Annotated in this window: 46 protein-coding genes and 1 tRNA gene (1 of these 47 running past the window's edge); 21 read left to right on the top strand and 26 right to left on the bottom strand. The window is 43.3% G+C overall.

Features of this window, described 5'->3' with window-relative positions; all coding sequences use genetic code 11:
* The 6 genes from FQ084_RS08740 to FQ084_RS08715 all read left to right on the top strand — a co-directional run.
* Positions 1–1,071, top strand: partial view of a LysM peptidoglycan-binding domain-containing protein gene (locus FQ084_RS08740; RefSeq protein WP_149490265.1) — the 3' portion only. It extends 27 nt beyond the left edge of the window; the window shows 1,071 of its 1,098 coding nt (coding positions 28–1,098); the start codon falls outside the window, past its left edge; the stop codon is at positions 1,069–1,071.
* 56 nt (positions 1,072–1,127) lie between these two features.
* The gene (gene dprA / locus FQ084_RS08735; RefSeq protein WP_149490264.1) at positions 1,128–2,384 is read left to right on the top strand and encodes a DNA-processing protein DprA; all 1,257 of its coding nucleotides are present in this window, start codon (positions 1,128–1,130) and stop codon (positions 2,382–2,384) included.
* A gap of 104 nt (positions 2,385–2,488) precedes the next feature.
* Entirely contained in the window at positions 2,489–3,178 is a 690-nt protein-coding gene (locus FQ084_RS08730; protein WP_149490263.1) for an L-threonylcarbamoyladenylate synthase, read from the top strand.
* 226 nt (positions 3,179–3,404) lie between these two features.
* Positions 3,405–4,391 carry a TIGR01777 family oxidoreductase gene (locus FQ084_RS08725; RefSeq protein ID WP_149490262.1) on the top strand — a complete coding sequence of 329 codons (987 nt, stop codon included), beginning with the start codon at positions 3,405–3,407 and terminating at the stop codon, positions 4,389–4,391.
* 232 nt (positions 4,392–4,623) lie between these two features.
* Positions 4,624–5,697: a metallophosphoesterase gene (locus FQ084_RS08720; protein ID WP_149490261.1), complete on the top strand. Its 1,074-nt coding sequence runs from the start codon at positions 4,624–4,626 to the stop codon at positions 5,695–5,697.
* 93 nt (positions 5,698–5,790) lie between these two features.
* Positions 5,791–6,924 (top strand): metallophosphoesterase, encoded by a 1,134-nt coding sequence (locus tag FQ084_RS08715; protein ID WP_149490260.1) that lies wholly within the window; start codon positions 5,791–5,793, stop codon positions 6,922–6,924.
* A 98-nt stretch (positions 6,925–7,022) separates the two neighbouring features.
* Here the strand turns inward: FQ084_RS08715 and FQ084_RS08710 are convergent, their stop codons facing one another.
* Entirely contained in the window at positions 7,023–8,495 is a 1,473-nt protein-coding gene (locus FQ084_RS08710; RefSeq protein WP_149490259.1) for an alpha/beta hydrolase, read from the bottom strand.
* A 504-nt stretch (positions 8,496–8,999) separates the two neighbouring features.
* Between FQ084_RS08710 and grpE the strand changes: the two genes are divergently transcribed.
* The 7 genes from grpE to FQ084_RS08675 all read left to right on the top strand — a co-directional run bounded on the left by grpE (position 9,000) and on the right by FQ084_RS08675 (position 16,601).
* A complete protein-coding gene (gene grpE, locus FQ084_RS08705) occupies positions 9,000–9,599 on the top strand; it encodes a nucleotide exchange factor GrpE (protein WP_149490258.1) in 600 nt (199 codons plus the stop codon).
* A 253-nt stretch (positions 9,600–9,852) separates the two neighbouring features.
* Positions 9,853–11,796, top strand: a complete 1,944-nt coding sequence (dnaK, locus tag FQ084_RS08700; protein ID WP_149490257.1) for a molecular chaperone DnaK — start codon at positions 9,853–9,855, stop codon at positions 11,794–11,796.
* Positions 11,797–12,127: 331 nt separating this feature from the next.
* Positions 12,128–12,670: a porin family protein gene (locus FQ084_RS08695; protein ID WP_149490256.1), complete on the top strand. Its 543-nt coding sequence runs from the start codon at positions 12,128–12,130 to the stop codon at positions 12,668–12,670.
* Between the two features lie 240 nt (positions 12,671–12,910).
* Positions 12,911–13,459, top strand: coding sequence for a porin family protein (locus FQ084_RS08690; RefSeq protein WP_149490255.1), 549 nt, complete (start codon positions 12,911–12,913; stop codon positions 13,457–13,459).
* Between the two features lie 221 nt (positions 13,460–13,680).
* Complete coding sequence (locus tag FQ084_RS08685; RefSeq protein ID WP_262880713.1) at positions 13,681–14,169, top strand: NfeD family protein; 489 nt, start codon at positions 13,681–13,683, stop codon at positions 14,167–14,169.
* Between the two features lie 21 nt (positions 14,170–14,190).
* The gene (locus FQ084_RS08680) at positions 14,191–15,051 is read left to right on the top strand and encodes an SPFH domain-containing protein (protein WP_149490254.1); all 861 of its coding nucleotides are present in this window, start codon (positions 14,191–14,193) and stop codon (positions 15,049–15,051) included.
* 173 nt (positions 15,052–15,224) lie between these two features.
* Positions 15,225–16,601, top strand: coding sequence for an esterase-like activity of phytase family protein (locus FQ084_RS08675; RefSeq protein WP_149490253.1), 1,377 nt, complete (start codon positions 15,225–15,227; stop codon positions 16,599–16,601).
* 111 nt (positions 16,602–16,712) lie between these two features.
* Here the strand turns inward: FQ084_RS08675 and hemN are convergent, their stop codons facing one another.
* Entirely contained in the window at positions 16,713–18,257 is a 1,545-nt protein-coding gene (gene hemN, locus FQ084_RS08670; protein ID WP_149490252.1) for an oxygen-independent coproporphyrinogen III oxidase, read from the bottom strand.
* Positions 18,258–18,595: 338 nt separating this feature from the next.
* The gene (locus FQ084_RS08665) at positions 18,596–21,085 is read right to left on the bottom strand and encodes a penicillin acylase family protein (protein WP_149490251.1); all 2,490 of its coding nucleotides are present in this window, start codon (positions 21,083–21,085) and stop codon (positions 18,596–18,598) included.
* A gap of 368 nt (positions 21,086–21,453) precedes the next feature.
* Here FQ084_RS08665 and FQ084_RS08660 point away from each other — a divergent pair, with 368 nt between their 5' ends.
* Entirely contained in the window at positions 21,454–23,040 is a 1,587-nt protein-coding gene (locus tag FQ084_RS08660) for a YifB family Mg chelatase-like AAA ATPase (protein ID WP_149490250.1), read from the top strand.
* Between the two features lie 12 nt (positions 23,041–23,052).
* Here the strand turns inward: FQ084_RS08660 and FQ084_RS08655 are convergent, their stop codons facing one another.
* The 3 genes from FQ084_RS08655 to FQ084_RS08645 form a co-directional block, all read right to left on the bottom strand.
* Positions 23,053–24,804, bottom strand: coding sequence for a formate--tetrahydrofolate ligase (locus tag FQ084_RS08655; RefSeq protein ID WP_149490249.1), 1,752 nt, complete (start codon positions 24,802–24,804; stop codon positions 23,053–23,055).
* A gap of 119 nt (positions 24,805–24,923) precedes the next feature.
* Complete coding sequence (locus FQ084_RS08650; protein WP_149490248.1) at positions 24,924–25,601, bottom strand: phosphoglycolate phosphatase; 678 nt, start codon at positions 25,599–25,601, stop codon at positions 24,924–24,926.
* 198 nt (positions 25,602–25,799) lie between these two features.
* Entirely contained in the window at positions 25,800–26,300 is a 501-nt protein-coding gene (locus FQ084_RS08645; RefSeq protein ID WP_149490247.1) for a DUF4385 domain-containing protein, read from the bottom strand.
* Between the two features lie 251 nt (positions 26,301–26,551).
* Here FQ084_RS08645 and FQ084_RS08640 point away from each other — a divergent pair, with 251 nt between their 5' ends.
* Entirely contained in the window at positions 26,552–26,845 is a 294-nt protein-coding gene (locus FQ084_RS08640; protein ID WP_149490246.1) for a hypothetical protein, read from the top strand.
* 142 nt (positions 26,846–26,987) lie between these two features.
* On the opposite strand, the gene FQ084_RS08635 is transcribed toward FQ084_RS08640, so the two are convergent.
* Both FQ084_RS08635 and FQ084_RS08630 read right to left on the bottom strand, forming a co-directional pair.
* A tRNA-Phe gene (locus tag FQ084_RS08635) sits at positions 26,988–27,063 on the bottom strand.
* Positions 27,064–27,185: 122 nt separating this feature from the next.
* Positions 27,186–27,608 (bottom strand): acetyl-CoA sensor PanZ family protein, encoded by a 423-nt coding sequence (locus FQ084_RS08630; RefSeq protein WP_149490245.1) that lies wholly within the window; start codon positions 27,606–27,608, stop codon positions 27,186–27,188.
* Positions 27,609–28,000: 392 nt separating this feature from the next.
* Between FQ084_RS08630 and hisB the strand changes: the two genes are divergently transcribed.
* The 3 genes from hisB (at position 28,001) to FQ084_RS08615 (ending at position 29,880) form a co-directional block, all read left to right on the top strand.
* Positions 28,001–28,675 carry an imidazoleglycerol-phosphate dehydratase HisB gene (gene hisB / locus FQ084_RS08625; protein WP_149490244.1) on the top strand — a complete coding sequence of 225 codons (675 nt, stop codon included), beginning with the start codon at positions 28,001–28,003 and terminating at the stop codon, positions 28,673–28,675.
* On the top strand, positions 28,676–29,320 hold the full coding sequence (hisH, locus tag FQ084_RS08620) for an imidazole glycerol phosphate synthase subunit HisH (RefSeq protein WP_149490243.1): 645 nt from the start codon (positions 28,676–28,678) through the stop codon (positions 29,318–29,320). It abuts the gene before it with no gap.
* Positions 29,321–29,487: 167 nt separating this feature from the next.
* Positions 29,488–29,880: a hypothetical protein gene (locus FQ084_RS08615; RefSeq protein ID WP_149490242.1), complete on the top strand. Its 393-nt coding sequence runs from the start codon at positions 29,488–29,490 to the stop codon at positions 29,878–29,880.
* A 45-nt stretch (positions 29,881–29,925) separates the two neighbouring features.
* Here FQ084_RS08615 and FQ084_RS08610 read toward each other — a convergent pair whose 3' ends face one another.
* The 14 genes from FQ084_RS08610 to FQ084_RS08545 all read right to left on the bottom strand — a co-directional run bounded on the left by FQ084_RS08610 (position 29,926) and on the right by FQ084_RS08545 (position 46,327).
* A complete protein-coding gene (locus FQ084_RS08610) occupies positions 29,926–31,272 on the bottom strand; it encodes a valine--pyruvate transaminase (protein ID WP_149490241.1) in 1,347 nt (448 codons plus the stop codon).
* Positions 31,273–31,401: 129 nt separating this feature from the next.
* Positions 31,402–34,008, bottom strand: a complete 2,607-nt coding sequence (locus FQ084_RS08605) for an ABC transporter permease (RefSeq protein ID WP_410477338.1) — start codon at positions 34,006–34,008, stop codon at positions 31,402–31,404.
* Positions 33,986–34,723: an ABC transporter ATP-binding protein gene (locus FQ084_RS08600; protein ID WP_149490240.1), complete on the bottom strand. Its 738-nt coding sequence runs from the start codon at positions 34,721–34,723 to the stop codon at positions 33,986–33,988. The genes FQ084_RS08605 and FQ084_RS08600 overlap by 23 nt, the downstream gene beginning before the upstream one ends.
* The gene (locus FQ084_RS08595; protein ID WP_149490239.1) at positions 34,720–35,526 is read right to left on the bottom strand and encodes an arylesterase; all 807 of its coding nucleotides are present in this window, start codon (positions 35,524–35,526) and stop codon (positions 34,720–34,722) included. The genes FQ084_RS08600 and FQ084_RS08595 overlap by 4 nt, the downstream gene beginning before the upstream one ends.
* 112 nt (positions 35,527–35,638) lie before the next feature.
* Positions 35,639–36,964, bottom strand: coding sequence for a CynX/NimT family MFS transporter (locus FQ084_RS08590; RefSeq protein WP_149490238.1), 1,326 nt, complete (start codon positions 36,962–36,964; stop codon positions 35,639–35,641).
* Between the two features lie 404 nt (positions 36,965–37,368).
* Positions 37,369–37,614, bottom strand: coding sequence for a (Na+)-NQR maturation NqrM (gene nqrM / locus FQ084_RS08585; protein ID WP_149490237.1), 246 nt, complete (start codon positions 37,612–37,614; stop codon positions 37,369–37,371).
* Positions 37,615–37,882: 268 nt separating this feature from the next.
* Complete coding sequence (locus FQ084_RS08580) at positions 37,883–39,022, bottom strand: FAD:protein FMN transferase (RefSeq protein WP_188032938.1); 1,140 nt, start codon at positions 39,020–39,022, stop codon at positions 37,883–37,885.
* Positions 39,023–39,184: 162 nt separating this feature from the next.
* Positions 39,185–39,985, bottom strand: a complete 801-nt coding sequence (locus FQ084_RS08575) for an SDR family NAD(P)-dependent oxidoreductase (RefSeq protein WP_149490235.1) — start codon at positions 39,983–39,985, stop codon at positions 39,185–39,187.
* Positions 39,986–40,168: 183 nt separating this feature from the next.
* Positions 40,169–41,404 (bottom strand): NADH:ubiquinone reductase (Na(+)-transporting) subunit F, encoded by a 1,236-nt coding sequence (nqrF, locus tag FQ084_RS08570; RefSeq protein ID WP_149490234.1) that lies wholly within the window; start codon positions 41,402–41,404, stop codon positions 40,169–40,171.
* 123 nt (positions 41,405–41,527) lie between these two features.
* On the bottom strand, positions 41,528–42,136 hold the full coding sequence (gene nqrE, locus FQ084_RS08565) for an NADH:ubiquinone reductase (Na(+)-transporting) subunit E (protein WP_149490233.1): 609 nt from the start codon (positions 42,134–42,136) through the stop codon (positions 41,528–41,530).
* Positions 42,136–42,807, bottom strand: coding sequence for an NADH:ubiquinone reductase (Na(+)-transporting) subunit D (locus FQ084_RS08560; protein WP_149490232.1), 672 nt, complete (start codon positions 42,805–42,807; stop codon positions 42,136–42,138). The genes nqrE and FQ084_RS08560 overlap by 1 nt, the downstream gene beginning before the upstream one ends.
* Position 42,808: 1 nt before the next feature.
* Positions 42,809–43,753, bottom strand: coding sequence for a Na(+)-translocating NADH-quinone reductase subunit C (locus FQ084_RS08555; RefSeq protein ID WP_149490231.1), 945 nt, complete (start codon positions 43,751–43,753; stop codon positions 42,809–42,811).
* Positions 43,734–44,969 (bottom strand): NADH:ubiquinone reductase (Na(+)-transporting) subunit B, encoded by a 1,236-nt coding sequence (locus FQ084_RS08550; protein WP_149490230.1) that lies wholly within the window; start codon positions 44,967–44,969, stop codon positions 43,734–43,736. The genes FQ084_RS08555 and FQ084_RS08550 overlap by 20 nt, the downstream gene beginning before the upstream one ends.
* A gap of 5 nt (positions 44,970–44,974) precedes the next feature.
* Positions 44,975–46,327, bottom strand: a complete 1,353-nt coding sequence (locus tag FQ084_RS08545; protein ID WP_149490229.1) for a Na(+)-translocating NADH-quinone reductase subunit A — start codon at positions 46,325–46,327, stop codon at positions 44,975–44,977.
* A 923-nt stretch (positions 46,328–47,250) separates the two neighbouring features.
* Here FQ084_RS08545 and hisA point away from each other — a divergent pair.
* The 3 genes from hisA to FQ084_RS08530 all read left to right on the top strand — a co-directional run bounded on the left by hisA (position 47,251) and on the right by FQ084_RS08530 (position 50,188).
* Positions 47,251–47,991: a 1-(5-phosphoribosyl)-5-[(5-phosphoribosylamino)methylideneamino]imidazole-4-carboxamide isomerase gene (gene hisA / locus FQ084_RS08540; RefSeq protein ID WP_149490228.1), complete on the top strand. Its 741-nt coding sequence runs from the start codon at positions 47,251–47,253 to the stop codon at positions 47,989–47,991.
* A 79-nt stretch (positions 47,992–48,070) separates the two neighbouring features.
* On the top strand, positions 48,071–49,780 hold the full coding sequence (locus tag FQ084_RS08535; RefSeq protein WP_149490227.1) for a mechanosensitive ion channel family protein: 1,710 nt from the start codon (positions 48,071–48,073) through the stop codon (positions 49,778–49,780).
* Positions 49,781–49,864: 84 nt separating this feature from the next.
* Positions 49,865–50,188 carry a hypothetical protein gene (locus FQ084_RS08530; RefSeq protein ID WP_149490226.1) on the top strand — a complete coding sequence of 108 codons (324 nt, stop codon included), beginning with the start codon at positions 49,865–49,867 and terminating at the stop codon, positions 50,186–50,188.
* 127 nt (positions 50,189–50,315) lie between these two features.
* Here FQ084_RS08530 and rnr read toward each other — a convergent pair whose 3' ends face one another.
* From rnr to thrS, 4 genes are all read right to left on the bottom strand, one after another.
* Complete coding sequence (rnr, locus tag FQ084_RS08525) at positions 50,316–52,613, bottom strand: ribonuclease R (protein WP_149490225.1); 2,298 nt, start codon at positions 52,611–52,613, stop codon at positions 50,316–50,318.
* A 156-nt stretch (positions 52,614–52,769) separates the two neighbouring features.
* The gene (locus FQ084_RS08520) at positions 52,770–54,014 is read right to left on the bottom strand and encodes a toxic anion resistance protein (protein WP_149490224.1); all 1,245 of its coding nucleotides are present in this window, start codon (positions 54,012–54,014) and stop codon (positions 52,770–52,772) included.
* A gap of 440 nt (positions 54,015–54,454) precedes the next feature.
* Positions 54,455–54,958: a translation initiation factor IF-3 gene (gene infC, locus FQ084_RS08515; protein WP_149490223.1), complete on the bottom strand. Its 504-nt coding sequence runs from the start codon at positions 54,956–54,958 to the stop codon at positions 54,455–54,457.
* Positions 54,959–54,981: 23 nt separating this feature from the next.
* Complete coding sequence (gene thrS, locus FQ084_RS08510) at positions 54,982–56,916, bottom strand: threonine--tRNA ligase (protein ID WP_149490222.1); 1,935 nt, start codon at positions 56,914–56,916, stop codon at positions 54,982–54,984.
* Positions 56,917–57,671 lie beyond the last annotated feature (755 nt).

Genomic DNA, 57,671 nt, shown 5'->3' with positions numbered 1-57,671 from the left:
AAAGCACTATTGGTGACGACATTTAGTGGTGCAATGCTGATGACCACTGCCCACGCTAATAATCCACCGCCGACCATCAAAGCGGATGCACCCAATCGCTATATCGTCAAAAAGGGCGATACGTTGTGGGATATCTCGGGACGTTATTTAGACAGTCCATGGCGCTGGAAAGAGATTTGGGCGACCAACAAGCAAATCAAAAATCCCAACCTTATTTATCCGAACGATATTCTTATCTTATGCGTCATTCAAGGTAAGACTTTGATTGGTGTTGATACAGGTGAGGGCTGTGTAGGTGTTGAGAAACAGTTAACGGGTAATGTAGTGTCTAGCACAGTTTCAGTCACTTCGACCGCTAATAGTATTCCGCCTATTCCATGGTCTGCGATTCAGCATTGGCTCGATAAGACCATCATTGTTAATCCAGCAGATTTTAATACCACGCCCTATATTTTAGCCTCTAAAAAAGGTAATTTAATTACGGCAAGCGGCGATAAAGTCTATGCTAAAGGTGTACCACTTATCGTTGGACAGCGTTATGGTATTTACCGTGAAGGCGAGAAGTATGTCGAGCCTAAAACGCAACAAGTCATCGGTTTAGAAGTCACCCAAGTTGCCACAGGCTTGGTCACCTCTACAGAAACCAATGGCGTCACTAGCTTGCAGCTTATCGACAGTTACGGCAAAGAAGTCCGTGAAGGCGATCGCGTTTTTGTAGAATTAAACAATTCCATCCCGCCAGTATTTTATCCAACGCCTGCCACCGTTAACCGTGGTGGTATGATTGTCCGCGTCATGGATTCTATCAGCTCAGCTGCTAAAGGCAGCGTGGTTGCTGTCAATTTAGGTAGCACTCATGGCGCCAAACCTGGTGATGTATTGACCGTTTATCAAAAAGGCGCAGTGATACGCGATATCAAAGACAATGACACACCGGTACGCTTGCCAAGTGAGCCTAGTGGTATGGTCATGGTCTTTAATACCTTTGATAATATTAGCTATGCTTATGTGCTTGATTCTGAGCTACCGATTAACGTTGGTGATCAACTTTTACCACCGCCTTACTTATAATGACTTGAGTCTTTATTAAATCATCATATCCGTCAGTTACTATGAGATAAGCGCTTATGACCGTGACCGCAGTCTCCTCTCTGTTATCCGATGAGCAGCGCGCAGTAGTGGCGCTGTGGACTGAAGTCAATGCGTCATTAGCGGCTTATCATAAGCTTATTGGCTTTTTTGGTAGTGCACAGCTTGCCTGGGGTGCGAAATTAGCAGCATGGAGGCAGCTTGGTATCCATAGTACGCATATCAAGCGTCATGAACAGTTGGAGCAAACGCACGCCACTATTGATAACATCCAACAGGCACTGCTAGATGGAAAATATGGTCTATTATTTGCAGAACAGTCTGACTATCCTGCACAACTCTTACAAATCTATGACCCCCCGCCCTTATTGTTTTATCGTGGCGATAAATCACGTTTGCAACAAGCGCAAATTGCCATCGTTGGGAGCCGCAAACCCACCGCTCACGCGCAAAAAATCACCTTTGATATGGCGCAATACTTAGCCCAAGCTGGTTATATTATCACCAGCGGCCTTGCTATGGGCGTAGATAAGCGCGCACATTTAGGTGCTTTGGCACAAGTTGATTCTGAACATCATGGTCGTACGGTCGGCGTGATGGGGACAGGGATTGACGTTAATTATCCCAATCATCATGATAAATTATTTAGTCAAATTATCGATCAAGGTGGCTGTATCATCAGTGAGCTGTTGCCACACACGCAGCCCCACAAACATACGTTTCCTCGCCGTAATCGGCTAGTCGCAGGACTCAGCCTTGCGACGATTGTGACAGAAGCAACCATCCAAAGTGGCTCGCTCATTACTGCGCGTTTAACCTCTGAGCAAGGCAAGCAAGTCTTTGCGATTCCAAGTCATATCGATAATAGTAATGCCGAAGGCTGTCATCACTTGATACGTGAGGGCGCAACTTTGATTTATCATCCGCAGCAAGTCCTCGAAGATATCAATAGTCAATTGGGCTATCAAAACCATAGCTACAAGTTATTGGACAATACAGAAGCTAGTAGTACTCAAGAAAATCTTAGCCAAATTCTTAATCCTCTAAATAAAGACAGAGATTCTATCGCAACTATTGGTCAGTCGCCGCAGTCTAATATTAAATCTTCTTCCAATGCTACCTTTATTCCTGAGCATTTAGCACCAGTTTATGAGCAGCTTGAATGGTATGGGCAAGATTTGGATGCATTATTAGGCACTACTAACCTGACGCCACCGCAACTGATTGGGCAGCTTATGGAGCTTGAGTTGTTAGGGGTTATCAGTGTGCAAGGTGGGCGTTATTTGCGCGTATAACTTTTTTTAAGCTTAACGCGATTTTGAGAAATTTTTAAACATACTATTTTGCCTATTATTAAAGCTGTATTATATTCTCTCATCCTTTTCAACCGCATTCAGCTATGTCTACATTTAAACCACTCATTACCGATTCTGTCGTTCAAGCTGCGCATTGGCTTCAAGAGGGACAGCTGCTTGCTTATCCAACCGAAAGCGTGTGGGGTATCGGCTGCGATCCCTTTAATCAGCGAGCAGTACAGCAGCTTTTGACCATCAAGCAGCGACCGATAGAGAAGGGCATGATAGTGGTCACCGATAGCGCCAGTCGACTTGAGGCACTGTTAAATCCTCTAAGTGATGAGCAACGGCAGTTGGTGTTAGACAGTTGGTGTAACGATTCTAAGTCTGATGCTTGCACTAAGCAGGCGCATACCTGGTTGTTGCCCTTATCGCCCAACCTGCCTGTTGCTATTCCCGTATGGATAACAGGCACCCATAATAGTATCGCAGTGCGTGTGATTGACCATCCTTTGGTGCAGCAACTGTGTCAACAAGTGGTTTCCGTCCGCAATCCTTATGGTTTTGTTGTCTCGACCAGTTGTAACCCTGCTGGTCAGCCACCCGCTCTATCATTGGCAGAAGCGCAGGCTTATTTTTTAACTAATACCAATATCGACAATACCAATATTAATGCCACTACCTCTGCTGATTTTAATGACCACGAACAAGTGGGTTATTTAAATGGAGACACACTGGGCTATTTGTTACCTAGCCAAATCAGCGATGCGTTAACGGGACAAGTGATTCGTTAGTAGCCATTTAAATTCTGTCATAATTTTATGATAACCGCTAACTGACAGTTTGCTCTGTTATTTTTTTACCCCTTTATCACTGCCTATTTTAATCTCTGATACTGCTAAATTCTATATTTATATCCAGTCCTGCTTTAAGTTTTATACCTACAATTAACCTCTTGTTTTTGTAGGATGTTTTTTGTCACACTGATGAAAAGGCGAGATAAATATAAGGATAAAAGCGATGAATATTCTAATCAGTGGTGGCTCAGGATTCTTAGGTAGCGCATTTAGTGAAGCAATTATTAAGCGTTATCAAAGGGATAATAAAGAGGTGCAGGTTACTTGGCTGACCCGTGATAGCAGCCAAGCACACCCTGTCGATATTAAGATGATGACTTATGATGAGTTGACGAAATCTCATCAGAGTTTTGACGTGGTTTTAAATTTAGCGGGTGCTGGGATTGCTGATAAGCGTTGGAGCGATGAGCGTAAAGAGCAGTTACTTACCAGCCGTGTTCAGCCTACCGAGGCGTTACTTGCTTTTATGGCGCGCAGTAGTACTAAGCCTAAACTCCTAATTAGCGGTTCAGCGATTGGTTGGTATGGCACCCAAGGTGACAAGCCTTTGACTGAGAGCAGTGACTTTAAAGCTGATTTTTCGCATAAACTTTGTGACGATTGGGAACAGTTGGCGTTGAAAGCCACTGATTATGGCGTTCCTGTCGTTATCGTGCGAACCGGCGTCGTTATTCATCCTGAGGGCGGCATGGTTAGCAAGTTATTAACGCCCTTTAAAATGGGTGTTGGCGGTCAATTGGGTAATGGTAAGCAAATCATGAGTTGGATCAGCCGTGCAGATTGGTTAGGGGCGGTGTTATTTATCATTGAACAGCACTTGACGGGTCAGAATAGTCAGCAACGAGAGCTTCTAAAGCAAGGTCATCAAAATAGTATTGGTGATGTTTTAAGAACAGCAAATGATACGCCAGCCGTTGTTTATAACTTAACAGCGCCTAATTCTGTGACCAATCATAATTTTACCAAGACGCTTGGAGCATGGCTACATCGTCCGACGTTTTTTACTTTACCAACATTTTTGTTGAAGTTGATGTTTGGTGAGATGTCAACCTTGCTGATAGACGGACAAAAGGTATTGCCACAAGCGTTACTAGAGGCAGGTTTTGAATTTAAACAGCCAACGCTTACGCAAGCTTTAGAGCAGCAGTGATAAATAGGTTGATGGGGGAAAGGTAGTGGCTGATCAGGTGGTTTTTGGAAATAAGTCTTATGAGCTTGAATGAGCGATTGTTTCATGTGAAACATTCCTCTGCTGGCGAACATATTTCTTTGTTGGTTTTTTCTTACAACCTTTATAACGTTTCAATAAACAATCATGCTGTCTATAACAGCTAAGGATATTGACGTACTATAAGTTTGTCTTTATCTGGTGCAATTTTACTATGTGGCTTTTTATCTTCCTTACCCAGCTGCTCGCGATGATGAGTAGCATGATACTGTACTGGTTTATTAAACCAACGCAGCGTCTTGCGAAAGTGAGTCTGGTTTTAAGCATCTTTATTATTAACAATGCTTTTCTTATATACGGATTGAGTGAGTTTTGGTATGAGCGCTTTCATGTCTATCTGGTTGCCAGTATTTTACAAGGCTTTATGTTCTATGCGGGCTTAATAACCGCTGTTATTAGCTTGGTTTATGTTTATATTTTTAAGCAAAAATATCATCCGATACTCACCAGAGCCGTCGCTGCTATGGTTTATGTTGCTATCGTTAGTCTGGCGCTATTTAATGCCTACTCACCTGTCGTACATCGCCTGAATGTAACTACAGATAAACTACTTAATAAACCGCTGCAGATTGCTTTAGTATCTGACACTCATTTAGGTAGATGGTTTGGCAATCGGCAGATAGATAAGATGGTGCAGTTGATTGATGCCCAGAGCCCAGATGTTGTAGTCATCGCAGGCGACGTCATGAATGATTCAACGGCTGCTTATGACAAAACCAATATGCATGAGCATTTATCAAAATTAAGAGCGCCGCTTGGTGTTTATGCCACTTTAGGCAATCACGACTACTCAGGTAACCAAGTTGCCATTGCTAAAGCAGTCGAAAAAGCAGGTATTCAGGTGATAGATAATAAAAGTGTCTGGTTGGATGACTCAGTATTGCTAATAGGACGTTCGGATGTAACGGACCCTGCGCGCCCTGCAGCGGAAGATTTGCTCAGTGAAGTAAAAGCTGATAAGCCGGTGGTATTTTTAGAACATAGCCCTGCCGATTTAGAGCAAATGAAAGGCCTGCCTATTGATTTACATCTATCAGGGCATACGCATGGTGGGCAAATATTTCCTTTAACGATATTGTTAAAATGGTTCACGCCGCTGGTTTATGGTGCCAAAAAAGTAGAAGGCACGCAGTTTTTGGTCACGTCAGGTTATGGTATTGGTGCGGTGCCATTTAGATTGGGTACGCGTTCAGAGATATGGCTGATTACCTTACAGTCGGCACAATAGGTGGCACAGTAATTATTAAAACAGTTACCAACATAGTGCTAACTCATCAGTACGGTCGCTAATACTCAAAACATTGCACTGCTAGGAATTATTATGCGCTACGCATTTATTATTACCATTATTGTGCTGCTAGAGCTGTTTAGTTTTGGAGCGGCGCTAAGTTTAGAGTGGTGGCTACAGCCTTGGAGTAATCCTACGCTCCAAACCGCCACATGGATAATGATATTTGCCATTACCAATATCCTTCTGTTGCTTAGCGTCACAAAGCTATTCGCTAATAGCTATCGCTGGATAAGCGCTTGGATGTTAGCGATGCATTTTATGATGCTAACCGCTTTATCAACCAGTCTGTTTTATGGAGGATATTGGCTTTTAAGCGTATTGTTTGATAATGACCTTTCTGACTTAGAAATACTCACTATTGGCTTACGCATTTTTGCGCTGCTATTCTTTATCGGGTTATTTATTTATAGCCTATATAACGCTTATATACCAGTTGTACGCAAACTCTCTATTAATATTAACAAGCCCTTAGCCAAGCCATTACGTATCGCGGTAGCCAGTGATTTACATTTGGGTCGACTGTTTGGCAATAAAGCTGTTGCAAGATTGCATGCCATTATTAAGCGTTATCAGGCAGATATATTGCTGATGCCGGGCGATATCATGGATGACAATACGCAAGCTTTTAGCACTTATAAGATGGCAGAAGATTTGGCGAAACTGGTCACCGATTTGCCGTATGGTATTTATGCGACGTTAGGCAATCACGATTTATACGGTCACGAGCAGTCAATTAGTCAGGCCTTACAGAATGCAGGCGTGCAGTTGTTAAATGATGAAGTGTTTTGTATAGAACATGAAGGCTCACCTATTTGGCTCCTTGGTCGTTTCGATAATCATAAACGCCAACGGGTAGCCACGAACGAGCTGCTAACACAGGCCAATATTGCTGAGCCGATTATTCTATTAGATCACCGACCGAGCGATATCATGGCACATAGTCAGCTACCGATTGATTTACAGGTTTCAGGACATACCCATAACGGTCAAATATTTCCAGCCAGCTTTATTGTAAATGCCATCAATCGTTTGGGCTATGGTTATGAAGCCATTGGCAAAGGGCATTTTGTGGTGTCTTCAGGTTATGGGTTTTGGGGTATCCCGTTTCGCTTAGGCTCACGTTCTGAGATTTGGCTGATTACTTTGTCAGGTCAAGTTGATTAATAGTAATTGGCCTTGCTTATACGGTTCTAATAGTCCGGCAATTTTAGTTTTTCATCCTCTTTAACAGACATCGATACTCATCGCCATGATTCAGCTAATCATGCGACTAATAAATCTTGTATGCTTATAATCTCACGTACGAAGCTGGAAAAACCATCGATGATATGATGAGTCTCTTGCCCAAGACCTTGATGAATGCTCATAAAATGGATAAATCCGTGCGGTGCCCCATAGACCATGTAGGTTTGCACAGCGATACCGTAGCCCTCTAATTGGTTAGCATAAGCAAAGGTCTGATCACGCAAAACATCCAACTCTGCAGCGACGATATACGTAGGGCAGACTTGTCGATTGTCACCGAGCATGGGTGAGGTCAGGATATGCTGCCGCGGTAGCGGACTATTTTGCAAACAAGCGGCGTCGAATACCGCCACATCGGCATGGTCTAATAATAACCCTTCGCCATATAACTCCCAGCTTGGATAGTCATTTTCAATATCCGTCACAGGGTATAGAGGCATTTGCGCCATCGGTTGTGGTAAACGTTGCAGTATCTCAAAGGTTCTCTGTCCATCCACACCCAAATCTTGCCATGCCTCTGCCGTTGGTGTAATCACTTGTTGTGCAACCATGGTTGATAAACCGCCGCCCGCACTATCACCTGCTAGTACGATACGTGAAGGTAACGCCCCAAATGCTTGGCAGTTTTCCGCTAACCATGCATAAGCGGCAATACAATCTCTCAGCGCCGTCGGTGCAGGATATTCAGGCGCTAAGCGATAATCAACGCTGACGATCGGCCAACCCGTTTGTTCACAAACGGCATGGCAGAATTCATGATGGGTGTCCACATCGCCGATACAAAAGCCGCCACCATGAAAAAATAACATCACGGTTTGATCTGGATTGCGTTTGGGTTTCGTTTTAAAGCTAAAACTTGTTGTGGTCGCTTTTTTTTGATAGCAACGAATAATCATATTGCCATCATCGGCATTCGCAATCATTTTGTCTTCCCAATTGACGGTATTTTTATCCTTATTAGTGCAGGGTTTTATACTGCTAAATATAGTAGAGCTGGCTTGCTGCCATACTTTTGGGGCTTGCATGGCAACGGCGTCGGTAGCAAAGCGCTGGCGTAGCTCGCCCATTTCTATCAGGTTTAAAGGCGTTTTAAGTTTACTATTGACTGCAAGGATTAAGCGCAGATGCGCATCAACGTGTTCGTATTGCTTTGATGTTGGTCCATCCAAATAACCAACCCAGCTTTCTAATACCAACTCTGGCAAGCAGCCGATACCCTTCATCGCATAATGTAGCAGGTGCGGCTGATAAGTCGTCATTAGATTGTGATGAAGCACCTTGTCTTTAATAGATAATGGCTTATGATTAGCGCTAGTCTCAGCTTCAGTATGGCTCGTTTGCAGATTATCTGGTTCGTGATTGTTTGACGAACCATTTGATGAGCCGCTTAATGATTTTTCAGGTTTTTCTTGACTTAATGACGTTAGGTTAAGGGTTTTCACTGCTTTGTTAAGCAAGGTGTTGATTGATAATACTGTTGAATTAGACATAACACCTCTGATAAATAATGGATAATATTTGCCCTAATAATAAGATACGCAAAAATAAAGTTGAGTATTATTTGGTAATAGTTTGGGTGTTAATAGTAAGTTACTTGGAATAATGAGTGTTTTTTGTAGGTCTTGTTCGCGAAATTAACCACTTATTGACCATAAACGTAAAAGTACCAATACTATTTTGACGAGTAATTTTCTACACTTTCCTGACATTTATGAGCATCAAGAAAAATTCCTGAGATTAGGCTTGAAATTTGCCCCCATCACCTTTATCAAGCAGCTATAAGAGTATATTAAGAAACGATTGATAAAAATCTGTGATTTATAAAAAAGTGAGTGATAACAGCTAGATCATTTATAAAGGCCGATAAACTGATTAAGTCAGCAATGGAGAGAAAAACAGTTTGGCTAGCCATTAGCCGATTTATTATGTCTTTCAATCCATCGTTATTAAGTTAACAATCCCATTAATAATTATATCCCTATTAAGGAGCTATCATGAGCGAGCAGAATAATAACCACGAATCGATTGACCAAAATGTCTCACATGACAATGTTCAGCATACTGACAGTATTTTAGAAGAAACCATGCAAGAGTTTGATCCACAACATAACTCAGGTGCAGAGAGCAGTATCCCAAGCGATATTGATTTAGATACGTTTAAATCTCGTATTGCTGAGTTAGAAGATGAAGTCAAGCAAGCCAAAGAAGGCACCGCTCGAGCCAACGCTGAAGCTTACAATGCACAAAAACGTATGGAACAAGAAGCGGATAAAAGCAAAAGATTTGCCCTGCAGAAATTTGCCAAAGAGCTGTTAGAAGTGGTCGATAATTTAGAACGCGCCATCGAAAATGCCCATGCAGATGATCCTGTCACTGAAGGGGTAAGATTGACTCATAAAGCATTGTTAGATGTATTGAATAAAAATGGCATCGATATGGTTGACCCACAAGGCGAGAAGTTCAACGCCGACTTGCATGAAGCGGTAGGGATTGACCCCGAAGCCGAAGCCGATATCGTCGGTACAGTTCTACAAAAAGGTTATAGTTTAAATGGTCGTTTGTTGCGCCCAGCGATGGTGCGCGTCGGACAGTAAGATGCAAAAGCTTGAGATTTTAGGTGTTAGTATTGAACAATAAGTTTATAACAGTGTAAAACCCTATTATTAATGGGGCTTTACACAAAAAATCACATAAAAGACAATATTTACCGCCTGATTGACTTGAAAAAATGAAGTCTCAAACCGATATAAAACAACAAGTGACCGATTAGATGTTGATAGTTATTCATAATCTAAGGTCTGATGATATAGAAGTTTTTATTTAAAAATAAATTAGGAGCAATTCATTATGGGTAAAGTAATTGGTATTGATTTAGGTACAACTAACTCATGTGTGGCAGTGATGGAAGGTGATAAAGTTAAAATCATCGAAAACGCTGAAGGTACGCGTACCACACCATCGATTGTCGCTTATAAAGATGACGAGATACTTGTTGGTCAGTCAGCGAAGCGTCAAGCGGTCACCAACCCAAACAATACGCTATTTGCTATTAAGCGTCTTATTGGTCGTCGCTTTGATGACAAAGTCGTACAAAAAGACATCGGCATGGTGCCTTATAAAATCGCCAAAGCTGATAACGGTGATGCATGGGTAGAAATCAACGGTAAGAAATTAGCGCCACCACAGGTTTCTGCTGAAATCTTGAAAAAGATGAAAAAAACAGCTGAAGACTATCTTGGTGAAGCGGTGACTGAAGCAGTCGTAACCGTACCTGCTTACTTTAACGATTCACAGCGCCAAGCAACCAAAGATGCCGGTAAAATTGCGGGCCTTGATGTAAAACGTATTATCAACGAGCCAACGGCTGCAGCACTTGCTTATGGCATGGACAAAAAGCAAGGCGATAGTACTGTTGCTGTATATGACTTAGGTGGTGGTACGTTTGACGTATCAATCATCGAAATCGCTGACGTTGATGGTGAGCAGCAGTTTGAAGTACTAGCGACCAACGGTGATACATTCCTTGGTGGTGAAGATTTTGACTCAGCGTTGATTGACTTTTTAGTGGCTGAATTCAAAAAAGACCAAGACGTCAACCTAAAAGGTGATTCTCTTGCGATGCAGCGTCTAAAAGAAGCGGCAGAAAAAGCAAAAATTGAGCTATCAAGTGCCCAAAGCACTGAAGTGAACTTGCCATATATCACTGCTGATAGCAGTGGTCCTAAGCATTTGGTGGTGACTATCAGCCGCTCAAAACTTGAGAGCCTAACAGAAGAGCTAGTACAACGTACTATGGGTCCTTGTAAAACAGCTCTAGAAGATGCTGGTCTAAAAATCGGCGATATCGATGATGTTATTTTAGTGGGTGGTCAGACACGTATGCCTCTCGTACAGCAAAAAGTACAAGAGTTCTTCGGTCAAGAGCCACGTAAAGACGTCAACCCTGATGAAGCGGTTGCCGCTGGTGCTGCGATTCAAGGCGCGGTATTGTCTGGTGACAAAACTGACGTCCTATTGCTTGACGTAACACCATTGACACTAGGTATTGAAACAATGGGTGGTGTCATGACGCCAATCATTGAGAAAAACACTATGATTCCGACTAAGAAATCACAGGTATTCTCAACGGCAGAAGACAATCAGCCAGCAGTAACGATTCAGGTTTATCAAGGTGAGCGTAAAATAGCTAACCAAAATAAACAGCTTGGTCGTTTTGACTTGACGGATATTCCACCAGCACCACGTGGTTTACCGCAAATTGAAGTCACGTTTGACATCAACGCTGACGGTATCATGAATATTTCAGCGAAAGACAAAGGTACTGGTAAAGCCCAAAGTATCCAGATTAAAGCGGATTCTGGCTTGTCAGATGAAGAAGTTGAACAAATGGTGCGTGATGCCGAAGCGAACGCCGCTGAAGACGAGAAATTTGCTAACTTAGCACAAGTTCGTAACGAAGCAGATGGTCGTATCCATGCCGTACAAAAAGCGCTAAAAGATGCGGCAGACAAAGTATCTGATGATGAAAAATCAACAGTAGAAACGGCTATCTCTGAGCTTGAAGCAGCTGCTAAAGAAGACGACCATGACGAGATAAAAGCCAAGCTTGAAGCTTTAGACAATGCGTTCTTGCCAGTTAGCCAAAAGATTTATGCGGATAGCAGTGCGGGTGCGGAAGGTATGGATCCAAACCAGTTCCAACAAGGTGCTGATAACGCTGGCAACAGCAACCAAGCTGACGACGATGTGGTCGATGCTGAGTTTACTGAAGTAGACGAAGATAAAAAATAAGCGCTATTAACAGTTAAAATTGACGTTTGACTTATAATAAAGAACGCATCTTTCGAGGTGCGTTCTTTGATTTTATAAAGTTATTTATAGCCAATGAGTAGGAAGTATTACCCAAAACAGGTGATTGTAACAAAAGATTTCATATATAGACCTTTGTAACTCGAAGACTGACAAACACTTGCAAAAGTTAACTTTCTTACCATTAAACACTGACAGAGTCTTTGACATAGTTTGTTACTATGTATACATCGTTAGCAAACAAGGCGATATGACTAAAAAGTCCACATAAATAAATAACTTGTTTGTCCCAATTGATTTTAAGGAGCTACACATGAAAACTCTACAAAAAACTCTACTTGCACTAGCCGCTGGTTCTTTAGTAAGCATCGGTGCACAAGCAGCCGTAGCATATGGTAATGGCTACACTGGTCAACCGTACGTTGGTGTAAAAGTCGGTCAGTTTGACCTAGACGTAGACGGCTCTGATAAGCCAACTGCTTATGGCGTATATGGTGGTTATAACTTTGATCCTAACTTCGGTCTTGAAGTTGAATATGTAGGTTCAGATGACGCTGATTATTATAATGGTGATATTGATGCGAAATCTTATGGCGCATATGGTACATACCGCTATCAGTTCCCGAACACTGGTCTATATGCTAAAGGTAAGCTAGGTGTTGCTAAAACTGAGATTGAAGGTAACTATCTATCTTCTAACTCTAAAAGAAATACCATCTCTAAAGATGATACTAGCTTAGCTGGTGGTGTAGGTCTTGGATATTCAGTGAACCCTAACTTCAGCGTTGAAGCAGAATATGACAAACTAGGTAGTGATGCTGATCTTATGACGGTTGGTGCACAACTTAAATTCTAATCATTTGAACCTTAATTTCTTTGATTAGTAATAGCTAAAATAGTCATTAAAATAAAAAACGATCACTTCGGTGGTCGTTTTTTTTATGCGAAAAGAAAAAATGATATGAGCGTCATTAAAAAAGCGAGCATTAACAAAACGGTTCTGTTAGTATTGCGCGTCCAACAATAGTTGAACTAATTTGTATGATTTGTAATATTCATCCAAATTGGATTTTAGTTTTATTTAACGGGAAAATATATGAATACTTTACAAAAAGCTTTGAGCGCACTAGTAGTTGGTTCTTTACTGACTGTAAGTGCACAAGCAGCAGTTAATTATGCAGGTCAGCCGTATGTTGGTGTTAAAGCTGGTAAATTTCTGGTAGATACTGATGGTCTAGATGATCCTACTGCTTACGGTATTTATGCGGGTTATAACTTTGATCCTAACTTTGGTGCTGAAATTGAGTATGTAGGCTCTAGTGACACTGATATTGAAACAGGTGTTAGAGGCGTTAATGCTGAATATAACCTTAAAACTTATGGCGCCTACGGTACTTACCGTTATCAATTCCCTAATACAGGTCTATATGCCAAAGGTAAAATAGGGTTTGCTAAAGCAGAGCTTGATGTTTCTGCAAGCAACGTTTTAGGCGGTTCTGTTAGCGATAGTGATAGCGATAGCGGTCTTGCTGGTGGTATCGGTTTAGGTTATAACTTTAACCCTAACATGAGCATCGAAGCTGAATATGATTATGTTGCTGAAGATATTGCGCTATTGACGGTTGGTGCACATTACAAATTCTAATATGATTCTAGAATTTTAACGTTGATATTTTCAAGGTTAAATTCGTTTAATGAATAAAACGATCGCTGCGGCGGTCGTTTTTTTGCTTTAAACGTCAATAGCTTTGTCTTAAGTCTGCTTAAGATGGATACACCATAGACTGATGATTTTTAAGAATTTATAAAAGCCAAAAGTATGTTACATTGAAAGCAAGAATAGGTAGAATAAGGAATGTGACAACAATGGAGACGCTTTGGATGATTGAACCTTGGCACTGGCTGGTATTAGGCTTTGTGCTGCTGATCGTCGAGATGTTTGTGCCGACGTTTGCCTGCCTCTGGTTTGGGGCAGCTGCCATTATCGTTGCTGCTCTTTTATGGTTAATACCTATTTCTCTCACCGTCCAAATTATTATTTGGTTGATACTATCGGCTATCTTTTTATTGGCATGGTTTAAATTCGTCAAACCCTTGTCTGTAGATCGTACCAAAGCGGGATTGGGCGGCAGTGTGATTATCGGTGAAACGGGTATGATTATCTTAGCACCACAGCCAGATAGAGCAGGTATGGTGCGCTTTAGTGTGCCTATTGTTGGTGCCGCTGAATGGATGTGCCGTACTAGAGGTGAGCAAGTGGCAGTCGGTGATCGAGTGGTGGTCACAGATATCGTGGGTAATGAGCTGATTGTCAGTACTATGACGTCGCACGCGGTCATTAATAAAAATATTTAAACATAATAATAGGGGTGGAACATGGGAAGTTTTAGTATTGTATTGGTGGTATTGGTTGCATTGGTCGTCTTTACAGTGTTTAAAGGCGTACGTATTGTCCCGCAAGGCTATAAGTGGGTCGTGCAGAGATTGGGTAAATATAGCCAAACCTTAGAGCCTGGATTAAACCTTATTATTCCTTATGTTGATAATGTGGCTTATAAAGTTACCACTAAAGACATCGTGCTTGATATCCCGTCACAAGAGGTCATTACGCGAGACAACGTGGTGATTATCGCCAACGCTGTTGCTTATATTAATATCGTCCGTCCTGATAAAGCCGTCTATGGTATCGAAGATTACGAATACGGTATTCGAAATTTGGTGCAGACGTCTTTGCGTTCAATCATTGGTGAGATGGATCTTGATAGTGCCTTATCTAGCCGTGATGAAATAAAAATGAAGCTAAAGCACGCGATCTCAGAAGATATTTCTGATTGGGGTATCACGCTAAAAACAGTAGAGATCCAAGATATTAACCCGTCACAAACCATGCAAGCGTCAATGGAAGAGCAAGCGGCCGCTGAGCGTCTACGTCGTGCGACCGTGACCCGTGCTGATGGGCAAAAGCAAGCGGCTATCCTAGAAGCCGATGGTCGTCTAGAAGCCTCTCGTCGAGATGCCGAAGCGCAAGTGGTATTGGCGAAAGGTTCAGAAGAATCTATTCGTCTTATTACTGCTGCGATGGGCACGGAAGAGATGCCGATTGTATACCTATTGGGTGAGCAGTATATCAAGTCGATTCGCCAGTTAGCAGAATCTAATAACGCAAAAATGGTGGTATTACCAGCTGACATTCTAAGCACAATAAAAGGGATGGTAGGTGATAAGCTTAAGGTTTAAGAAACTATGGCTTAACCCCTGTTATGAAGTCAAATCTTAAAAAATAGTCAGTGATTATATGAAGCGCTGGCTATTTTTTTGACTTTAATTTACCCATGATTTTTTGATAAATTCTGAATAGTTTAATTCCGCTTTTATTTAATAATAAAAATACTGATACAAGGAAAATAACAATGACCAAGGAAAATATAAATGCTGCTATCATTCCTATGAGCGAATTTCCGCAAGGCAGCCCATTACCTTATACCGTGCTTGATGCGACGCATATTAATGCGGCTTACCCTGAAAAAAAGCTAGAGATTCGCGGCGGCGGCTACGGTTCAGATGCAGCGGCTCATCCAACCAATGCCAATCAATTTTATGCCCTCACCGATCGTGGTCCTAATGCTGATTTTGACGGTATTGCTGGTAAAGGTAAGCAATTTCTAGTACCAGGTTATACGCCATCTATTGGATTATTTGAATTACAAGCTGATGGCAAAATTATCAAAGTAAAAGAGACAGCACTCAAAGACAGGCTCGGCAATCCCATCTCTGGGTTACCAAATCCAAAAGCCCTTGGCGGTACCAATGAAGTACCCTATGATATCGATGGGCAGCCGATGACCGTCAATCCAAATTTGCCTTTTGATGCGCTGAGCAATCCTATTAAAACCGATATCAATGGTTTAGACCCTGAAGGTCTGGCGGCACTCAAAGATGGGAGTTTTTGGGTCAGTGATGAATATGGTCCACATCTCGTCCATTATGATGTCAATGGAGTGGAGATTGCCCGTATCAATGCGTTTGCCAATGATGAGCGTAATAATGTACTCATTAATGGTAAGCGGCTTTTATTACCGACAGAATTTACCAAACGCCGTGCCAATCGCGGGATGGAGGCGTTAACCATTACGCCAGACCAAAAGACGTTGGTCGGTATCATGGAATCTGCTATGGACAATCCTGATAAGTCAGGGCGCATGTCTAGTTTGGTGCGCATCGTAACAATCCATTTGGTTTCAGGGAAAATAGCACAATATTTATATCGCCTTGATCATGCGCAGCACGTGACTTCTGGCATCGTGGCACTTAGTAGTCATGAGTTTTACTTAATTGAACACGATCGCAAATTCCCGCTACAAGATAAATCAGCACAAAAACTAATCTACAAAATAGATATCTCGCAGGCAACAGATATTGACGCGATTATAAGTGGTACAAGTATTGAGAAAAATGACACGCTCGGTTTAACTATCGATGGACAAACACTCGAGCAGCTTATTGTAGCAAATGAAGAAAACTGGCAAGTGCTCGAAGAGATGAGTATCACACCGGTCAAAAAAACCTTGGTCGTCGATGTGCTGGCTAGCTTAGATTATCCGCATGATAAGCTTGAAGGGTTGTGGTTGCGGCAAGATGGCTCATTGGGCTTACTCAATGATGATGACTTTGCGATGACAGATTCAGAGATAGTGCACTCAAAAAGTAGCGTGGAACAAAAATATCTTGATGCGGAAAAAACCATCGAAGATGCCAATCGATTGTATATCGTCATGCCGACTGAATAGAGTAGATTGTTCTGTCGTAACTACTGATGCTTATGACAGACAATAAAAAAAAGACCTTGTGCGAGGTCTTTTTTTATTAAGTATCATTCAATCAATATGCTTTAGATGACTTTAAATAACCTTAGAGAAGCGGTTTTTATGTTTTTTCTCAAGATATTCATCGAACACCATGGCCACATTACGACCCAATAGACGACCTTTTGGCAGTACGCGAATCCCAGCCGCATCCATATCAATCAAGCGGTCCTGTTGCATCTCGTCCAACTGTTGGATTTCATCAATAAAGTAAGTGATGGCATCGATACCAAACTTCTGATTAATGTCTCGAAAATCCATATAGTCATGACATAATAAATTCATAATCACGTATTCACGTAAGCGGTCTTTAATCGAGGTCTTAATTACATTGACCGCGGGCATGATGGTTGGATTATCGCGTGCCGCATCGATATTTTCTTTGTAAACCTGTAAATCGGTGTGATTTTGCAGAATATAGCTGCTATTGGCATTGGCAATCTGACTGATTGAAGACACGCCAAACCCTAATAAATCACAATCGCCCATGATGGTATAACCTTGAAAATTACGATGCAACTTACCTTCGCGCTGGGCGATAGCAAGCTCATCATCAGGTTTGGCAAAATGGTCAATACCAATATATTGATAACCCGCTTCGCTTAATGTATTAATGGTATTACCCAGCATTGTAAGCTTAGCGGCTGGCGTCGGTAAATCCGCCTCTTTAATTTGGCGTTGAGATTTAAAGCGCTCAGGTAAGTGGGCGTAATTAAATACCGATAGGCGATCGGGTGACATCTCAATAATACGGCGTACAGTTTTATCTAAGGTCGTTGGCGTTTGATGTGGTAAACCATAAATTAGGTCGACGTTGATAGAATGGAAGCCCAACGCGCGCGCCTCAGCAAGCACATTCTCAATGAGCTCGGCAGAATTTATGCGATTGACCGCGATTTGTACGGTTTCATCTAAGTCTTGCACGCCCAAGCTCACGCGGTTAAAACCAAGGTTGCGCAGTACTTTTAGAGTCTCAGTGCCTAGCTCGCGTGGGTCAATCTCAATAGAGTAATCGCCTTGGTCTTCTGGTAAAAATTCAAACTGGGTCTGTAAAAATTCCCAAAGTTGTATCAACTCATTATCTTGTAGAAAGGTTGGCGTACCACCACCAAAATGTAGCTGTTTGACCAGTGGCTTTTCACCGTCTGCTGGTGTTTTTAATAAGCTACGTTTGTGCTTAATTTCCGCCATCAAATATTCTAGATAATCGCCGGCATCGCTATTTTTTTTGGTAATAATTTTATTACAAGCACAGTAATAGCAAAGATGGCGACAAAACGGTATATGAAAATAGAGCGATAGCGGTACATGGGCTTCGCGTTCTTGCAAAATCTTTGTTTCAAGTCCTTCTGGCATCGGTGAGAACTCTAAAGCAGTAGGGTAGGAGGTATAGCGCGGCCCCGAGCGATTATATTTATTGATAATATCTTCATCGAATGCCGGTAATTGCTTACTGGTAATGCTGCCGCGCGTACTGGCATACGGATTGTCCGGCTGCGTCACAGGGCGCACTGTGGTCGGCTGTTCGCTGGCATGGGCGAAAGGTTTTTGGGCGCTATTGATATCGGTTGGTTCTGACATGCGAGATTCCTCGGTTTGACTGTATAAATAGCCGTTTTTTACGTGATGAGCGCATGGCTTTTTTATTCGGATAATTGCTTTGCTAAGTATGGTTACTGAAACTAGCTTTTGCTAAAAGTTAGGTTGCTGTGGGTTACTTTAATATAAGTTATGGAGTTCGCTATGAAGCTAGATATTAAGGTTAGATAGGTGATAAGCAGTATAACAAATCATGGGTTATAGTGGCATGGACGGCAAGTTTTCGTATATACCCATAAAGTTGTATTGTTATTTGCCATGAAAAAAGACCTCAGGACGATCCTAAAGTCTTTTGTGTGCATGTTAAAATTTGGCTATGACTACTCTCTTAGTTTTACCACTTCACCCACGGCTTGTTTGGAGATGTCGCTGATGCTAAAAGGCACACGAATCCAATCTTTATCTGCGTAGCGACGCGTCTGATCACGATGATAAGGGCGCGTGCTATCCGCTGATTGTGAATAGGCAAGCAGCGCCTCTACGACAGGCTCTTTGTCATCAAAAGTCACCGTTTGCATATAGGTCGGTCCATTATTAATAATGTAATTACCCATATTATTGACTCCCTCACCTCGGGCAACGTTAAAGATACCTTCGCTACCATAACCACCATGCATAGGGATACGCTGATTATTCTTGCCAGTATCTAGCACATATTGTAGCTCCCCTAAGGTGGCATCCAGCGCTATGCCCTTATTTTGAAAATATACAATAGCATCGCCCAAGGCTTGACGAGTCTGTGCGGTGATTTTTAGCTCGCGAGGCGTATTGATAGGGTCTGCCTCGTTAAATGGTACTTTAAATGAATCATTTGTATATTCGGTAAAACCAGCTTTGCTCCAAAACTCTCTAAACACATGCGCGCCTCGGCTGTTGATATTGTTGCGACGATCCCAAGTACTCAGAATGCTACAGGCCTGTGTGGCATCGATACTGCCACCATCCTTCAGAGGCAGCATAGGTTTAGCGGTACAGTCAGCCAAGACATCATCGAGAACCAACTCTGCAGCATAGCTACGGTTGCCATAAACGACTTCTTGCATATTAGCTGAAGTAAAGGTTTTGCTACCCAGCCCATCTGAGTTATCAAGACGGTCTAATACTTGCTGAAATGCCATACGTGTACGCAGAGAAAGTGGTACGCCCTCTGGGCTAGTTGCACTAGGGAAAGGCGTTAAACGGCGACGTAGCAGTGGTGAAAACCCTGTTAATGGCTCATCTAAATTACTCAACCAATAAGTATCGTTTGAGTTAAGCACATAGTCATCACGTATTAAGAAAGGCAGATTTGAGCGCCCAAAAATGCCCGCTTGCGGCGAATCGGCATCATTACCCCATTCGCAATCCGCGTTGCTGCCATCTAATGCTGGTAGACCAAAACCAACGATGGCTTGTAAATAGGGCTTACCAGCAGTACAGCTTGCGAGTTTTTGAGCGGTCACATGCGGTACAGTTGAGATATCAGCATAAAGCGCTTTACCGTAGCGGTCGGTTGCAATGGTGTTGACAAATCCTAGCCCCACCATATCTTGCATTTTATCGACCAAATCTTCGACACTGCTGGCTTTATTCATACTGCGCCATTGGTTCAACGAGCGGGCGTTTTCTGCGGCGGCATCACGGATGGTAAAGGCGATATTATTTGTACCCCAAGGCGGTAATAACGGATTGATTTGATTGACGGCTAACATAGGGCCAAAATGTGACGAATAAACAGCTCTCACCAACGTCTGATTATTTGGTAATTGAATGGTGATGTCATCCTTTTGAATATCACGTTGCTCAACGACACCCTTACTATTGGTATAGTTGTACTTCATTGGATCGCCGTCTACTAGGCTGAGTTGATAAAGCGTGAAGCGTTTGGCGGTAGAAACCGTATGACTCCAAGCAATGTCTTTATTAAAGCCAATATTGGGGAAGGGCTGTCCTTGCTGTCCGGCGCCCATGACATCAAGCTCGCCCGGCATGGTCAAATGGAACTCGTAAAAGCGCTGTAGACCATCCCAAGGCTCATGGGGATTACCATAAAGGATACCGCTCTTGGTGCCCGTGACTTCACTACCAAAGGCATAGGCATTGCTACCGCCATTGGTCACGTTGATGGCGCTCATATCAAAGTCAAAGCCTGATGCCAAATCAGCGGCAGACTCTGACGATAATTCGCCCTCTGGTTCTATAGACATGGAGCGCATTAGAGAGCTGCCCATGATACCATTTGCTACAGGCGGCGTCGCAGTGGCGATAGGAGTGACAAAATTCGATAGACCACCGCGCAAATTGGCCTTGCCATAAAGCGCTAGCAAATCATCGGTCTTAATTTCACGAATCCATTCAGCACCAGCACAGTCTGGATCGATATTGTCGACACCTTTATCACGTAAATAGCGGCTATAGCCCGCTGCATAGCCTGCTACCGCATCCAAAACCTCAGGCTCTTGAGCATTTAAAAATTGCTGACGCTTAGCGTCTGAGTTGTACCAAGTATAAAAGACATCACTATCGATATCTCCTTCATCACCCAGATAGCGCATACTCTGGCCTTTGGCTATCACGATTTCGCGTGCCAGTGAACAAATATTATCTTCGGCAAAGGCGTAACCAACGCCGTACCCTAGTCCTTTATAGTCTTTGGCGGTGATGTGCGGTATCCCAAACTCAGTGCGCTGAATATCCGCCTCATAAGTATTATCGCTATCTATATTGCCATTAAAATTATCGTTATCCGAACAACCAAACAGTCCCAACGAGACTGCCATCGTCAATAGCGTGAGTGTGTTTACACGCCGATTAAGCACGTTGATGCTCATAATCTTACCCATCCATGGTGAATTACGATTATATAAAGTGCTGGCAAAAACCCACCATCAAGCTTTAAGTGTCAATAAATTCCTTTTATTGCCATACTTTTTGTAGCTCTTATATTTTTTGATATATAAGATAAATTAAAAAGAATTTATCAATCATATAACAATTTCAAACATCTATGCTAGCGAATAAACCAAAGGATTGATTGGCTGATTTTTGATGTAAATATAAGAAGAAACTGTCTTTAACTATTTTAATAGTAGGTCAATAACAATGCTGCTTTAATAGATTGATAAATAATAAAACACGACATTTGCGCACTTATTAATAATGCTTTATTATCGATTCATCACTACATTAGGAAAGGCCGATGTCATTTGCCCAAGTCTATACGCGCTCAGTCGTTGGGCTGCATGCACCGCAAGTCATTATTGAGGTGCATTTATCGCAAGGCTTGCCAGCGCTCACCATTGTCGGCTTGCCTGCTGCTGCCGTACGCGAAAGTAAAGATAGGGTGCGCTCAGCCATTCTGAATTCAGGATTTCAATTCCCTAACCGGCGGCTGACGATTAATTTAGCACCAGCAGACCTGCCAAAAGATGGCGCAAGGCTGGACTTACCGATTGCGATTGGTATTCTAGCCGCCAGTGGGCAACTTGAGCCAGAAGTAATGTCAGGGTTTGAGTTTATCGGTGAGCTGGCGCTGAATGGTGAGCTTCGGCAGGTAAGTGGTAGCTTGGCTGTTGCTCGAGCCATCAAAGCAGAGGCGCTAACCTTAAAAGCATCAAGAGGGTCAAAGGCGTCAAAAACTCATAAACCACAGCTGAGTAAGAAGCAGCAACAATCAAAAACCCCGCAGTTAATAGTACCGATAGATAATGGTGCGGAGGCTAGCCGTGTCGAAGGCGTAGAGATACTAGGTGCTCAAAGTCTAAAAGCAGTTTGTGACCATTTGCAATCGTTGACTAATCCAAATGCTACGTATGAACGCTTAGAGATTGTACCGCCCGCTGCAGTAGAGAAACATCTTGGTTATAAGGTAGACTTGGCCGATGTTAAAGGTCAGCATCATGCGCGGCGGGCGTTGGAGATAGCCGCCGCAGGTGGTCATTCGTTATTATTTACAGGGCCACCGGGCTCGGGCAAGACGTTAATGGCGTCACGACTACCGACTATCTTGCCTGACTTAAATGATGAGGATGCATTAGAAGTTGCCAGTACCTATTCAGTGGCAGACAGCGATTACGATTATGGTACACGGCCATTCAGGCAAGTCCATCACACCATATCTGCCGTGGCATTGGTCGGTGGCGGCTCACGTCCCAAACCTGGCGAGATTACGCTTGCCAATAAGGGTGTGTTATTTTTGGATGAATTACCCGAGTTTGATCGTACCGTGTTAGAAGTATTGCGTCAGCCGTTGGAAGCCAAGCAAATCACCATTAGCCGTGCAAACTCACAGATGACCTTTCCAGCAAATTTTCAATTGGTGGCGGCGATGAATCCTTGCCCATGTGGCTATGATGGCGATGGCTCGGGCCGATGTCGCTGTCGACCTGAACAGATTAAGCGCTATCAAGATAAGCTGTCAGGCCCACTACTTGATCGTATTGATTTGCATATAACGGTACCAGCCCTACCAATTGCGGATCTGCAAAATGCTCAGGCTGGCGAAACGTCTGCACAGGTGCGCACGCGAGTCGCTGCTGCACACAAGCATCAATTAGAGCGACAAAAAAAGGTCAATAATGAGCTAAGCCCTAGCGAGATTGATAGGTATATTCAGCTAGGAGAGAGCGAGCAGCAATTATTACAGCTTGCTCAGCAGCGTCTAAATTTATCAGCTCGAGGTTATCATCGCGTATTACGCGTTGCACGGACGATTGCTGATTTGGCTGACAGTGTCAATATTACCAGTGCTCATGTGTCTGAGGCACTGAGCTATCGTAGTAAGTGATTCGTTTTTCCGTTAAAAAAGCCCAGTAATATTTCCATTATGATCTAAATCAATATATTCAGCTGAAGGGCGTTTGGGTAGACCGGGCATTTTCATGATAGGGCCGCAAATCACTACGATAAACCCTGCACCAGAAGAGATGCTGATATCACGCACATGGATAGTGAAACCAGTAGGTCTTCCCAGTAGTTTGGCATCATCACTAAGCGAATACTGGGTTTTGGCAATACAAATCGGCATCTTATCGAGATTTAAGGCTTCTAGGCGGCGTATTTTGGCTTGAGCGGCACTGCTGATATCAATATCTTCTGCCCCATAAATACGCTGGGCAACCGTGCGAATTTTATCAGCGATACTATCATCACTGTCATAAGCCAAACGGAATTGGCTAGGTTGACTGCTATTATTTTGAGAGCCTTTATCTTGAGCGCTGTTATTCTTATCGCTGTCATCAAACAGTTTAAGCAGAGTGTTCGCTAAATCTTCACCACCAGCGCCACCTTTTTCCCATACTTGCGTGAGAGCAACCTCTACACCTTTTTCCATGCAAGCTTGTCGCACTAACTCAACTTCGGCATCGGTATCACTAATAAAGTGATTGATGGCGACTACCACCGGTAGACCATATACCTCTTGCATGTTTTCTATGTGCTTCATCAGGTTTGGCAGACCTTTCTCAAGGGCTGGCAGGTTTTCAATCGTCAGCTCATCTTTAGCGACGCCGCCATTGTATTTTAATGCTCGAATGGTTGCGACTATAACGGCAGCATCCGGTGTCAGTCCTGACAATCGACACTTAATATCACAAAATTTCTGCGCGCCAAGGTCTGCACCAAATCCTGCTTCGGTAAGCGTGTAATCTGCCAAATGCATCGCAACGCGAGTGGCGATAACAGAGTTGCAACCGTGGGCGATATTGGCAAATGGTCCACCATGAACGATGGCAGGTGTACCTTCAATCGTCTGTACAAGGTTGGGTTTGATGGCTTCTTTTAGGAGTACCGCCATTGCCCCATGGGCGTTCAAATCTTTAGCATAGATAGGCTGTTTGTCTTTACTAAAGGCGACTAATATATTGCCTAAGCGCTGTTTTAAGTCGCTTAAATCGGTTGCTAAGCAAAAGATAGCCATGACTTCAGAGGCAACGGTAATATCAAAACCATCTTCGCGCATCACACCGTCAGTCGTCTTACCAATGCCACTGATAATATTGCGCAGTTGACGGTCATTCATATCTACTGCGCGCCGCCAGAACACTTGTTTTGGGTCTATATTTAGCATATTTCCTTGGTAAATATGATTGTCTATCAGCGCCGCTAACAGATTATTTGCCGCCCCAATCGCATGAAAGTCACCCGTAAAGTGTAGATTAATATCTTCCATAGGTAGTACTTGCGCGTAACCACCACCCGCTGCGCCACCTTTAACGCCAAATACCGGGCCTATAGACGGCTCACGGATAGCGACCACCGTTTTCTCACCACTATTTTTCTGCTTATGGATGCGATTTAATGCGTCAGCCAAGCCAATAGTAACGGTTGTTTTACCTTCACCAGCTGGCGTTGGGTTAATGGCGGTAACCAGTATCAACTTGCTGTGTTTGGCTTTTGCGGGCATCGCAAACACATCATCTGGATTAATCTTTGCCTTATAGTGTCCGTAAGGTTCGATATTGACTGTCGATAAACCAAGTTTTTCAGCGATAAGAGTGATTGATTGTAAGGTTGCTTTTTGGGCAATAGCAATATCGCTAGGTACGGTCATAATAAACAGTCTCTTGAATCGGTACGTCGGTACAGATTAATGATTTTTATCTAAAAGGCTTGGTAGGTTAAGTGTTTGCTTGAAAAATATCAGCCAGTTAACCTTCAGTTATTAAATGCCTATTCTTTTAAAAGATACTCAACCAATGCCGCAAAGTCATCAAATACTTTGGTAGGATTTAGCTCACGAATATCTTGCCCATAATTATAACCATACGACAGACCAAGCGTGTCCATATTAGCGTGTTGTCCCGCTAAAATATCGTTTCTGGAGTCACCAATCATGACTGCTTGTTTTGGAGCAACATTCAGCATTTTACAGACATGCAATAGCGGTGCGGGATCCGGTTTTTTAAAGGGTAAGCTATCACCGCCTAGCACTTCGCTAAACAAGTCCTGCCAACCAAAGGATTGCAAGATTTTGGGTACGAAAAGAATGGGTTTGTTGGTGACTAAGGCCAATATATAGCCCGCTGCCTGTAGCTTTTTTAGGCCGCTATCCACATCTGGGTAGGCGACAGTTTTACTGCCACTGATATTTTTATAGGCATCGAAAAATACTTGCTCAGCATGATCGGCCTCTTCCTTGGTTAACTCGCCTTCTAACACCTCTATCTTACCTACCAACGCGCGCTCGACCAGCATCCTTGAGCCATTACCGACCCAATTACGTATGGCATCAAGAGCGTAGGTTTCCTTACCAAGCGTGGTCAGCATTGCGTTAGTCGCATCAGCTAAATCTGGCACGCTATCAATTAAGGTGCCATCGAAGTCAAAAATTAAAAGCTGCTTATCCATTATTTCTCGCTATTGTTGATACAATTTAAAAAACACCGTGTTACTGAAACAAATTTTTGCGAAGCCTCTGGAGGGACAAGGTCGCGCAGCAAGCGAGGAAAATTTGTACCAGTAACACGTTCTGGTAGATTGCTAATCTGCATTACCATAGCACAGCAAGCTGTTAAAACTAACCATTACTATGATTCTTAACCGCTACTACTCGACGTTTTTATAGCGCTCACGATGTTCTGCTTTCATCTTTAGATAGGTTTCGTTTTCGCGGCACAGATCCCATTTTTGTTTAAAAATACAGGCAGATTCTGCTTTGATCGGATCCTCGGTTTGCCGTGGTAGCTCTTCACGTCCATGTGCACCGCTTTGGCCTTTTTTATCATCAGGTACTGGTCCCTTGTATTTCTTGCCGCCTTTGTGATTGGCATAGCGGCGGGCACGAGTATAACCCATTTGAATAAATTTGCGCGCCATGTCCGCACCAACAAAATCATCGGCAGCCAAGTAATCTAAAAACATCTGATAAATAGTTTCACTGCTATCAAGCGCAATCTCAGGGGTGGCAAAGCGCCAATGCGGTAGAATCTCAGATTTATAAGGCTCCACCAATAAGACGCCTTGTTCACCGCGACCGACACGGTACAGCTCAGGCTGCGCACGCAAATCTACGTTTTTATAGTCCAGATTATAATCAAACGCTCTCATGGTTTTGCCTATTAGTATTGCTTAGTTATTAATTATTAACTGTCAGATTTATCATTATTACTGCTATCGAGTATACTGAGTGACCCTATCTAATAAACAGCACAAAAATGTTATGCAACCGTGACCGTAAGCGTTTAGCATAAGAAGAATAATTGGTAGAAGCCATTAATGGGAAGGTCATGACAGTTAATCAAATCAGAAAAACTATCGTAGCTAGGTCAGCTTCTGCGATGATATTAAAAAGTATGCTTATGATATCAGCGCTTGTCCTGCTCAGCGTGTTAACAACCACTGTCGCCTATAGTGCTTGGTTTGAGCGTTTGATTCCGCAAGGTGAGACCTATACGGTACGCGAGATAGATCGTGACCTGGCATTCGTGATTGATGGTTTTATTTATGATGCGCGTACATCTTGTTTTATAGTAGTCGGCGATCGGGTGGTGTTTTTTGAAGGGCGTCACGGTATTGATTATCGCGCGACGATTTATGATTTGGATTCGCGTGAGCGTTGTAATCTACTATTACGTGGTCGCCTGTATCAGTAGCACGTGCTTGGCTTATATCGTTAGCCATGTGATTATTAAAATACCGTTTCTATTATCCAGTGTCTGTATAAAAAGTCATAAATTAAGCATAAAAAAAGCCCCGAACATTGCTGTTCCGGGCTTTTTAGAATGCTTAAACGAATGGTGGCTCGAGGCAGGTTCGAACTGCCGACACACGGATTTTCAATCCGTTGCTCTACCGACTGAGCTATCGAGCCGTCTTCGTTGAGGCGCTATTAAACTAAATATAGGCGTTACTGTCAAGTGATTTTTGCATAATATGCGATAAAAAACCATAAATAGTCAAATATAAGCCAAATACAAGGTTTTAAACTCGTATTTAATCCTTAACGCGCAGGAGCTCATACTCGCTCATGATACGATGAATATCGGCATCGACTGGAACGAACTCGCGCACACCTTTTTTCACTTCGGCATCATAGACCAGTTTGATAAACTTAGCATCGATGGCGCGACCTCGATTTTGGCTGTGTACCGTGAGATATTGCAAGCGTTTTGCATCGGTTTGTCCATCATCAAAGCAAGCAACCGCGGCGATAGGCTTGTCATTAAACATACCGACATACAGGGTTTGACCACGCTTAAACCCTTGCTCAATAAGATTTAATACTTCTGCGCCACTTGGCTGGTTGTCATCGCTGTCATATAAGGCATGCAAGCGCTCGGATAGTTCGTTTTCACGCGCAGGTTTTTTAATCAGTGGCGCATCTAAGCTGTTGATGGCGATCGCTTCTAAAGGCATAATCATTTCCTATAAATAATCGGTTGCTATAAGGTGATACAGCGTGGCATCGAGTGTAGCATTGTAGAGTCGGCGCGGCTTATGATTGATAATACTGAACGCACTATTTTAGCAGAATAGGGCGATTTTGTGCGTCGATTACTGCTTGGTCGTGGCAGTAAATGCTAGGGTTTGCTATGATGAGGATAGACAATGGTTTATATGCAAAAAACCTAATATTTCGGCTTTTTGAATAAGTGTTTTTAGTAAGAATTTGAATAAGCCTTTTGAATAAACATTGACCCCACTTTTAGCTTAGTTTTTTATATTATTTATTTTAGACGCTAGTAAGAATGCTTTGGGCGCTTTTTCGCCCTATTTTATTGACCGCTTTTCATTTATAGAGAGTAGCCATGACTGCCAATTCTACGACGACAACCAATACAGCCAATGCAACTGAGCAAAACCAATCTACCAATCTAAATTTACATGGTCGCCCAGCCCGTACCGCTACCGTTGAGCGTAATACTGCTGAGACGCAAGTGACTTGTACCGTCAATCTTGATGGTACAGGTCAAGGCACTGTCGATACTGGTGTGCCGTTTTTGGATCATATGATTGATCAAATTAAGCGTCACGGTTTGTTTGACTTAGATATCAAATGTACCGGCGACACCTTTATCGATGATCACCACAGTGTTGAAGATACTGGCATCACGCTTGGGCAAGCATTCAATAAAGCATTAGGTGATAAAAAAGGCATCCGTCGTTATGGGCACTTTTATGCGCCACTCGATGAAGCGCTTACCCGCGCAGTGGTTGATTTATCAGGCCGTCCTGGTTTGCATATGGACATTCCTTTTACCCGCTCGCACGTCGGTAATTTCGATGTCGATTTATTCAGCGAATTCTTCTACGGCTTCGTCAATCACTCATGGATGACGGTGCATTTAGACAATCTTAAAGGTAAAAACAGCCATCACCAAATCGAATCTACCTTTAAAGCCTTTGCTCGTGCGCTACGTATGGCTTGCGAATATGATGAGCGTGCGCTGAATACGCTACCGTCGACCAAAGAGGCTTTTTAGATGAGTCGAGCCACAAAGATTGCACTACTAGATTATGGCATGGGTAATTTGCACTCGGCCAGCAAAGCATTGTCAGCGGTAGGCGCGGAAGTCGTTATTACCAATGACCCAAAAGTCGTCGCGGCGGCTGATAAGATTTTCTTCCCAGGTGTCGGTGCGATGCGCGACTGTATCGCTGGCATGCATGAGGCAGGTATTGATGAGGTCATACGTCAGGCGATATTTAATAAGCCTGTCATGGCCATCTGCGTCGGTATGCAGGCGTTGTTTGAGCAGTCCGCTGAGAATGGTGGCACAACATGCTTGGGCATCTTAAATGGCAGCGTAGAAGCGTTTGACCCTACTTGGAAAGATGAGCAAGGCGCAACCATTAAAGTGCCGCACATGGGCTGGAATACCATTAACGGTATGGATTTTGACCATCCATTGTGGAACGGCATCGAAGATAATGCACATTTTTACTTTGTACATAGCTACTACTGCGCGCCAGCCGATAGCTCGCAAGTGGCTGCCGTTTGTGACTACGGTCAGCCGTTTTGTGCCAGTATTTTGCAAGACAACTTGTTTGCGACCCAGTTCCACCCAGAAAAAAGCCACACCGCGGGTTTGCAGCTGTTAAAGAATTTTGTAGATTGGAATATTTAAAAAGCGTGCGTTGAATGTTTGATTGGACAGTTTTGATTGAACAGCTTCGATTAAATAGGAAGGTAGGTTAGCAAATGCTTAATCTACCTTTTTTATTCTCAATATATAATTAGTTGTTTTTCATTTATACTCAGTTATTTTCTATCTCTTATACGCGGAATAAAATCGTGGATTTTTATCTCTTTAAAAACGGTGTCGTGGATGCCACAGGATTAGACAAAGACGCCTTACATATGTATGTGGGCATTGGTGTCTACCTATTAAGTTTAATCTTGCTACGTCCAATTTTTAAAAAATACAGTGTTAGAGCATTTATTGCTTTGATCATGGTAACCGCTATCGCCTTATTAGGTGAGTATTTGGATAATCGCCAGACGATTACCGAGCTAGGACTCGCAGGGTTACAAGCTGCAGAAATAAAGGCCAGTATCCATGATATTGTTAATACCTGTATGCTGTCTTATATAATCTATGGCTTTACCGTATGGACAAAGACATTTCAGTCAATCAACACCGTCAAACCTATGATTAAACGACAGAAAAAAACGGACTATTCATAAGTCCGTTTTTTGTTTCTATCGTTAACGCTTTGTATAATAAAAGGCTTAGTCGTTCTGACTGCTAGCCTTATCATAAAGCTCGCGCACCACCTCACCAATCACTCGAATACCATCAATCAGCGTTTGCTCATCAGCGGCGATACTCATGCGGATGCATTCGTGTGCATGCTGATAATCGCTGATATCGACACCAGGGAAGAAGTACTCACTTGGAACGATAATCGTACCTCTTTCTTTCAAACGCTCGTACAGCTCAAGCGTGCTAATCGGCAAATCTTTAAACCATAACCATAAGAAAATCGCGCCCTCAGGCTTATGAATCATTAATGGATAATCACCCAACGCTTCTTTTAACAGCTTTACCGCTAATGTGGCTTGCTTTTGATAAAAGGGTTTAATCTCATTATCAGCTAACTGCTTGATACGGTCATCGTTTACCAATGGCGTCGCAATCGCTGCGCCAAAACGTGTTGGCGCTAAATTCACCACCGCATTCATGGCGCTGACCGCTTCGATGACTTTCGCGTCGGCAACGACAATACCCGTACGCATACCGGGCAGACCAATTTTAGACAGGCTAAAACAAAGGATCGTATTGTTATCCCAGTTTAAATGCGCGTCAGAGTAGATGATATTAGGGAAGGGCATACCGTAGGCGTTATCGATGATAAGCGGGATGTCATAACGCTTGGCAATCTCAGTTAAATGCGCCATTTCCTCATCGGTCAATACATTACCCGTTGGATTGGTCGGACGCGAACAGCAAATCGCGCCGATACGCCCTTCTTTCAATGCTGGCAAGTTCTCTAACGCTTCAAAATCGACGCGATATTTAAAGAAACCTTCCTCGCCATCATGGGTTACTTCATCAATATGAGGTAATACGGCTGCAAAATGCTGACCTTCGACATGCACATCACTATAGCCAATATATTCAGGGGTTAATGGTAGTAGGATTGATTTGTCGACAGACTGGCTTTGTTTATCCTGACTGTTTTCATCAACGAAAGCCCCACCAAATAAGTTAAACAAATAGAAAAAAGCATTCTGCGAACCATTGGTCAAAGCGATATTTTCTGCGGTCAAATTCCAATCATAATGACGATTAAAGAAGCCAACCAAAGCATCGATAAAGCCCGCATCACCTTGCGGATTAGAGTAATTCGCCATGCTAATAATAGCGCTGCTATTAGCCTCACCGGCATCGTTATCATTACCAAGCGCTTTATAAGTCTCTAAAAATAGCTCATTAACAGCATCAATCTTGGCAGGATTACCACCGCCAAGCATGTTAATTGGCTGATCGCTTTTTAGCGCATCGCCCAGATCATCCATCAATTGTGAGATACCGGTGGGTTGGGTAAATTTTTGACCGAATTTTGAGAATTTCATAAGATTACCGTACTTTCCTGAATGTTCTATGAGAGTTATATATGAATGCTGAGATGGGCATTAGTATAGCAAATAGTCAGTTTTAAACGAGCTGGAATATAAAAGCTGACTATTACTTTTAATTTCACTCTAAATCATCGCACGTACCCTTGCCATAATCCCGCGTCCAATCACCAATCTCACATAAATAATGGCAATGGCAAAGAGCAATGCAACTAACGCCACACCGCCAATACCCAAGCTTGTCCACGACACACTAAAGCGCAGATTAAACCATAGGGTAATAGCAGCCCACGCCCCGATATTAGCGATAATAACCGCAAATAAGGCGGCACTAATGCCAAGTATGCCAAGTTCTAAGATATTTAGCATATATAAGTCGCGCTTTTGCATACCGAGCAGCCTAAATGAAGCACTATCCGCCATGCGATCTTGTGAGGTGGAGAGTAGCGAGCTAATCAAAACCATAATACCCGTCAGTAATGCCAGTAAGGTGAAGACATAAACCAAACGACTCATTTGCACGACCAACTCTTGGACTTGTTGCGCGATTGCCGTACCGTCAATGGTCGTTACTGCAGGAAACTCGCGTACTAGCTGACCTTGGAGCTTTGGAATTTCTTCCGCTGCGACGTGGGCGGTGGCAAATTGGATCTGCGGAGCAGCCGCTAAAACCGCTGGCTCAAATAAGAAGTAAAAGTAGGGGCTGGGTCCTTTCTCATAGCGCGAGCGGATACTGGTTATTTGCCCGACGATTTCAATTCCTTGGATATTAAAGCGCACCTGATTACCCATGCCGACGTTTAGCAAACTGGCTGCCGTATCCAAAATCGATAACGGCGCAACAGTTTGTGCTGAATTGTTATCTGCAGTCTTAATAGGGGCATAAAGCTCGTTTTTTACTAGCGAATCAGTAATAAATTCAGTATCCATCACCGTATCGGCGTAGCTTAAATTAAAGACACGCGTCGGTTCATCAAAGCCGTCTGCAGGTTCGATATCTTGTACGGGTACATTATTAGCAGTGACGACACGCGCACGAATGACAGGATAATAGTTGACAGGTGCAGCAATGATGTTATTAATCTCATCATGCTGATCACTTTGAATATCGAGCAAAAATAAATTGGGTGCATCCTCAGGATACGCATTAATAAACTGAGTATTGATACTATGATTAAGCGTAGTAATCAAAGTTAAGACCGCCACTGATAGCGATAAAGTGACAAAAAATAATGCTGATTGATTGCCTTTACGGGCAAGGTTATGGATAGCAATACGCTGCATCCAACTAATCTTAGAGCACTGAGCAAACTTAGTCAGTAGCCATAACCAACCGCGCGCCAATAGCCAAAATATCGCTACGAAGGCAGTTAAGCCTATCAAGAGCTGCGCACCTAGTATCAGAGAATTAACTTCATAAGCAAAAAACGCATAAAGCCCGATTAGCATCAGCCCATACCATAATAATGGCAAGCGTCGATACCAAGGCATATTTTGCGAGTTTGTGCTTACTCCTTGATTAAGTAAAGTAGCAGGCTTGGTCGTACTTAGTGTGCTTAAACCACGCTGAGCAATCAGTATGGTCAGCACTAAAGCGATAATAATGGTTTTAATGGCGCTAATAGGATTGATAGCTAGACCAACATCAGCAGGCAAGATAGCAATCAGATACGGCTGACCGACTTTAAGTAAGCCAAAACTGACGATAACTGCGGCAATACAGGCGATGATAGTGGTGACAATCAAAAGCTGATAGTAGCTGCGTTTTAGCGACTTAAGCGGTTCACCCAATGCCAAGCGAATGGCATTACTAGACTGCTGCTTGGTCACAAAAGCCGTAATCACGCCATACATCGCCACTGCAGATAACAAGAGCACGGCAATGACGAGCAGCTTTAAGAACATCAATACATTGTCAGAGATACGCGAGACAGAGGTATCTGCTGATTCTGCATCAGAAATCTCAATATCAGGATAATTGCTTAGTATTTGCGTAAGTTTATCACGCTGCACGGCCATTAATTCAGGCTCGCCAGCCAGTTCAATACGGTAATTAATGCGGCTACGCTGACCCAGTAAATTTGTTGCTGCGAGCGCATCTTGATGCATCAAAACCCGCCCGCCAAAACCAAAGGCGGTTAACGGACGGTCAGGCTCTTTGGTTAGCACATCACTAATGGTAAAATCAGCATCACCAATGGTGATTTGGTCACCGACACTGGCGTTTAAGCTGTTCAGTACTTCGGGCGCGACGACGACATTATCAGCGCTTAATTGCTGCCATAAAGGCTGTCCTGAAGCAAGCTCGGCTTCCCCATATAACGGATAAGCCGGAGAGACGGCTTTGACGCTGGCAAGCAAAGTTTGCTCATCGGTCACCACCATCGCGCTAAACTGATAGTCATATACTATTTGCGTATCAGCGACCGTCTCTACTTGCGTTAATACCTCGCTTGGCCATTCTTGCTTGCTGTTTAATATTAAATCGCCGCCAACGAGCGCACGCTGATTGTCGTTGATATAGGTAGCAACCGATTGCTGAACGGAGTCGAGGGTGAGGTAAGTCGCAAGCGATAACGTTAGCGTCAATAAAAATAATAGCGGATAAATCCAGCGTTGCCACCAACTGCGACTTAGGGCTTGCGTGCCTAAGGTGCGATTAAATAGTTGGCTTATTATGCCACTCGAGTAATTCGACTCATTATCCATGTTATCCATTAATTTTTGATCCATCTATCATACCGTCATGCATGGTAATGACACGATCTGCCATCTGCGCAAGCGCGGCATCATGGGTGACGACGACCAGTGCCGAGCCCACTTGCTGGCGTAAATCTAATAATAGCTGCATCACTTGATTGGCATTTTGCTCATCTAAGTTGCCTGTTGGCTCATCGGCAAAGACAATCTTCGGCTGTGAAACCAACGCGCGGGCAACGGCAGTACGCTGCTGCTCACCACCTGATAACTGGTTGGGTAAGCTATCACGCCTATGTCCCAAATCAACCGCTTCAATCAATTCATTAACGCGCGCTTTGTTTGGACGGCGAGCGATATCAAGCGGGAAGGCAATGTTTTCTGCTACTGTCAATGTCGGTAATAGATGAAAAGATTGAAAGACGAAACCCATATCACGTTGGCGAATGACCGCCAACGCATCTTCATCAAGGTTGCTTAAGGTTTGCCCTGCCAATTCAACGGAACCACTATCAGGATAATCTAACGCTGCTAATAGTCCTAATAACGTGGATTTTCCTGAGCCAGATTTGCCCATGATAACCACAAACTCGCCCGCATTGACATGGATATCTACGTCTTTGATGATAGACAGCTTTTGCTCACCGACTTGCACGGTTTTATTAAGTTGTAAGGCCGTTAGTAATGGGGAAGGTTTAGATGTGGGTGTGATTGTTGCAGTTGAATCTAAGTCTGAAGCTAAAAGTGTCATTGCGTGGTCTCAGTAGGCGTGCTTGTTGATGTTAGCTTTGCTTCTAGCTTTTCAATTTCAGGCTGTAAGATTGGCAAAATATTATCATTAACGATAATGGTATAACCTTCTTTAGTAGGGTGAATCGCATCGGCTTGGTTTAGCTTAGGGTCGCCGCCCACACCATCTAAAAAGAAAGGAATCAGCGTCACATTCATATCTTTAGCCACTCTTGGATATATCGCGGCAAATGATGTTACGTAATCAGAGCCAAGATTGTCATAAATCTGCATACCGCCCAAGATAACTTCACTTCCATTGTCCTGCAGGCGTTTAACAGCGGTGCGAATATTGGCCTCGACCGTTGCCACATCAATACCACGGATGGCATCATTGGCACCGACGGTCAAAATGGTGATATCAGGTTTGGTCTGCAATACCCAATCCAATCGATTGACAAGCCCCGTACTCGTTTCACCACTTAAGCCTGAATTGACCACTTTGACGTCTTTATAGCCAAGCTCTTTTAGGCGTGCTTCTAACTGAGCGGGGTAATTGGCATCATTATCGACGCCAAGCCCTTCGGTTAATGAATCACCCAATGCCAATATCGTTAATGGCGCTTGCTGCTCAGTTGTAGTTGTAGTTGTAGTTGTAGTTTTCTGGGTTTCGTTGGTTTGGGTGCTATCGTCAGCCTTATTAATGTCAGGCTCTTTTTGACAACCGCTGACTACAAGGGTAACGCTTAATGCTGCCGCTATTATTAAAGATTTGGATGCAGAGGCAGGTAAGCGTTTAGCCAAATAAGAAGAGATATTTATCATGATTTTGCTGTCCTATTTACAATCAAACCAGTGTAGCAAACTAAGCTTATGAGCAATATGGCGCGACAGTTAACGGTATTGCGCGCCTGTCAGTCGGTATAAATGGCGAAAATTAAGCCTTCTTACCATCGACCATCACTGGACGGCTGACCATCCAAGCAAAACCCACGTTTACCACCATTAAGACCAACATGATTAATAAGGGCAAATCCCAACTGTCGGTTGCTTCATGCAACCAGCCTGTGCCCAATGGACCGAAAAAGGCAATCAGATAACCGACCGCCTGCGCCATACCCGACAGCTCGCTTGATTGATTGGCGGTATAAGTACGCATCGAAAACAGCATCATACTTAAGGTAAAAATCGCTGAACAACCAATGCCCATCAGTGCCGACCATAACCACGCTAAATCAGCAGATAAATAACTGACTCCTAAGATGCCAATCACATTTAAGACGGCAGCAATCACCGCTAACGCCTGAATAGGACGCCCGCGATTGACCAGCCAGGTTAAGCTTAAAATCGCCACCGGTGCCATAAACTGAAATACCGAGTTCATCTGTCCCGCGCTTACCGCTGATAGGCCTTTACTGAGCCAAATTGAAGGTAAAAAACTGGCAACCGTATAAAAAAGCAGCGACTGTAAGCCCATGAATACCGCAATTTGCCAAGCAAAAGGCGTGCGCCACATGGAAATGGGTGACGGGGCTTGTGCGCCTTCAGCAAGCGGTACAACTGGCTGATGATTTGACGAGCCCAAACGCAGTCGTAGCAGCACCCAAATAATTAAGGCAAACACGCCTAAAATTGACCAACCACCAAGTGCCCATTGCCAGCCAACTTGCTCAGATAATGGCAAGACTACGCCCGCGACAATCCCTGCTGACACCGTCATGGTGAGACTAAATAAACCCGTAATCAACGGAATATGATTTGGTGTGCGCTGCTTAATCACAGGAGCGGCAAGGGTATTTGCAAAACCAATCGCTAACGTTAGCAATAACGTGCCACCTAAAAAGCCAATCCAAGTCGGAATGACGCTACGAATAATCATGCCTACCGTTAATAAGGCAATCATCGCAATCAAGGTGTTTTCAAGGCCGAAACGTTTGCCAATCGCTGGCGAAATAAAAGCCCCGAGCGCAAAAGTCAACATTGGCACCGCGCCAAGCCAGCCAATTTGGGTTTCGGAGATATTAAGCGCCCCTTGCACCACCGGCGCAATAGAACCCAGCGCCACAATCGGCGAGCGCATATTGGTCGCCAATAAAATCATGGCACACAGTACTAGCCAAAACGTAAAGCGTGAAGAGGGCAGCTTAAAATTTGACGGCGCACCTGACTGAGATTTTGAAGACTGGGGCGGCAAATCAGTTTGCAGATTAGGAGAGATAGACATAGCAGCACGACTATTAGCATAAGAAAAAGGACACGTCATTAAAAAGCGCTGGCGCACCATCGCTTATAAAACAACACCAGAGTACATCACCAAGACGGTGATTGAGACAATATATTAGAATGTAGAACTGGTTGCAGAAAGCCCATCATAGGAACTTGCTACCCCATTCATTAGGGTAAAATTAGTATCTGAGTAGTGATTTTTAGATGTTGATTACTTAGGTTTTGCTTATAAAGCGCATGTCAGGTATATCAGCCATTGTTGTTTGAATAAAGGTTTCTTATAAGAAGCTGTTTTAAAAAAATCATAACAATAGGCTAAGTAAAAAGCCAACGCCCACAAATAAAAATAGCGTCAGTCCTTTTAGTTTGCAAAGGACCAGACGCTATTATAGGAACAGATGTTAGGTAAATACTACCAGCATATGGTAACAAATAAGGCGTTTATACCGACTTGCCTAATTGGGCAGCTTTTAGTGCAGTTTCTTGCTGCTCGGCGACCAGTGAATCGCACTTGTTGGGATCATTACCACAGAATGAGCATTGCTCATCGCCCATCAGTTTTGCCACACCGCCACAAGATCCTCTAAGCGGCTTTTTTTTGACCATATAACCGATACCCATGAAGATAAAAAACAGCATAAATACAGTAAAGGTAATAGCAAGCATGGGCAGCAATTGGTTAAGCATAGAGGTAACCTCTCGTTTAAAATATAGGACAGTCATCTGGTCGATGACTCTCTTATAGTATAGCAAAAATTCGCCTTGTCCGTTTGTGCTTAGCAAGCATCTCAAAGCCGCGCTAAAGCAAACTTGTTGGTATCTTATACTTTTTAAAACTGCCGTTTTTTAAAACCGCCATGGCTTAGAATCGTCATGTATTAGAATGACCTTTTTAAAGCTCATACATTTAACCTGATGGCTTTACTCTGAGGGCTTTGATCTCATCGCTTTAATATTAGGACTTTTTATCAGCACGTAAAGCTTTCATGGCAGGGGTTTCTACCATTTGCCAATCATCAATACTGTCGGCCGCCGAACCCTCTGAATCTAAAGTTATATTATTAGCCAAGATAACAAATAAGGCGGCGATATCGTGTTCTTTGGCAGTTTTGAGCGCTTTTTCATAAGGCATGGCGGTTAAAGCAGTAGCCCAAGCGTCCGCCAGCGCGACCGATTCTGCGGCGACGGTTACCGATGGCGCGCCACCAACAATGGGCTCACCTGTCGTCGGGTCGATAGTATGACTGTAGTGCTTACCATCAAAAACGACGGAATTGCGATAATTGCCAGAGGTTGCAAGCGACATAGTAGTGCCATTATTAATAGGCTGACGGATCACTGCCATGGTTTGGCGTGCGCTTACTGTGCTGCCTTCGATGGGCGCGTCAATCGCAATTTGCCACGGTTGCTGCTGAGCACTGACGCCAGAGGTCGCGACTTCACCGCCAATCTCAACCATATAATTGCGAATCTGATAGTCATCTCTGAGTACATTGGCGATAACATCAACGCCATAGCCTTTAGCCACCGCCGAAAAATCAAGCTCGACGCCATCTTTGGTTTTATAAATGCTTTGCTCTTTTTGTATCACGCTTTTAAAGTCAACCAAAGCTTTTGCTTGTGCAATCTCAAGCGCTGTCGGCGGACTTTGTAAGCGCTCAACCGTCATGGTGCTGCCAAAACCCCAAGTTTCAATCAATGGCATCACCGTCGGATCAAACGCGCCGCCCGATAGCTCATAAACTTGTCTAGACGCTTCTAAGACATGGCTGAAATCGGCGTCGATAGCAATCGGTGTATCTTTTCCTAATTGATTAAATTTAGAAATAGTAGAGTCTGCTTGATAAGTGGACATGCTGTCATTGATGTCTTGCAAGCGCTTATCGATTGCTGCTTGTATGGCAGCTTCATCAACGCCTTTGGGCAATTGATAACTGATATGGTAGCTGGTGCCCATGGTCTCGCCGCTTAGATTGTTATAATCAGTCTTTTGCTGGCAAGCGCTAATAGCAAGTACAGAGCCGATAGCAATCATAGACAGAAAGGCGGGTTTCATTGATGGGTTAGCAGCGCTAAGCGAGGTTAAGTTTGTCATAGGGGTCATCACAGCTTGATAGAGCAAAGGGGTGAGTGGGGCGCATTAGCTAGTAAAAACCGTTAGTCAATAACTAAGCAAGCTACGCGTTGCCTATTTTACACCCCTTGTCACCCATAACGCCAATCATCGACTAAGACATATCTGCTTAGCCTGCTAGGTTTATGTTACTTTTGATTCACGGATAAGTTTATAAAGCTTTGGCGGCGATAAACGATTGACCCTAGTGGCGAGCTTTTCTTTATGACCAGCGACGATAATATATTCTTCGTTGTTAATAAGGGCTTTGATGACCTGTTTGGCAAAAACCATCGCCGTCAGTCCTTTATTGGTCGCCTCATCCATCGTCCCTTGAGCGCTACCGTCACCAGTCAAGGCATTAATAGAAACATTGGTTTGAATAAATCCTGGAAATATCGTCGCCACCTCGATGCCTTGCCCATGTAATTCAGCACGTAGACTATTTGCCCACATATGGATGGCCGCTTTGGCAGCACCATACGCGCCGCGATATTGCGTACCGAGTAAACCCGCCACACTTGATACCATGATCACTTTGCCACCGCCTTGCGCGATCATATCTGGCAATACCAGTCTGGTCAGACACGTTTGCGCAAAGTAATCTACTTCCATCAACTGTCGTTCAACTTCTTCAGTGGTTTCCATGATAAGCGAGCGTTGACTGATACCAGCATTGTTAATCAGCCAATCAATTTTTCCCGCTTGGGTCTTCGCCGCTTCATAAGCTTCTTTTGCTTGCGTGGCATCAGCGATATCAAAGGGGATGACGATATGTTTTTTGCGATTTTTACAGCGATTTTTAACCGCTTCTAATTTCTCTTTATCACGTCCACTTAAAATAATAGTGGCACCGCGTTTGGCAAAGGCGGTGGTCAATGCTTCACCGATACCGCTAGAGGCACCAGTTATCCAAATGGTTAAATCTTTCACTTTGTTTTTCATAAGAATCCTTTCTTAGAGGAGTAAATAATCAATAATATAGGAGAAGGTAGGTAATTTACTATTTAGATTTGTATTGGTATGAGGTAGGTTTATCGTCAAATATTAGCCATAAAAAAAGAGTCTCAACTGAGACTCTCTTTTTATTCATGACTTTAAAGATACGTTCTGTGCTTTACCAACCACTTAACCACCGAAGTCATCAAGCATGATATTTTCATCTTCCACACCCAAGCTATGTAGCATGTCGATGACCGCCGCATTCATCATCGGTGGCCCACACATGTAATATTCACAGTCTTCTGGGTTCGGATGGTCTTTGAGATAGTTTTCAAGTAGCACGTTATGGATAAAGCCAGTTGGACCTTCCCAGTTGTCTTCTGGTAAGGGGTCAGACAAAGCCACATGCCACTCAAAGTTATCAAACTCTTCTTCTAGTTGGTCATAATCTTCAACGTAGAACATCTCACGAATAGAGCGCGCGCCGTACCAAAAGCTAATCTTACGGTCAGTGTTTAAACGTTTCAGCTGATCGAAGATGTGCGAACGCATTGGTGCCATACCCGCACCACCACCAACGAAAATCATTTCAGCATCAGTCTTCTTGGCAAAAAACTCACCATAAGGACCAGAAACCGTCACTTTATCGCCAGGCACGAGGCTAAATACCCAAGAGGACATTTTGCCGGGTGGAATACCGTCAGGGCCACGTGGCGGGGGACTGGCGATACGGATGTTAAACTTGATAAGGCCTTTTTCTTCAGGGTAGTTGGCCATCGAATAAGCACGAATCACCGGCTCATCAACTTTTGACACGTAGTTGAAGATACCAAATTTTTCCCAGTCTTCGCGATACTCTTCGTCAATCACAAAATCTTTATAATGCACTTCATGTGGTGGCGCTTCTAGCTGTACATAACCACCGGCACGGAAGTTAACTTCTTCACCATCTGGAATTTTAAGCACCAATTCTTTAATAAAGGTGGCAACGTTATCGTTAGAGATAACTTCACATTCCCACTTTTGCACATCAAAAAACTCAGGGTCAATCTCGATTTTCATGTCTTGCTTAACTGCAACCTGACAGGCAAGACGCATGTGGTTACGGATTTCACCTTGGGTAAAATATCCTTCTTCGGTGGGCAGGATAGAACCGCCCCCTTCAATAACGCGGCAACGACACTGCGCACAGGTACCACCACCACCACAGGCTGAAGATAAGAAAATACCTTCGCTCGCCAGTGTTTGTAGCAGTTTACCGCCTGCAGCTGTCACGACGTCATTATCGGGATTGTCATTGATATGGATAGTAACATCGCCTGAACTGACCAGTCTTGAGCGCGCCGCCAAAATAATGGCAACGAGGCCCATGATGATCAAGGTAAACATAGCAACGCCACCAATCGCCGTAGCGTAATCCATGGTAGGTATCCTTAATCTATGGAATAGGGGTGCGAAAAGACGTTATTGCGTTTTTCCTGAACCCCTACCGAATAAATGAATTAAATAGGTCAAATCGCTAAATAGGCTTTTAAGCGTAGCGGTTTAAATTGACATACCGCCGAAAGACATAAAGCCAAGTGACATCAGACCAACCGTGATAAAGGTAATGCCAAGACCACGCAGCGGTGCTGGAATGTCTGAGTACTTTAGCTTTTCACGGATACCCGCCAATGCGGTAATCGCCAATGCCCAACCGAAGCCTGCGCCAACGCCGTATACCATCGATTCACCAAAGTTATAGTCACGCTCAACCATAAATAGCACGCCACCTAAAATGGCACAGTTTACGGTAATGAGTGGTAAGAATATCCCTAAGGCGTTATACAGACTTGGGACGAACTTATCTAAGAACATTTCTAGAATCTGTACCACAGCGGCAATCAAACCGATATAACTGAGTAGACCTAAGAAGCTTAAGTCTATATCAGGGAAACCTGCCCATGCCAGCGCACCATCTTTTAGGATAAACTGAAACAGTAAGTTATTTAGCGGTACGGTAATTGCCATTACCACTACCACCGCCACCCCAAGACCGATAGCGGTTGATACCTTTTTCGATACCGCCAAAAAGGTACACATGCCTAAGAAGTAGGCCAGCGCCATATTCTCGATAAAGACTGAGGTTATAAATAAACTGACATAATGTCCCATTAGTGACCGCCTCCTTGTGCCATGCCTTTAGATTGCGGCTTCATTACAAATTCAGCTTCTTCAACCTGTTCTGGTTTCCATGTACGGATAATCACGATAAACAGGGCGATAATAAAGAACGCTGACGGTGGTAGTAGCAGTAGACCGTTTGGTACGTACCAGCCACCATCGGTCGCAGTTTGTAAAAGGGTGATGCCAAACCAACTGCCTGCACCTAAAATTTCACGAATACTGGCGACAAATAGCAGTACCGCCGAATACCCAAGACCGTTACCAATACCATCTAAAAAGCTCGGTACTGGTGGATTGCTCATCGCAAAGGCTTCAGCACGACCCATGACGATACAGTTGGTGATAATCAAACCAACGAATACTGACAAGCCTTTACTAACGTCATAAGCGACCGCTTTTAAGATCTGATCGACCACGATAACCAATGACGCAATAATCGTCATCTGCACAATAATACGAATACTGGCTGGAATTTGCTTACGGATAATAGAGATAAAAAAGCTTGAAAATGCGGTGACCAAGGTCAACGCCACACTCATTACCAACGCATTTGCCACACTCGTGGTCACTGCCAATGCCGAACAGATACCTAAGATTTGTAGCGCAATGGGGTTATTATCAAAAATAGGCGAGGTTAAAATACTTTTTGTATCAGCCATGTTATGCCTCCTTGCCGTGTGCTGCTGGTACTACTGCGACCAGTTCGGTTACGGGATGCGTCTGTTTGTGAGTCTGATGCTGATTTAGGCTTTGACCCAGCTTTTTATACGGGCTTTGACTGGTTTTTACTTCACTATCTGCCAGTGTTTTGCCGCTTTCTTTACGCAGTTGGTCTAGGTATGGCTTATAGCCTTGCTCACCCAACCAAAACTGAATCATATTACTGACGCCGCGACCAGTTAAGGTTGCGCCACTGATACCATCGACCCAGTTCTCTTTTGGATTACCGGCTTTGGTTACACCCGTTGCTACCGCACCGTTTTCGTCATAAGAGTGAATGCCGCTCCACATAGCGCGCCACTCTGGTTCTTCAATACGAGCGCCTAGACCTGGGGTTTCTTTATGCTCATAGAAACTGATACCTTTGATGGTATTCATGTCACTTTCAAGCGTCAAGAAACCATAAATCGTACCCCACAGTCCATAACCTTGAATCGGTAAGACCACCATTTCAGGCTGACCGGCGTCATCATTTTTGACATAAACTTTGGCGTATTTGGGCTTACGACCGATACCGGCAGGATCATTACTGCCTAAGTCTTCACTGAGGGCTTTATTCTTAGTCGCTTGACTGGCATCGTAAGCATTACGATCAGGGATACCAGCGGTTTTTAGCGCGTCGTCATCGAGGTAAGTGCCTTTATTTAGGTCAATAATTTCAACCTCAAAGTCTTTAAAGCGCTCAGCTACATCTTCATTGGTATCAGTAGCAGGGTTAAACATACCGGCTGCCACTAAAATGTTTTTGTTACGGTCTAAGCGCGCGTTTTCAACTTGCGCTGGCTTTAAACCAACAGCAGCGGCTGAGACCAATACAGAACACACCAAGCATAGCGTCAACGCCACACTGATGGTTTTTGCATTATTACTTTTGGGCTTGGACATAGCGAACCCTCCGTGCTGTTTGACGCTTGATATTTGCTTGCGTCACAAAATAGTCAAATAGTGGCGCAAATAAGTTGGCGAATAGAATGGCAAGCATGATACCTTCTGGGAAAGCAGGGTTAACGACGCGAATCAATACGGTCATAAAACCAATCAAGATACCATAAGCCCAGCGCCCTTTATTGGTATGCGCGGCAGATACTGGGTCAGTTGCCATAAACACGGCACCAAAGGCAAAACCACCGATGACTAAGTGCCAGTAAAAAGGCAGGCTCATCATCATATTGTCTTCAGAGCCGACCATATTAAAGACCAGCGAAGTGGCTATGAGACCAACCACACAACCTGCCATGATGCGCCATGAAGCAATGCGCGTCCAAAGTAGAACGACCGCACCCATTAAGATAGCTAGGGTCGATACTTCACCGATACTGCCTTGCATGTTGCCTAAGAATGCATCACTCCAGGTGATGGCATTGCCGTAAACATCGACAAAATCTTGTGGAACGACGCCAAGCGCGGCAAGACCAAGGGGCGTTGCACCTGAGAAACCATCAACGGCTGTCCATACTGAGTCGCCTGACATATAAGCAGGATAAGCAAAGTATAAGAAAGCACGACCTGATAGGGCAGGGTTAAGGAAGTTTTTACCCGTACCGCCAAAGACTTCTTTTGCCACGACCACGCCAAAGATAATACCTAAGGCAACTTGCCATAAAGGAATATCCGGTGGTAAACAGAGTGCAAACAGTACCGAGGTGACAAAGAAACCTTCGTTGACTTCATGCCCGCGCACGACGGCAAAGATAATCTCACAGAGAATACCGACCCCAAAAGTCACAAGATAAATAGGTAAGAATTGCATGGCACCGTAGACAAAGCTTGCCCAGATACTGTCTGGGTTATAGCCTGCCATACTGGTGATAACAGTGCGCCAGCCGTCAGGCTGTAAGCCGAGTGTTGCAATCGCAGTTAATGCTTGATGACCGATATTGTACATACCCCAAAACATCGCTGGGAAGGTACATAACCATACGGTAATCATAATACGCTTTAGGTCAATACCGTCGCGTACGTGTGATGATGCGTATGTCGTTGAGCTTGGTTGACGCAAAAACGTATCAAACATCTCAAAGATGGCATAGTATTTTTCGTGTTTGCCACCCTTGGTGAAAGACGGCTCCATACGATCGAACATATTGTGTAAAAATTTCATCGTGGTTAGCCCTCCAGCTCAATGCGTGTTAAGTTATCACGCAAAATATCGCCGAATTCATATTTGCCAGGAGATACGAAGGTGCATAATGCCAAATCTTCTTCGTCCAATTCAAGTACGCCCAAATCTACTGCCGTAATGATGTCTTCGACAATCAAAGCACGTAATAGTTGCGTTGGCAGGTAGTCTTGCGGCATCACCTCTTCATAAACCCCAATTGGCACCATCGCACGCGGTGAGCCATTACTGGTAGTTGTGAAGTTATATTTCTTATTACCAAAAAACTTAGAAATATAGATAGGCAATTTTGAAAAGCGGTTGCTACCGACGCTTAAGAAATGGAACGCTGGACGCTCACGACCTTCAGATAGCACACTGACTTGATTATCAAAGCGACCAAGATAAGCAGTATTGCCAAACACTTTACGACCTGATAGCACAGAACCTGAGACAATACGGTTCTCACCAGCCTCAAGCTGACCTTTGGTCAATGCCGTGATATCAGCACCACGTTCGGTGACGATTAAGTGCGGGTTTTTGACCGCAGGACCGGCAAGGCTAAGCATGCGGCGCGTATATAAGCGCCCCGTGGTAAATAGTTCACCAATGGCAATCACGTCTTGATAGCCAACTGTCCAAACGGTCACGCCGCGCATGATGGGATGCAAAAAGTGAATGTGCGTACCAGCAAGACCGGCTGGATGTTTACCGGCAAAGCTATGATACTCAGTGACATTATTAGCCGCCGTTTTGGCAACTGGCGTCAACTGGGCATCGCCATGATGGCAGACAAAGGTGTTGGGGCTGAGCGTTGATAATACGGCAAGTCCGTCATTAAACGCCTGCAATTGCTCATTAATCAGCAACATCGGGTCAAACGCTAATGGATTGGTATCCATCGCGGTGACAAAGATAGCGTGAGGACGGGCACCGATTTCGGGAGCACGGCTAAAGGGACGCGTACGGAACGCGGTCCACTCACCAGAGGCAAGCAGTTGGGTTTCAACGACTTCAGAATCTAGGTCAGCAAGTTGCTGGGAGTCGTAGCGCTGAAATTCTACTTCTTCACCGTTTGGGTCGACCGCAATCACAAGACTTTCAAACACACGACGCTCACCGCGGTTAATCGCGATGACCTTACCAGCAGCAGGGGCAGTATAGATAACGCCGACTCGTTTTTTGTCTTCAAAAACGGGCTGACCTTTTGCTACGATGTCGCCTTCTTTGACATTCATCGTGGGCTTCATGCCCACATAATCATAGCCAACAAGTGCCACATGGGCGGGTCTGTGCTCAGATATCTCGCGGGAGGGTTCACCAGTGATGGGTAAATCCAAACCTTTTTTGATGGTAATCATAAGCGAAAACTTAGTCCATAGTCTAAAACGATACCAGACGTCCTGTTTGGTATATCGGCAGCATGAATAACAGCGTCATCAATAAAGTCCTTAATCAACCCCAAAAAAGGGTGTGAAAAAGTGCTCTAGACATAACACATCATCATAACTACAAGTAAGAGTATTAACGCTGACCTTAGACTCCTTAACAACACGTTAATGTCTTATTCGAATGACCAAAGTGACGACTGGCTACCAAGATGTATACTAAAACCCTCAAATCTAATGCCATCCTCAACAAGGACAATATGAGATTAAAGACAGTCTTACTATACGGTTTATTAAAACCTTAAAAATTATCATATCTGTGTGATTTAAGCAGCGCTCTTCATTCAAGTGATTATAAATGAGAAGTAAATGACTTTCATGTCTTGTCAAAGCCATCTTTCTTAAAATTATCTAAACGCTGTTTAATAACCTATGATTACAGGGTAAGCTTCATTGCTTGATAAGCACAATTTATAAGCACAAGCATTAATCTGGTTATTAATGTTAGGCTGCATTTACCTTGTGCTGATTGAAATCATCTAGAGGTAGCAGACGATTAGGCTTTATCGCACAAATACAAATTTACCTAGGATTATACGCTAAACTGACCTAAAATTGCCAGTTGGTAATTGAATTTACCTAATGTTGCTAGTGAATCCACGTACTAAAACTTATGGTTATGATTGTGTGGTTTTTGCCATTATTTAACCAGGTTTTTAAGCAATCTTTCATTTTATGTGGTCATTTTAATATTTAACGAATTTCTCCTAATAACCTCTTTTAATTTGTTATGCTAAATGACTTTATATACAGCCGCCTTTTGAGTGGCTTTTTGACGCTTGTTTCACTTTTGAGTGGTTTTTTATTATTCATATCGTTTTTATAAGGAATGCTATATGTGTGCTGTCCCTGTCATTATCCCTGCTATTGATTTAAAAGATGGTAAATGTGTGCGCTTAAAACAAGGTCGTATGGAAGACGATACGGTATTTTCTGATGATCCGGTGGCGATGGCAGCGCGTTGGGTCAATGAAGGCGCGCGCCGCTTGCATTTGGTCGATTTAAACGGTGCATTTGATGGTATTCCAGTACATAAGCAAGTAGTACATGATATTGCCAAAGCCTTCCCCAAGCTGCCGATTCAGCTTGGCGGCGGTGTACGCAATATGAAAGCCATTGAGCAGTATATTACTGCTGGTCTGACTTATATCATCATTGGCACCAAAGCGGTTGAAGATCCTGATTTTGTGGCTGAAGCCTGCCGTGAGTTTGCTGGACATATCATCGTCGGTATCGATGCCAAAGACGGTCTGGTAGCGACGCACGGTTGGGCAAATGTCACTGATACCAAAGCCACTGAGCTTGCCAAGCGTTTTGCCGATGTCGGCGTATCGTCAATCGTTTATACCGATATTAACCGTGATGGCATGATGCAAGGCGTTAATGTTGAGCAGACGGTCAACTTAGCGCGTGAAGGCGGATTACCTGTAATTGCGTCAGGCGGCGTGACCGATATGAAAGATATCGAATTGCTCAAACCTTATGGTGATTGTATCGAGGGTATCATTACCGGTCGCGCTATCTATGAAGGTACCTTAGATTTGGGTGAGGCGCAGCTTTATCTAGACGGTAAATAATATGTGGAACGCTATTTTTAACGTACCTCTTGTATTTTAAACGGACTATAGAATAAAGCTAGAATAGAAAAGGATGTTTATGGCAGCTAACTTTGACCAGCGCAAGTTACGCATAACTATAAAGGCGTGCGTTCAGTTGCTGTTGCCATTAAGCATCTTTTTAAGCCTGCCCACTTATGCGGCTGAAAAAATCAGCACAGATGAGTCTTCTGTATTAGCGAAAGAAATTGCTGATAATGATGCCTCAACTGCTCAGCCGGCTGTTAATGAAGCTACCAATGAGCCAAATAATGGGCTAAATAGTACTCTAGCTATCACACCTGCTATTCCGAATGCTTCTGAGACTGCTGCGCCGATGCCAGTCGAGCTGCCACCCGTTATCAGCGGTGAAAGCACCAATAATGCTCAAATCGAAACCACTCCCACACCATTAAAAGACAATGATATCCGCCAACGTATCAGTGGTATCTTTTCTGAAATTGACGGTTTGCAAGCGGTTCATGTTAGCGTTAATCAAGGGGTTGTTACCTTAACCGGTGAGACTCCCAATGAAAAAAAAGCCCAGCAAGCCATTAATTTGACCAATCGTTTAACCGATGTGGTGACAGTAGAAGATAGAATCAACCGCACGCTTGATGTGCAAGATAACGTGTCGACCGTTTATCAAAACCTAAAGGCGCAGACAAAAAACTTAGTTAAAGCTTTGCCGCTATTGTTAGTAGGGATTATTTTATTTGCCTTGGTCACTTGGTTTGGCAGTTGGTTGTCTAATCGGCAAAAGATGTGGCAACGTTTAACACCCAATCCCTTTGTCGCAGAATTGTTGGCGCAGACCGTTAAAGTTATATTTATCGTTTTGGGGCTTATCTTAGCGTTAAGTTTGATTGGTGCTGAGACTATCTTGGGCACGCTACTTGGCGGCGCAGGCGTTATTGGTATCGCCGTTGGTTTTGCGGTTAAGGACACGATTGAGAACTATATTGCCTCGCTTATGCTCAGTATTCGTCAACCCTTTCGTGCCCGTGATCATATTTTGATTAATAATCAAGAGGGTATTGTGGTACGCCTGACGTCACGAGCGACTATTTTAATGACCTTAGATGGCAACCAGTTACGTATTCCCAATGCTGAAGTCTTTAAAGCCACTATTTTAAATTACACCAAAAATCCTGAGCGCCGTTTTACTTTTGAATTAGGTGTCGATGCCAATGATGACCCGCTTGCTGCCATCAAGGTAGGTATCGATGCGATATGTCAGTTAGGCTTTGCCTTAGATAAGCCGAAAGTCACTGCGGTTATCAAAGAGGTGGGCGACTCAAATATTATTTTGCAATTTCAAGTATGGGTCAATCAATTGGAAGCTGATTTTTCTAAAGCCCGTAGTATTGCCATTCGGGAAACCAAGCATGCTTTAGAAGATGAAGGTTTTAGCTTACCTGAGCCCATTTATCAGTTACGCTTTAATCATAAGCTAGAAAAAGCGTTTGAGCATTTCCAAAGCACTCAAACTGCTGATAAAGTTCACGCGGAAGTAATAGTAACGCCAAACATTGCTAAAACTTCTAACGATTCTAAAACATCTAATGAAGCTCAAGCGGCTGAAACTGCAATTGAGGATCAAGATAAAAAACAAGCGAAGGCGCGGGCGAAGTATATCTTGCAAGGTCAGAATGCCGATGAGGTGCTTGATACTCGTCCTGACGAAAAGCTAATGGAAAAGGTCGAACAAGAAATTGCTGAAAACTCAGATGAGCCTGATTTATTAAGTAATAGCAGCCCGCAAGAATAGCGTTCAATACCACATAGAAAAGTCGGCATAGAAAATGCAATGAAACGTTTATCTACATTTTATCGCAATAGACGAGACATTTTTATGCAAATGAAACATCTGATTATTTTTGCTCTGGCAGGTATCGTTATGCTATTAGGCTTTAACATGATGAGTGGCAGCCAACGTGAGAAAAATAGAGAGGCGATAACCGCTAGTACGAAGTCAGAAAATATTAATGATGATTTAGCCATAGCTGAGAGCAACGGTGCTAATGCTGACAATGTTGATAACAGCCATACATCTGATATCGTAAGCCAGCCTTTAGGACAGCAACCAAAAGCCATCCTTGACAATGCTACTACCAAGATAGAGCAAGCAGAGCAGGTCAGTCAACAACGTGTTGAGCAAATGACAGATACGCAATAGTTTGTTAGCGCTTAAAGAGTCTCCATTTCAATATAAGACAGATAAGTAGCCGCCATTTAATCGATACTCATAAAAAAAGACTAACGTTATCGTTAGTCTTTTTTTATTTCTTAAGAGCTATACCGCATTAGCTTTTTTTGCTACTGCCTCTACCACCACGGCTGCCGCTTTTCTTAGCAGGTGATTTTTTGGTCTGCTCTTTGCTTTGTGGACTAGGGTTAGAATGCTCTCTTTTGGTTTGATTCATTTGGCTTGCTTGTAGCTTAGCCTTTAAATCGAAATCGATTTGTAGCAGGTCCATATTGACGCCCGCTACTTTTACTTTGACCAAATCACCGAGACCGAATACTGTGCCTCTATCTTTACCGATAAGCTGTTGCTGCTGCTCATCATAGACAAAGAAATCATCACCAACGTTAGAGATATGCACTAAACCATCGATATATAAATCAGTTAATGTGACAAACAGGCCGAAGCTGGTAACGGTAGTCACCACGCCATCAAACTCTTCGCCGACATGATCTTTCATATAATGACACTTGAGCCAAGATTCTACATAACGTGACGCTTTTTCAGCGCGGCGTTCGGTATCTGACGTTTGCGTGCCAGCACCATCAAGCGAGAAGTCCATCACTGGCTGTTGACTATTCGTCACTTTCGCTTTAATCGCTCGATGCAGCATTAAGTCAGGATAACGGCGAATCGGCGAGGTAAAGTGGCTATATTCGTCATAAGCCAAACCAAAGTGACCGATATTGTCAGGCGAATAGTTCGCTTGCATCATCGAGCGTAGCAGCATACTGTGGATGCTAATCGCGTCAGGACGCTCTTTGGTTGCTTCAATAATACGCTGATAATCGGCTTGCGTTGGACTTTCTTCAGGGAAGCCTAGACCAAAGTTCTTTGCATATTCATGGATACGCATCGACTTTTCGCCATCAGGTTTGTCGTGGTTACGATATAAAACTGGCAGCTCATTTTGTAGCGCAAAGTTTGCCGCACACGTATTGGCAAGCAACATGCACTCTTCAATAAGCTTTTGCGCATCACCGCGCGTACGCGGTAGAATGGCTTCGATACCACCTTTTTCATTAAACTTAATATACGTCTCAACCGTTTCAAACTCCATGGCATGGCGCTCTTCACGCTTCTTGACCAGTAGCTCATACAATTGATACAAGGTATCGATAGATTTTTTAACGTCTTTATTGCCCGTTAATGACTCAGGTATGCTGTTATCTTTTGGATTCTCAAGATAAGCGTTTACCTGATTATAAGTCAGACGCGCTTGTGAATGCATGACACCAGGATAGAACTCATAGCCGGTAACCTTGCCTGCACGAGATATCTTGATATCGGCAACCATACAAAGGCGGTCGAGATCAGGGTTTAATGAACATAAGCCGTTTGACAGCACTTCAGGCAGCATCGGAATCACGCGATGGGGGAAGTAGACTGACGTACCACGTTCGTAAGCATCTTTATCTAATGGTGAGTTGGGCGTGACGTAATAACTTACATCCGCAATCGCAACTAAGACGCGATAGTTACCACCCGAGCGTTTTTCTGCAAATACTGCATCATCAAAGTCGCGCGCATCTTCACCATCAATGGTAATTAGCGGTAAATCACGTAAGTCTCTACGACCTTTTAAGTCTTTTTCGGTTGGTTCTTGATAAGCATTGGCTTGTTCAAGTGCCGCTTCACTAAAGTCTGATGGGATATCATAGTTGAGTAAGGTAGTCTCAATAATCAATTCACGGTCGTTGTCATCAGATAGTACTTCAGTGATTTTACCCGTAGCAAATTCATGCTGGTTAGGCCAATCGATAATATCGACTTTAACTGGCGCACCTTGTTTTGCATTAAACGCTTGCACGTTTTCTTCAGTAACGGTGATCGGCTGATGATTGTTTGGGCTACCAAGCTCAACACAATAACCGTCTTCATCACGCGCCAATGTACCAATAAAATTGCTTTGGCGGCGTTCAACGACATCGACAATACGTCCTTCGGTACGGCCACGATTATCCGTTGAGGTGCCAACCGCTTCTACCGTATCACCGTTAAACACCCAGCGCATTTGCTTTTCATGTAGAAACAGGTCGGGCATATCACTTAGTAATACAAAGCCAAAACCTTTTGGATGCGCAGTTACCGTACCTGTGACGATATCGTGCTTGGTCACCGTGCGATAGCGATAAGGACGCCCGTCACGGTTTACTTGGCCATCACGCGCCATCGCTTTTAGGCGATTACCCAAAGCGTCAAATTGGTCAGGATCATCAATATTAAAGGCTTTTGCCAATTGTTGATGCGTGACTTCGCCATGTTCGTTAATCGTACTGAGTATCAGTTCGCGACTAGGAATAGGGTTATCATATTTTTGTGCCTCAGTTGAGGCGTTTGGATCGTTCCAACTCATAAATTACCGTATCTGTTTTTTAAAATTATTAATAAGAGCTATCTTAACACGAACAAGGTCGCAATATCTTAGGTCAATTGTCTTATGTGCATCAGATAGCAAGTAGCTGTTAGCCTTAACAGCTAGCAGCAATCGACATTCTAGATAAACCAAATATCAAATATCGATGTCGACTGTATTTGATTGATTGGTTATTTTTTTACTGTCTAGCTCCTTTGATACTTCAAGTACTGTCGTTTGATTCGACTTATCGAGATATTTCTGGGCTTTATCCACTTCAGTCGTCAAGGCATTGACCGTCTGCTTCATATTTTCTAGCGCTTCTATTTTATAATTGCTAATCATATCCATCGTATCATAGACATTATTGAAGGCGTTTTGCAGTTTATCAAGCTCAATCGTACTACTGGTTGCTTGCTCATGAATCTCAAGCGATTGACGTTTTAGCATCGCCGACGTCGATTCAATCAAGCTACTGGTGGTTTTATTCAAAGCCGTGATTTGATCGAGTACCAGTTTTTGATTGGTCATGGCTTGGGCAACAACAACCGCTGTACGTAGCGCCGAGATAGTTGTCGTTGTTGCGCGATCTACGCCTTTAATTAACTCTAAATTATTCTTACGTATGGTATCAAGCGCTAAATAACCCTGAATGTTTACTGCCAATTGCGTTAAGAAGTCAGTGTTTTTCTGGCGCACATAAAATAGCATTTCTTCTTTGATGATACGGGCTTTTTCAGGGTCAGTGGCTTCAACGGCATAAACCTTTTGCTCAAGCTGCTCATCAATCTTTTTACCTACATAAATGTATTGGCGAATGGATTGCATCAATTCCCACATATTGACTTTTTCTTGCTCAATCATAGCATTGTCTTTGAGCAGCTCATCCTTACCATTGTAAAGGCTGGTCACCACGGCGTTAATATGGGATTGCGCCGACTCGTACTGACGGAAATAGTCTTGTACTTTATTGCCAAATGGAATGAGACCAAACAGTTTACGTGAGCTGGTCAGCTCTTTTTTACTAGGATCTAAATCTTCGACAATACCACGCAGCTCAGTCAATGACTTGGCAATAGGGGAGTTGTCAAACAAGCTATTATTCAGACTTTTCACGGGTAAATCGAGCATACGGTTAGACACTTGCGCCGATTCGCGAATTTCTTTATTGCCTAAATTATGGATAGATTGCACATTTTGTTGAAATTCAGAGCTGTGTACTGAGTTATTAATTACATGATCAACGAAGGCATCGACTTTAGCATCAAGTTCTGGAATCTGGCTTTCATCTAGCTTCACCATTTGATCGGCTTCGCTTTTTTGTATTTCTTTTACCGGCTCAGGCGCAGTCAAAGTAATACTTGGTGTCGAGGTATTTTCGGGTGGGGTTAGTTCTTGCATAGAATTTCCTATAATAGCTGAAAAGGGCGTTGTTGGTTACCAACGATATTATGTGTTAATGACATCAGTCGTTAATGGCAATATTTGCTAATCACATTCATAGTCGTGGCATCGATTATTTTTATGCCCTTATTAATGGTTTTATTCGAATTATATTTAAGAGTGATAGCGTTGACCTTTAGATTAACTGGTAATGAAAAGGTTGAGAAGTTGGATTTTGTAAACTGGGGTTTGTAAGAGGTTTATAAACAGCGTTGGCTGATTATGTTCAACTCATTGTATTTAAAAATGTGTGTTTAGGGCTTTAAATATTAAAAAACCACCAATATCCCGTAGCATATTGATGGTTAAGAGGATAACTATCTATATCAACGCGCTGTCTATATTAACCAACAGTCACATCGATTAACAGCCACTACTAGCTGTAATCCATAAATAGATTATTTTTTCTTCGTAGGACCTAACAGCATACCCATTTGACGACCTTCCATCTTAGGATATTGCTCGACGTTCGCAATCTCAGCAGTGTCTGCAATGATGCGATCCAGCTGCTTACGACCAATTTCTTGGTGAGCCATTTCACGACCACGGAAGCGAATACTGATTTTAACTTTATCTTGGTCTTCTAAGAAGCTAACGATTTTTTTCAGCTTAACCTGATAATCCGCTTCTTCAGTACTAGGACGCAGCTTCATCTCTTTCAGCTGAGTTTGCTTTTGGTTCTTTTTAGCTTCTTTCGCCTTTTGCTTTTGATCATAGAGGAAATGTTTATAATCCATGATCTTGCAGACAGGCGGCTTGGCATCTGGAACCAATTCGACCAAATCTAGATTGTCCTCACGTGCCGCTTTCATCGCGGTTTCGATATCGACCACGCCCATTTGCTCGCCGTCTTCTCTAACAAGACGAACTTCTTTGACATTGATATCTTCGTTGATGTTCAAACGGTTTGACTGTTTAATAGGTATTACTCCTCATCTGTTTTTGGGGTCTGTCGGCCTTTTTTACCAACAGCGGTCTGTACTAATGTAATAAATTCTGCAACACTCATCACGCCAAGGTTTTCACCTTCACGAGTACGGACATTAACACTGCCCGATTCGACTTCTTTATCCCCTAATACTAGCATATAGGGAACGCGTTCTAATGTTTTCTCTCGTATCTTAAATCCAATCTTTTCGTTACGCAAGTCACTAGTGGCTCGCAGACCAGCATTTTTAAGCTGATTGACCACATTTTCACAAGCATCTGCCTGTTTATCAGTGATATTCATCACCGCTACTTGTTGTGGTGCCAGCCATACTGGCATCCAACCAGCGTAGTTTTCAATCAAGATACCGATAAAGCGCTCAAACGAACCTAAGATAGCACGGTGCAACATAATAGGCACTTCACGCTCGTTTTGCTCATTCACGAATTCAGCATCGAGGCGCTCAGGCATATTTGGGTCAACCTGAATGGTACCGCACTGCCAGACGCGACCCAATGAATCCTTTAGACTAAACTCAATCTTTGGACCATAGAACGCGCCTTCACCGGGCAGATATTCCCAGTCAAGACCTGAGCTATCTAACGCATCTGCCAAGGCTTTCTCTGCAAAGTCCCAAGACTCATCGCTACCAACACGTTTTTCAGGACGGGTCGAGAGCTTCATGATGATGTTGTCAAAACCAAAATCTTCATAGACAGCAAGTGTCAGCTTAATAAAATCAGCGACTTCTTGCTGAATTTGGGCTTGTGTACAAAAGATATGAGCATCATCTTGGGTAAAACCACGCACGCGCATCAAACCATGTAGCGAACCTGATGGTTCATTACGATGGCACGAGCCAAACTCTGCCATACGTAGGGGCAACTCACGGTAAGACTTTAAACCTTGGTTAAAGACTTGCACGTGACAAGGGCAGTTCATCGGTTTTACCGCATAATCACGGTTTTCACTTGAAGTGGTAAACATATTGGTAGCATAGTTGCCCCAATGTCCTGAGCGTTCCCACAAGCTGCGATCGACGATTTGCGGCGTTTTAATTTCTTCATAGCCATTATCATTTTGTACTTTACGCATATATTGCTCAAGTACTTGATAAATCGTCCAACCATTGGCATGCCAAAACACCATGCCCGGTGCCTGCTCTTGCATATGGAATAGATTAAGCGCTTTACCAATCTTACGATGGTCGCGTTTTTCGGCTTCTTCAATACGTTGGATATAAGCTTTTAAATCTTTTTTATCCGCCCACGCTGTACCATAAATACGTTGTAACTGTTCATTTTTAGCATCGCCGCGCCAATAGGCACCTGACATTTTGGTCAGTTTAAATACTTTTAAGAAGCGGGTGTTTGGCACGTGTGGACCACGGCACATGTCGACATATTCTTGATGATGATATAGACCAAAGGCTTCTTCGCCTGGCATATCATTAATCAGCTTAAGTTTATAGTCTTCACCACGTTCTTCAAATATCTTGATTACTTCATCGCGCGGTGTCATTTTTTTGATAACGTCATAATCTTGCTTAATCAGCTCCATCATACGTTTTTCAATTTTTTCCATGTGCTCAGGCGTAAATGGCGTCTCACTATAGATGTCATAATAGAAACCATCTTCGATAACAGGGCCAATGACCATTTTCACATCAGGATACAACTGTTTGACGGCATGACCCAATAAGTGTGCACATGAATGGCGAATAATATCGACACCGTCAGCGTCTTTTGGCGTCACGATTTCGACTTTGGCGTCAGCGACGATCGGGTCATGCGCATCAACTAAGTGACCATCTACGCGCCCAGCGACTGTCGCCTTAGCCAATCCTGCCCCAATACTTTGCGCCACTTCCATGACGGTGGTATTGCCTTCGAAGTTTTTTACGCTACCATCGGGTAAAGTAATCGCTACCATAATCTATTCACCTTTTTGGATCCGTTGGCAGTGATGATTGCAACCATCAATCATATAACCGTAAGACCACGTCAATTATATCTAACCGCTGTGATATGTTGTAAGAAGTAGACATTACTTAAAAGCATGGCGCTTAGACTTACATAGCATCATGTATCGCATAATAATTATTAGTCATCTAATGACCTATAATTAAATTACCACGATATCAAATAAGATACCTTCTAAGAGGCTGAGCAGCAATACCATTAAGGAATATCATAAAAGCAGCCATTATAGCAAAAACTGTTTATCAACACTAGATAGCAGGGTTTAGGTTAGCTTCTATATATAGGTGCGTTCAACATCAATATCAACGGTGATGAGCATAGACGTCATTACTATCGTTAATAGAGGCACTAAATACTATGTTTATAATCACATTAAAATAATTTTCAGATTTTATAATGGCAAGATATGCTTATTAGAGGATAAAAGTATCACACCAACGGCCATTCTCAGAATAGAGTTTAAGTATTTGGACAAATAGTTTTCCGTCTAAGTCATTGAAAAACATGGCTTGTTATTTATTATCTGAAATTAATTAAAAAGTCTTTGGGAAAACGGTTGACAGCTACCTCAAACTCTATATAATACGCACCTCAATAAGGCAAACCGGAATGACTTATATGTAAATTACATATAACAAACCTGGATAACTTACTGAAACAATTTATAAAAAAGCTTGACAAACCAAATCATTATGATATGATAGT

Source organism: Psychrobacter sp. ANT_WB68, assembly GCF_008369115.1.
GTDB lineage: Bacteria > Pseudomonadota > Gammaproteobacteria > Pseudomonadales > Moraxellaceae > Psychrobacter.
The sequence above is the reverse complement of the archived record's forward strand: the minus strand, read 5'-3'. Positions and strand labels throughout refer to the sequence as shown.

What these genes read in the sequence shown, in the direction of transcription:
- FQ084_RS08710 (WP_149490259.1), bottom strand. Translation starts at nt 8,495, where the DNA reads ATGTCTAATTCAACAGTATTATCAATCAACACCTTGCTTAACAAAGCA.
- FQ084_RS08680 (WP_149490254.1), top strand. Translation starts at nt 14,191, where the DNA reads ATGGGAAGTTTTAGTATTGTATTGGTGGTATTGGTTGCATTGGTCGTC.
- FQ084_RS08685 (WP_262880713.1), top strand. Translation starts at nt 13,681, where the DNA reads ATGGAGACGCTTTGGATGATTGAACCTTGGCACTGGCTGGTATTAGGC.
- FQ084_RS08690 (WP_149490255.1), top strand. Translation starts at nt 12,911, where the DNA reads ATGAATACTTTACAAAAAGCTTTGAGCGCACTAGTAGTTGGTTCTTTA.
- FQ084_RS08555 (WP_149490231.1), bottom strand. Translation starts at nt 43,753, where the DNA reads ATGTCCAAGCCCAAAAGTAATAATGCAAAAACCATCAGTGTGGCGTTG.
- nqrE (WP_149490233.1), bottom strand. Translation starts at nt 42,136, where the DNA reads ATGGGACATTATGTCAGTTTATTTATAACCTCAGTCTTTATCGAGAAT.
- hisH (WP_149490243.1), top strand. Translation starts at nt 28,676, where the DNA reads ATGAGTCGAGCCACAAAGATTGCACTACTAGATTATGGCATGGGTAAT.
- hemN (WP_149490252.1), bottom strand. Translation starts at nt 18,257, where the DNA reads ATGTCAGAACCAACCGATATCAATAGCGCCCAAAAACCTTTCGCCCAT.
- dprA (WP_149490264.1), top strand. Translation starts at nt 1,128, where the DNA reads ATGACCGTGACCGCAGTCTCCTCTCTGTTATCCGATGAGCAGCGCGCA.
- hisB (WP_149490244.1), top strand. Translation starts at nt 28,001, where the DNA reads ATGACTGCCAATTCTACGACGACAACCAATACAGCCAATGCAACTGAG.
- FQ084_RS08610 (WP_149490241.1), bottom strand. Translation starts at nt 31,272, where the DNA reads ATGAAATTCTCAAAATTCGGTCAAAAATTTACCCAACCCACCGGTATC.
- FQ084_RS08715 (WP_149490260.1), top strand. Translation starts at nt 5,791, where the DNA reads ATGCGCTACGCATTTATTATTACCATTATTGTGCTGCTAGAGCTGTTT.
- FQ084_RS08520 (WP_149490224.1), bottom strand. Translation starts at nt 54,014, where the DNA reads ATGCAAGAACTAACCCCACCCGAAAATACCTCGACACCAAGTATTACT.
- FQ084_RS08650 (WP_149490248.1), bottom strand. Translation starts at nt 25,601, where the DNA reads ATGGATAAGCAGCTTTTAATTTTTGACTTCGATGGCACCTTAATTGAT.
- FQ084_RS08530 (WP_149490226.1), top strand. Translation starts at nt 49,865, where the DNA reads ATGCAAATGAAACATCTGATTATTTTTGCTCTGGCAGGTATCGTTATG.
- nqrM (WP_149490237.1), bottom strand. Translation starts at nt 37,614, where the DNA reads ATGCTTAACCAATTGCTGCCCATGCTTGCTATTACCTTTACTGTATTT.
- FQ084_RS08535 (WP_149490227.1), top strand. Translation starts at nt 48,071, where the DNA reads ATGGCAGCTAACTTTGACCAGCGCAAGTTACGCATAACTATAAAGGCG.
- FQ084_RS08695 (WP_149490256.1), top strand. Translation starts at nt 12,128, where the DNA reads ATGAAAACTCTACAAAAAACTCTACTTGCACTAGCCGCTGGTTCTTTA.
- FQ084_RS08655 (WP_149490249.1), bottom strand. Translation starts at nt 24,804, where the DNA reads ATGACCGTACCTAGCGATATTGCTATTGCCCAAAAAGCAACCTTACAA.
- grpE (WP_149490258.1), top strand. Translation starts at nt 9,000, where the DNA reads ATGAGCGAGCAGAATAATAACCACGAATCGATTGACCAAAATGTCTCA.
- FQ084_RS08595 (WP_149490239.1), bottom strand. Translation starts at nt 35,526, where the DNA reads ATGATAAATATCTCTTCTTATTTGGCTAAACGCTTACCTGCCTCTGCA.
- FQ084_RS08665 (WP_149490251.1), bottom strand. Translation starts at nt 21,085, where the DNA reads ATGAGCATCAACGTGCTTAATCGGCGTGTAAACACACTCACGCTATTG.
- dnaK (WP_149490257.1), top strand. Translation starts at nt 9,853, where the DNA reads ATGGGTAAAGTAATTGGTATTGATTTAGGTACAACTAACTCATGTGTG.
- thrS (WP_149490222.1), bottom strand. Translation starts at nt 56,916, where the DNA reads ATGGTAGCGATTACTTTACCCGATGGTAGCGTAAAAAACTTCGAAGGC.
- FQ084_RS08590 (WP_149490238.1), bottom strand. Translation starts at nt 36,964, where the DNA reads ATGACGTGTCCTTTTTCTTATGCTAATAGTCGTGCTGCTATGTCTATC.
- FQ084_RS08660 (WP_149490250.1), top strand. Translation starts at nt 21,454, where the DNA reads ATGTCATTTGCCCAAGTCTATACGCGCTCAGTCGTTGGGCTGCATGCA.
- FQ084_RS08675 (WP_149490253.1), top strand. Translation starts at nt 15,225, where the DNA reads ATGACCAAGGAAAATATAAATGCTGCTATCATTCCTATGAGCGAATTT.
- FQ084_RS08730 (WP_149490263.1), top strand. Translation starts at nt 2,489, where the DNA reads ATGTCTACATTTAAACCACTCATTACCGATTCTGTCGTTCAAGCTGCG.
- FQ084_RS08645 (WP_149490247.1), bottom strand. Translation starts at nt 26,300, where the DNA reads ATGAGAGCGTTTGATTATAATCTGGACTATAAAAACGTAGATTTGCGT.
- FQ084_RS08580 (WP_188032938.1), bottom strand. Translation starts at nt 39,022, where the DNA reads ATGACAAACTTAACCTCGCTTAGCGCTGCTAACCCATCAATGAAACCC.
- FQ084_RS08720 (WP_149490261.1), top strand. Translation starts at nt 4,624, where the DNA reads ATGTGGCTTTTTATCTTCCTTACCCAGCTGCTCGCGATGATGAGTAGC.
- FQ084_RS08560 (WP_149490232.1), bottom strand. Translation starts at nt 42,807, where the DNA reads ATGGCTGATACAAAAAGTATTTTAACCTCGCCTATTTTTGATAATAAC.
- FQ084_RS08550 (WP_149490230.1), bottom strand. Translation starts at nt 44,969, where the DNA reads ATGAAATTTTTACACAATATGTTCGATCGTATGGAGCCGTCTTTCACC.
- nqrF (WP_149490234.1), bottom strand. Translation starts at nt 41,404, where the DNA reads ATGGATTACGCTACGGCGATTGGTGGCGTTGCTATGTTTACCTTGATC.
- FQ084_RS08600 (WP_149490240.1), bottom strand. Translation starts at nt 34,723, where the DNA reads ATGACACTTTTAGCTTCAGACTTAGATTCAACTGCAACAATCACACCC.
- FQ084_RS08575 (WP_149490235.1), bottom strand. Translation starts at nt 39,985, where the DNA reads ATGAAAAACAAAGTGAAAGATTTAACCATTTGGATAACTGGTGCCTCT.
- hisA (WP_149490228.1), top strand. Translation starts at nt 47,251, where the DNA reads ATGTGTGCTGTCCCTGTCATTATCCCTGCTATTGATTTAAAAGATGGT.
- rnr (WP_149490225.1), bottom strand. Translation starts at nt 52,613, where the DNA reads ATGAGTTGGAACGATCCAAACGCCTCAACTGAGGCACAAAAATATGAT.
- FQ084_RS08605 (WP_410477338.1), bottom strand. Translation starts at nt 34,008, where the DNA reads ATGGATCAAAAATTAATGGATAACATGGATAATGAGTCGAATTACTCG.
- FQ084_RS08545 (WP_149490229.1), bottom strand. Translation starts at nt 46,327, where the DNA reads ATGATTACCATCAAAAAAGGTTTGGATTTACCCATCACTGGTGAACCC.
- FQ084_RS08630 (WP_149490245.1), bottom strand. Translation starts at nt 27,608, where the DNA reads ATGCCTTTAGAAGCGATCGCCATCAACAGCTTAGATGCGCCACTGATT.
- FQ084_RS08640 (WP_149490246.1), top strand. Translation starts at nt 26,552, where the DNA reads ATGATATCAGCGCTTGTCCTGCTCAGCGTGTTAACAACCACTGTCGCC.
- FQ084_RS08725 (WP_149490262.1), top strand. Translation starts at nt 3,405, where the DNA reads ATGAATATTCTAATCAGTGGTGGCTCAGGATTCTTAGGTAGCGCATTT.